The organism is Paenibacillus sp. FSL P2-0136, assembly GCF_037975325.1.
In the GTDB taxonomy this organism is placed as follows: Bacteria; Bacillota; Bacilli; order Paenibacillales; family Paenibacillaceae; genus Paenibacillus_AQ; species Paenibacillus_AQ silagei.
Genome location: NZ_CP150244.1, coordinates 980,415 through 1,038,085 on the forward strand (window position 1 = coordinate 980,415; position 57,671 = coordinate 1,038,085).

Here is a 57,671-nt window from a genome sequence, read left to right on the forward strand (position 1 = left end):
AGGACCGGACAATAGATGAAGAACTGCTGAATCGGCTGCTGGAGCGGGCAGGGGGGATGGAGGTTACCTTCCACCGTGCGTTCGACGAGGTGCAGGACCAGCTTGAAGCCCTTGAGGTCTTGAAGCGGTATCCGCAGATTACCGATATCCTGACCTCCGGCGGGACTGCTGCGGCCAATACACCCGGCGGTATGGTAAGGCTCGCCGTATTGGAACGGCTGTCTGCCGGTTCTTCGCTCTCCATCCTGGCAGGCAGCGGTCTGAACGCCGCAGATCTGAAGGATTTCGTTACAAGGACCGGAGTCCGCCGGGTACACTTCGGATCGGCGGTCCGGGAGGAGGGCGATCCGCTAAAGCCTATTGACCCGGAGCGGCTCCAAGCCATCCGTGCGCTTCTCAAGCCCTGTTAGAGGCCCAGCAGTCTGGGCAGCAGCGTCAGCAGCCGCTCCCGGGTCAGCGCATCGCCGGAATTCCATTTGGCTCCATCCAGCATATAGGCATGGCCCTGCTCCACGGCAGGCAGACTGCTCCAGAGCTCCGTCTGGAGCAGCTGCTCCATGGCCTCCCGGGAGTCCTCCCGCTCTGGAATCAGCATGAAGACACGGTCCCCTGCGTAGCTGTGCAGCATCGCCGGGTCCACTTCGCGGAACCCCAGATCCTTGTCCAGAATGTCCTTGATCTCCGCTGTCGGCTGCAGGCCGCCAGGGGCATACAAGGCCGTGGACAAGCCGGTCATTCCCATGGCGTATAGATGGTTGCCATGGTCATAGAACAGCGCCGAAGCTGTTTCACCCTTCAAGAGTCCCCCGGCGTACAGATGCTGCCACATGGCTGCGTTCTTGGCATGATAGGCTTGCAGCCAGACCTCAGCTTCGCGCTGCTTCCCGAGCCACTCTCCAAGAATCCGCAGCCGCTGCTCCAGCGGTGCGAAGGAGTCGAAGGTGAGTGTTGGGGCGATGCCGGATACACCCCGGTAGATCTGTTCATCCGGGCTTGCGAGGATAATCAGGTCAGGCCGGATGGACCGGGTCAGCTGCGGGTCCAGCGGAAATCCGACATTGGCTAAGCGCTTGACCCGGTGGCTATAGACGCTGCCCCGGGCAAACGCCTCGTCGCCGCCGACAGGCTTCACCCCCAGCGCCAGCACATCGCCCAGTGTCTCCCCGTGGTAGACAACACGCTTCGGACGCTCCGGGATGTCCACCGAATGTCCGGTCCAGTCCGTGACCGTAATCCGGCGCTGCTGCGACCGGGCATATTGCCCGGGAGTCATTCCCGTCTTCTGCCGGAAGCGGCGGCTGAAGTAGTATTCGTCGGAGAAGCCTACCCGCAGGGCAATCTCGCGCAGCGGCTCGGCGGCTTCAAGCAGATAAGTCTTCGAGTGCCCAATGCGCAGATCCGTCAGATAATCGAGTGGGCGCTGGCCGGTCAGTTTCTGGAAGATCGGAGTGTATTGCCAGGGGGAGACACCGGCCAGCTCCGCGAGCTGCTTCACCGTGATACTCTCCCTATAATGCTGCTGCATGAAGTGTATCGTACTCTCCACCGATTGCGCCGGACTTGGCAGCTGGCGGGTGGAGTAGTTCTGTTCAAGCAGCAGGAGCAGCAGCTCTTGGAATTGGAGCTGTTGTCTGACATGCTGGAGCTCATCCCTGCCGTTATGATCCGCAAGCAGCTCTTCCGCCAGCCGGATCACTCTGGTGAAGGGGTGGACAATCAGCTCTTTTTGCCCCGGTAGCAGTTCATCTACGTAGAACGCAGGGGAATCCCCTGTAGTCAAAGCGGCAAAAGTCAACACATAAAAATAAAGCGTCAGCTCCCGGTTATTCAGACTGTATGAGGTTCCGGGAGGCAGCAGACAGCACTTGTCCGCATGCACAGAGAGTGAGGTCTGCTCAGTGATTCCGAGTTCACCGCGCCCGCCCGTAAACAGCAGTAGCGTATGCTGCTCCGCTGTCTGCATAGCCGATATAGTGTCAGCGCTCAGCATCACCAGTTCAATGCTCCTGAATTGAAACAGCAGGGAACGGAGAGGGGCGGACGGGAGTGCAGGCAGGTGGTCGTGGTCAGGCTCGCGCAAGGCAGGCACTCCTTTCAGACAGCTTAGAATTGAATTATATTGAGAACGATTATCAATAAACAATATTGTATATAAAATAAAGCAGCTTATCAACAGGCGTTGATAAGCTGCTTTTCAGTCTGTCTGCCCCGGAATTATTGCTTGCCCAGCATGGTAGGAATCTCGCCGAGCAGCCACTCTCTGGTGGTAGCATCACTGGAGGTCTTCATGATGTCCTGCGTGTAGACGTAGCCGTTCTTAACGGCAGGCAGGCTGTTCCACACCGCGCTCTTCAGCAGATTGCCGGTCGATTGCTTGGCTTCGTCTGCCACCGGAGTCAGCAGGAAGATACGATCTCCGGCGTATTCCCGGAGCACTTCCAGTGAGATTTCCTGGAAGCCCATATCGGCATCCAGCACCTTTTGAATAGCCGGGGTAGGCTTGAAGCCTTGCTCTCCGTACAGTACCTGAGAGAGGCCCGTCGTTGCCATTACGAACAGCCGGTCCCCCGGATAATAAGTGAAGACCGAAGCGGTCTCACCGTCCTTCATCCCCGAAGCCTTAAGCTGGGCCCACATCGCATCCTCCTTCGCCTGATACTGGGCCAGCCAAGCCTCCGCTTCCTGCTTCTTGCCTAAAATATCTCCAATATCCAGCATCCGCTCCTTCAGGGGGGCGAAGGTATCGAAGATAATCGTTGGAGCGATTTTGGAGAGAGCGTCGTAATCAGCTTCATCAATACCGGCGTAGATAATCAGATCGGGCTGAAGCTCCAGCGTCTTCTCCAGATTGATCGGGAACCCGACATCTGCAATTCCGGTCAGCTTGTCCTCGAAGACCTGGCCCTCCCCCATGGAGAGCGGATAGCCGATGGCTTGTACACCAAGTGCCAGCAGATCGCCATACGTTTCTCCGGAATAGATAATCCGTTGCGGATTCACTGGAATCTCTGCCGTATGGCCTTTGTAATCCGTGTGTGAACGGGTAGTAGCTGCAGCTTCAGCAGTGGTTTGCGCGTCAGGTGCGGTGGTTGCTGCACTACTCCCCTGATTATTCTTATTGCTGCTGCAGGCGAGCAGTAAAGTGCCCATCAGGAAGAGCATGCCCAGGATAGCGAAGGGTTGTCGAGTCTTGTTCATTGTATGTATGCCTCCCAAAGGTATTGTGATTACCAATAATGATAATCATTATCGTTTAGATCATCATAAATTATAGCCAGTTGTTACTCAATGGACAAAACACGAGGCAGCATTTGAATTTGTACAATATTTTTTTGCTCGTTTTGTTAATAACATATTGATAATATCAAAAAAGTCTGCTATGATGTTGTTAATAACAAATTAATAATAACAATTAATTAATAACTGAGTTTACCTTTGCTCAACAGATGACTCAGAATACACCCCCTAGGAGGTAATGATCATGTTTGGATTCCGGTTCGTGAAATTTCAGCCCAGTGATTATGTGCTCAAGGTGAAGAATGGCAAGGTAGTGCGTGAAGGGGTCGGGCTTTCTTTTCATTATTATGCGCCGACAACTTCGGTGGTTGTCGTGCCTGTCTCTTCGATCGATGTTCCATTCATGTTCGAGGAAATTACGGCGGACTATCAGACGGTAACCGTCCAGGGGCAGCTGACCTACCGGATTGTCGATTACCGCAAGACCACCCAGATCCTCAACTACACCTATAATCTCAAAAAGAACACCTATCTCTCCGACGATCCGCACAAGCTGGCCCAGCGGGTGATTAATATCGCCAAGGTCCTGACCAAGAAGCAGCTCGGGCAGCTCCCGCTGAAGGAGGCTATCCAGTCGAGTGAACGTCTTGCCAAGATGATTACCCATGAAATCGGCCAGAGTGCGGAGATTGAGAAGCTGGGCATTGAGCTGATGGGCCTGTCCATTCTGGCGATTGTACCGAATAAAGAGACGCTGCGGGCCTTGGAAGCGCAGGCCAGGGAGGAGATGCTCCGCAGCGCGGATAACGCGCTATATGAGCGGCGCAATGCTTCGATTGAGCAGGAGCGGCGGGTGAAGGAGAATGAGCTGAATACGGAGATCGCCGTTCAGACGAAGAAGAGACAGATGCGTGAGGCGCTGCTTGATTCTGACCGGTCAGCGAAGCAGAAGCAGAATGAGATGAAGGAAGAGCAGCTGATTTTTGATACGGAGCTGGAGGAGAAGAAGCAGGCGCTGATTGAGCTGGCCATAGCGAATAAGAGAGCCGAAGCGGATGCCAAGGCTTACGAGCTGACGGCGGTAATGAATTCGCTGCAAAATGTATCGCCTAACGTCCTGCAGGCGCTGACGAATGTCGGCATGAACCCGGATAAGCTGATCGCCATCGCCTTCCAGGAGCTAGCGGTGAATGCCGGGAAGATCGGCCAGCTTAACATTACACCGGATCTGCTGCAAGGAATCATGGCCGGCTCGGCAGGAGGTGGAGCCGGAGCAGAAAGAGGAGGTAACGGACGATGAGCAGCCGGGGTTCGGAGAACAAAATCATACTGATCAAGCGCAAGACACGCCTGGAGGAGCTGGTGGTCCGCTACAACACAATCCAGCAGGCCCAGTTCTATATTGAACGGCTGGGAGCCGATTTCAGCGACTACTTAAGCGAGGATTTCCAATACCGCAAGGCGGTGGAGACCGCAGTGACCGAGCTCAGCGCCATCGGCCGGCTCCAGGTGCTGGAGCGGCAGCATGTGCCGAATTTCATCTTCGGGGCCGAGGATACCGTAGTGGTCCTGGGGCAGGACGGTCTGGTCGCCAATACACTGAAATACCTTCAGGAGCAGCCGCTGATCGGAGTGAATCCTGATCCGCTGCGCTGGGATGGCGTGCTGCTGCCCTTTAGAGTCAAGGAAGTTCGGCAAGTAGTGACGGAGGTGCTGCGCGCCCAGCGCCAGGTCCGTGAGGTTACCCTTGCCAAGGTGGAGCTGAATGACGGGCAGAGCCTGTACGGGGTGAACGATCTGTTCATCGGCCGCCGGACCCATGTCTCGGCCCGGTATCAGCTGGAGCTGAACGGGCAGCTGGAGCAGCAGTCCTCCAGCGGCATCATTGTCTCGACCGGCCTGGGCTCCACGGGCTGGCTCAAGAGTGTGCTCGCCGGAGCCGCAGGTATCGTCAGCCGTGCCGCACAAATGCAGGATGCAGCTGCTGAACAGACAGCCCGGGTGTCTGCGGAGGTTGCCGCAGTCAGTGCGGGCAGCGGGCTGGCCTGGAATCATCCGGAGTTGTATTTCACTGTGCGGGAGCCTTTTCCAAGCCGGACGACTTCAGCAGAGCTGGTATTCGGGAGAATCAGCAGCAGTCTGCCGCTGCGCATTACTTCGCAGATGCCCGAGGACGGCGTGATTTTCAGCGACGGAGTAGAGAGCGATTATCTGGAGTTCAACTCCGGGGTGGAAGCGACGGTTGGGCTCGCGGAGAAGACCGGCAGGCTGGTAATCTAGACGAGGCGCGGACCGTTCATGGCGTGGCGGGTACGCCAAAAGGGTTCTCTCAGCTTCCGCTGCTGCGGTCTGAGAGAACCCTTTTTCGAAATATAAGAATGATATGCTCCCCGCTCTTCCTACTGGAAGCTTCGTCCCTGGTTCATTGGAGCGTTATAGGAGGAGCCTGCGGACATCGGTGTCTGCATTGGCGTATGCATCGGCTGGTGGTTAATCCCCGCGTTGATCGGGCTATGCAGTGAGTTCACCGGCTGGCTGTTTGAAGTGAAGGACGGGCTGAAGGAGGAGTTATACCCTCCCATTCCTGTATTGTGGCTCTGGCCCATTGGCTGGTTCTGTCCCATAGAATGCATTAGTCCCATCTGGTTCCCGGAATTGAAGCTTGGAATGCTTGTATGGGTATTGAAGCCGGAAGTCTGTGTGAACTGCTCCATCGATCTGACCGACTGCGAGATCTGCTGCAGCTGCTGCATCGCGGTCTGATGGCCCTGCAGCGCCTGCTGGATCATCTGAATGGCCTTGCTGTTATGCTGGCTAAGCTCCTGGAGCTTGGCGGCATCCTGCTGCTCCTGCTGAAGAAGCTGCTGGTAATTCTGCGTTCCCTGCTGGGTCTGTGCTATCAGCTGCTGAACGATTTGCTCGCATTCCCGGATCTGTGCAGATGAGTTGGTATTCAAAATAGTTGGCCTCCTTGAGATGGGTGTTTTGGTCATGCGGGCTTATTATCTCTGATGGCGCTGGCGAATATTCATGCTTCGGCGTGCAAGGGAGGCGGTTCCGCCCAGAACGGTTACAATATTGCAAACGTTGCGTCACTCCGGGCGGGACGAGTTGATAAGAATAGGTACAGGCTGCTCTGCAACTATTGCGGCAAATGAACGTCTATGTAGAAAAGACAATCCAGAATCATCCATAACCTGGAGGTGGGGCAACTATGAGTCAGCGTGAACAGGTAAGCCGGATTCAAACGTATTTTCCCAAAAGCATCGCACTAATACTGGTATTTGTAATGCTTTTGACCGCATGCTTCACAGGATCGGCTGCGGCGGCATCGTCTTCCTCAGATCTGATCATTGTGAACAAAAAAACGAACAAACTGGCGTATTACAGCGATGGCAAGCTGGTGAAGATTTTTCCGGTCGCTACCGGCAAAACGAAAAGCCTGACGCCTGAAGGCAGCTTCAAGATGGTGGTCAAAATCAAAAACAGACCCTACTACAAGGATAAGATTCCCGGAGGCGATCCGGCCAATCCGCTGGGGGACCGCTGGCTGGGGCTGGAGGTCAATGATACTTACGGCACCACCTACGCCATTCACGGCAACAACAATGAATCTTCTATCGGTAAATATGTCAGCGCCGGATGCATCCGCATGCACAATGACGATATTCACTGGCTGTATCCGAAGATTAAGAAGAATACCCGGGTAATCATTACAACCTCCGGCCTGGAGATGGCGGGCATTGCCGAGAAGAACGGCTACCGTCTGGGATCTACGATGATTGCGGGAGCTTTTGTCAAGGGCGGGGAGAAGCTGCCGGTGAAGAATTCCTTCCTGCTGGAGGATTCGCGGGTATACATTCCACTGAGTGAATCCGTGAAGCTGCTGGGCGGAAGCCTGATGCAGGAGGCGGGAACCGGGGCGCTCATTATCACAATAGGCAAGAAGACAGCAGTTCACAAGCCGCTTAGCACGAAGGCCAAAGTGAACGGCAAAACCGTAGAGATGCTAGCCTCCAAAAGTGTAGACGGCCGCCTGTACATTCCGCTGGGCAGCTTAACGCCGTTGTTCGGCCTGCCGTTCACCTGGAATGCTAAAGAGGGAGCAGTGAAGCTGTAAAGTAGTAGTGGCTGCACAAGGCCAGATTATGCAACCAACATGCCGCCGTATACTACGGCTCCAGAAGCCAGCCGATCGATTATTGATGGCTGGCTTCAGTGTTTAACCGGGTGGAGTAGAGTGACAGGATACATAGAGAATAGTAATATGAGAGAGATTTGTTATATTTTTGATCTTCTAGGGGAGGGACTGAAGATTAGAGTACGTATTATAGGCGGCTGCGGGAGCGGGAAGACGTATATCGCCCGGAAATTAGCTCAAAGTTATGGAATCCCGTGCTATGAAACGGATAATTTTGTCTGGGATCGCAGGGACAACACCAAGAACTCCCCGGAGGTACGGGATGCCAAGCTCGCGGAAGCTATGGATGCGGAGTCGTGGATCATAGAGGGCGTACATTACCAGTGGGGAACAGAAAGCTTCCGGCAAGCGGATCTGATTTTTCTGATTCGGCCTAAGGCTTATGTACAGGATGCCCGGGTCATCAGCAGGTTCATGAAGACCAGGCTGGGGCTTGAGCAGGGAAATTATAAGCAGTCGTTCAAGTATCTCCGGGTGATGCTGCTGGAATGGAACCGCAGCTTCAGGAGAGAGGGTATTCCTGCGATAATGGCATTAACCGAACAGTATCAGGCTAAGCGGATCATCGTGCAGGGGAATCATGAGATTTTGCAGCATGTGGGCAGGTATGTGCAGGGGAAGAGTGTGTTGGAAACCTAGGAGGCATGCAACCTTTGTTACAGCCCCTGCGTCATAGGGTACAGTTTAGACAAAAGAGGATGGTTCCCATAACGAAGGAGATGGCATCATGACTACATTAATTAGAACAATCACAGGTATTCTTATCGTTGGGGCGATGCTCAGCCTTACAGCCTGTAATTCCGGCAAAACGGAACCATCGCCTAACAATACGGCTGTGGCTACAGCAACTGTGCAGTCAGGGGATAGCGCTTCATCGGCAGCAGAAGGTGCGCAGGTGAGCGAATCTGGTACAGATGACGGCGCTGCTGCGGGCGCAGAGCCTGTAACTGCTGACTCTGAAGCCGCAGTGGGAGCCTCAACAGAGTCTACGGTTACTGAGGTTGCAGGGGCTGAAGCAGATACCGTGGCTCCCGCTACCCCGCAGGAACGGAGCAAGCAGCTGAAGGAGCTGCTGGAGCTTGCTAAGCAGGGCAAGGTGCCCGGCGTCGAATATGCTGCACACACCGGACTTATTGATGAGGTGGAAGCCGCGTGGGGAGAGCCGGACCTCAAGGAATCGGCAGGCAAGGGAGTCTATTCCACATATTCCAAGAAGAGTGTGGTGTTTGGTTTTAACAAGGGTATGAAGATTTTTGATGTGCGCTCCAGCGCCCCGGACCTGCGTAACCTGACACTGAAGCAGATTGAAGAAGTCCTCGGCAAGCCGGATGTTACTACCGTGAATGGCGAGCATAATATCTATATTTATCAGGCCAACAAGCAGTATCAGCTCAAATTCATCATCCCGGAATCAACAGGAACGGTAGATCATATCTCGGTGTTCTCGGAGCAGGACTCCATTAATAATATGGCAGGCTAGCCTCGCGTCAACAGGTGGGACGATTAGAGCGACTGTAGTCAAATCAATATTGTAGTGAGAAATCCCCTTACAGCGGCAACTGTAGGGGGATTTTTTGTGAATCGAATACAATAGGCCAGTGAGGGGTGAGAGGGATATCGTGCAAGCAAGTGCAAGCTGATATAATCGACTTGTGGATTCATTAGCAGAAGAAGAAAAGAGGCACCGCCATGCATCTGGAGTTGAACGGAAGTGAATATAAGGTATCCGCCGGAGGATTAAAGGTAGAGCTGCTGCCCAAGGAGTTCGCGCTGCTGCAGTTTCTGTACCGTAACCGGGGGCGGACCTTCAGCCGGGAGCAGCTGCTGGATAAAGTCTGGCCCATGGAGTATCCGGTGGAGCGGACCGTTGACGATCATATCTACAGGCTGCGAAAGAAGCTGAGGCCGTTAGGCGGGATCGACATTAAGACGATTCGTGGGTTCGGGTACAGTCTGGCAATTCCGGGCGGCCTTGCGGGCGTAGCGGTAAATCCGGCAACGAATGACCCGGAGCTGCGCGACACGATGCGTGAGGTGTTCATGAAGTTCCATGTCTATGGTCAGGGGAACTCCATGCTCACTCTTGCCCGCCAGCAGGACATCCTCGGCTACGAGCTGGACCCGCATTATTCTATGGTTGTTCATTTTGTGCAGGGAGATTTGGATTGGTTGGTCCACACGGACGAGATTCCGCTGAAGGACCGGCTCTTTTACCTCAATCTGTTCTACTTCTTCATTGGTGATCCCAGGGAGAAGGTGGCGTACGCCGAGCGCCTGATTGCGCGGAATCTGCTGAACCCGCCAGAACAAACCGAGCTTGAGATTCTGACGATGCTGGACATGTACACCCTTGCAGGTCAGCCGGAAAAAGCACTGGAACGTCTGAAGCGTTCCTACCAGGTGATCGCCGGACCCGGCTTTGAGAATTTCATCCCGGTCACGGTAATTACAGAGCTGTTCATCCATCTCTCAGCGGGAGCTTGCGATGAAGAGCTGGAACGGATGGATGAAGCCGTCAGCCGGATTTTGCAGGACAAGCCCTTTTTGCGGGAGATTGGCAACTACAAGGTAGTGAAGGGACTCTGGAAGCTGCGCCGTGAACAGTGGGCAGAGGGGGAGCGGCTCATCAATGAGGGATTGCAGGTGCTGGATATGTCGGGATTCGTGCCGCTGCGCTTCTATGCACTGTACAAGATTCATCATTTTTGCCGGATGTTCCTGACCGGAAGTGCCTTGGACCGAAAGTATAATAGCCTGTTTGCGGCCGAGCTTGAAGCTTGTGGCCTGGACAGACTGGAACACACTCTGGAGCGCATCCTGCTGCCGCTGCTGGAGACCCCATGATAATTCTCTGACAATTCTCCGTTACTTTAGAATCATAGATGGAGCTTCATCTACGATCTTAGGTAACCTGGAGGAGTGTCAGATGGAACGATCAACCAAGCAGGGAAACAGTCTGCTTCATAACAAAACGTATATGCGGGTGTACAGCGCTTTTGCCACAGCGAGCTTCGGCGACTGGTTCGATGCACTGGCGATTCAGGTGCTGGTCGGTTACCGCTGGCAGGCCGGGCCGCTGATGCTGGCCCTCATTCCGGTAGCGCTGGCGCTGCCGAGTATTCTGCTCGGCTCGATTGCCGGGGTAGCCGCCGACCGGCTGAACAAGCTGAAGCTGATGCGCATCTGCGACCTGCTGACAGCGCTCTTGACCCTGCTGGTGCTGTTTGCACCGAGCATGGTCTGGCTGCTGCCGCTGCTGGCGCTGCGCTCAGCGCTGTCTACACTGAATATGCCGGCCCAGCAGTCCTTGACCCGCAGTCTTGTGAGAGAGGACCAGCTGCTGCAAGCCTCGTCACTCAACGGACTGGTCAACCAAGGCTCCAAAATCGCCGGGCCGCTGCTCGGCGGTCTGGCGCTCGCCTTCCTTACGCCGCAGTGGTGCATCCTGCTCAATGCCTTGCTGCGCGGCTGTTCTTATCTGCTGTTGCTGTCCGTAAAAAACATCCATACGGAGGAAGAAGACAGCAAGCAGCCGGAAGCGCCGGACAACAAAATTCCGCTCCGTACCATGTGGCGGGAAGGCTGGAGCTTCATGCTCCGCAGCCGGCTGCTGCTGAATACGATGCTGTTCGGGCTTGCCGGGTCGCTGGTCATTCAAGTCGTCGACTTTCAATTCACCAGCCTGTTCCGGGTGTTCGCTCCAGACCGGGAATCCCTGCTCGGCTGGATGGTAGCTGCTACCGGAGCTGGAGCTGTGCTCATCATCCTAATCCTGAACAAGCTGAAATTGGAAGAAGGTTATGGCTGGAAGCTGGGATCTGGGTATGTCCTGATCGGCGGATCGATTGCGGCGCTGGGTCTGCTTCAACCAGGAGCATCTATGATTTGGGTGCTGCTGATCGGGTTTGTGCTGGGGATCGGCAACGGGGTATTCATGATTACCTTCAATTACTGTCTGCAAAAAGAAACCCCGCCGCACATGACCGGCCGCATCTTCGGCATTCAGAACACCGTCCTCAGCACGGTACTCATTGTGGCACCTTTGCTGGGCGGCGTGCTTGTGCAATATGCAGGTCCGGCCCGCATTTTTGTTAACATTGGCTTACTGCAGCTGCTCTTGGGTCTGCTGGGTGTGGCGTTCAGACGGCAGCTCTGGCCGGTGGCGAGGTCTACAGCGAAAGCCGCTCAGCCAGCGGTAGAGAGTAGCTAAGAAGGTTAACGGATCACTAATTTCTGTATGTACGATTAGGAGGAGCTTATGACAACTTATATCTACATGGTAAGGCACGGAGACTCGCTCCGTACCGGGGTGGATGAATGGACGCGCGGCCTGTCGCCCAAGGGGGAGGAGGATGCCCTGCAGGTCACGGAATGCCTGAAGGATGAAGGGATAGATGTGTTGTACAGCAGCCCGTATATCCGGGCGGTCGATACGATTGCGGATTTGGCGGATCAACTGGAGCAGGAAATCATTCTGATTGATGATCTTAGAGAAAAGGTCTGGATGGAGGGCAACCAGCAGCTATCCGACGAAGGCTTATACGATGAACTCCAGGAGATGTACACCGATCCCGATTATGCCCTGCCGGGCGGGGAATCGAACCGGGAGTGCCAGGCACGGGCAGTGAAGGCGCTGCAGAATATTCTGCGGACCCATGAAGGTAAAAGAGTGGCCATCGGAACCCACGGCATGGTGATGTCCTTGATGATGGGCTATTTTGCCCCGGGATACGGTCTGGACTTCTTACTACAGACGACCAAGCCGGATATCTATGTCATGGAGTTCGGAGAAGATGAAGTGTCGGTCCGGCGGATGTCTTTTTAAACTAAGGGGTAGAATAGTTATCGTTATTACAATAAAATGGTAAAATGAGGTGAGGAGTACAAGGAGGTTAGTATGAAAAATCCATTATTTCGAAGCTTAATTGTTGGACTAATATTTGCATGTGTTTATTATGCCATTCAGATCATCCGTGGGATGTATCTAACAAAGAACTATGTTCCAGACATTGCAGGTAGGTATACGTCGGTGGATTATTTGCAACACAAAATCACATTCGGGTATGAATATAGTCCGTTAGGGAGAGTAATTGAATTCTCTGGTTTAATGCTACTTGGAATAATGGTTTACTTTACTTGGAGATTTTTGAGAACAGTTATTACTAAAAAATGATAGTCATTACGCTAAAAGGAAACAATACCTCAATAATCCCAAGAAGGCAGCCGACCAATGTGGTGGCTGCCTCTTTAGCTTTTCGTGATCAACTGGCCGCAAACGGATAATCAATAACGATGATTCCATCAACAAATGGGCCTATGGATTTCAATAAATTTTGATGTAGCGGGTGTTGAATATATTCACGGCAAGCTTGCTGATTCTCAAAAGTAACTCTGATCCCCAGCGTGAACCCCTGGGTGTGCTCGATTTCCTCCGTCACGTTAATCCCCGCGCTAAGATCTACGATACCTGGAATTTCCCCCTTAAAGTTCTGCGCGCGCCTAACAGCGTCTTCTTGCTCTGCAATAGAAATATCAGGCTTGAATTTCAATAGCACCATATGCTCAAACATCTTAATCCCCCCAAAACTAATATCAACTTGTCCTAACCATTCTTGCTCTTCTCCTATGGAGGACATAGACTAGTGTACATGAGCCTAACGAGGTTAGGGAGATATCTGGTTATCGTAGGATTGGAAATCCTACGTTCAAGAATAGATAGGAGGCATGAGGAGATTATGGCGGACAGACTGGACCGTTACGGGGAATTGTCTCGTTTTTTGCGCTTACGCCGTGAACGAATGACTCCTAAGCAAGCGGGTTTGCCGGAAACCGGACGCAGACGTACACCTGGACTTCGCCGAAGCGAGGTAGCCCAGCTGGCAGATGTAGGATTGGACTGGTACACCTACTTGGAACAAGGGCGTCCTATTAACGTATCCGCTGAGGTACTTGACCGAATATCAGAAGTGCTTCGGTTAGATGAAGCAGAACGCAGGCATCTGTACCATCTGGCTCGAAAGCAATTCCCCTTGATCAATACCCATCAACCCTCCAAGGTAACAGCGGAACTTCAACGTTTTTTGGATAGCCAAACCCTGTCACCTTCGAATGTCATGGATGCGCATATGAATATCATTGCCTGGAATGAAGCCTACTGTGCAATGAATGGGGATCTCGCGGCTATGTCGGAGAGTGAACGGAATTTCGTCTGGATGACGTTTACTTCTGCCCGTTTTCGCTACGTTAAGGGAGAGCAATGGGAAATGCATGCCAGGCGAATCGTTGCTACTTTCCATGCCAGATATGCGCGACACGGCGAAGACCCTTGGTGGTCTGAGCAGTTCGAGGCACTGTCCAAGGTTAGCAGTGAGTTTCGTGAATTTTGGGACTCTCATGAGATTCTCGATGCCATAGATGCTCCGAAGACGCTGCATTGTCCGAATCTCGGGAAATTGAATTTCGATCTTGTATCGTTTCAGTATTTGAACGACTCAAATTTGACCGTATCCATCCATGTTCCTCATCAAGACGGCACGGTGGAAAAAATGCAGCAGCTGTTAACCGATTATCGGGACCAGCGTTACGGGCCCTAAGGGCAATTGGATTAGTTTGGTCGAAGCTAACATTCAGGGCTAGTTGTATTATGTACATTTAAAAACAGTCAAAAGGAAGAATTTGCTCTTCTAACTGTAGTTTGTACAACTAAATCTGCCCGAGTGGGCGAGATCCCCGATAATGAGCTATTTTAAATGTATGAAATACAACTAAACGTATATTTGGCAGTGAATCAAACGTTTTAGTTGTACGGAATGCACTTAAGTATATAGCTTAGTTTGTACCTTAACAGATTTAAGTCTGGTGCTGTATTTAAGTGGAACTGCTAACCCTATAGCCCATAGAATCGTTTTGTGTTGGCCGTCAGCAGGGCCTGGGCCTCTGGAACGGAATATCCATGCAGCGCCCCCCAGGCGGCGGCAACGTCAAGGACCATAGCCGGATGGGTGGTGCGCCCGGCGAACGGTCCTTCAAACGGCCACGGGCCGTCCGTCTCTGCCATGACCAGCTCCGGCGGATAGCGGCGTGCCAGCTCCTGAATCTCCGGTTCGTAGAGGATGTCGGGAGTGAAGGAAATGTAGTACCCGCGGCTAATCATCCGGTCAACGGTAGCGGCGGGGCCCTTGAACCAGTGGAAATGGGCCTGCGTAAGGCCATGCTGCTCCAGCAGATCGCATACGGTCCACGCATCCTCATAGACGGCATGTAGTACTACAGGCTTGCCCAAACGTGCAGCCAGTCCAAGAAGTCTGTCCAGAAGCTGAATATAGGGTGCCATATCCCAAGCTTCGCCACGCTCCACAGCCTCGGCCCGGGAGTAGTAGGGAAGGCCGATTTCACCAATAGCGGCCATATTGTCCGCATGGTCTGTAATCCATTTCAGCAACACGTTCAGCTCTTCCTCCGCAGGCAGCGGCTGCTCGGGATGGAAGCCGTAAGCCGGCTTCACCAGGCCGGGATATCCGGCTGCGAGCTCCCGGGTGCGCTTGCTGGAGGCGAGGTTCATGGAGACGGCGATCAGCGACTCGATGCCCTGCTCCGGCAGTCCCCCCAGCAGCGAGGACACTACGTGATCCTCATATTGGTCTAGATGAATATGGGCATCAATCATTTGCAAGCCTCTCCTTCCGGCAACGGATTATTTCTCCACAATGGCTTCACCCCGTTCGTCCGGCTCAAAAGCAATAGACCCCAGCTCCATTCCCGTCTTGCCTGCCTTATATTCCAGCTTCAGGGTACCGACACTCTCGGTCATGCCGACCATTAAGCTGGTATCTGCGAGCAGCTTGTTATTCTCTACTGAATAGTAGGTCACTGCGCCAATAGCCGCTTTGCTGCCGAAATACTTCAGCCCGTCTCCGGCGCGGCCGGGAATTCTCAGGGCCACCTTGGACGGCGTGGGTCCTGTAAGCTCAAGCTTCAGCAGGACATCGTCCTTATCCAGCGAAATACTGGAGGATACTACAGCAGAGGCCGCTTTGTCAGCAGTAGGCACCGAAATTTCCTTCCACTGTTCAGGCTTCACGACATGAACCTCCTGTGCAACCAGCGAGGTTCCGGTTCCCAGGGTGAACACAACCGTAGCCTCCGGTTTGCCGTCAGAATCTACATCAGCATAGAAGAGCTGAGGCGGATGCGAGTAGTCTCTGGATACGGTCCAGTTGAAGTGCTGCTTTTTCCCGTTCACTTCAAGAATGAATCCCTTGTAGGTATTGCCGTCCTTGAGAGCAGCGTACAGCTTCACCTTGGGATTATTCTCTGCAATGGCTAGTGGGGCTGCAGGTACTCTGACGGTTGTGCTAAGACTGCCCGGGGTAATGTTAACCCGGCTTCCTCCCGGATTCAGCTCTGTAACAGCTCCCGTAAGGGAGTCCAAAGTAGCTGCCGCGATGTATACACGGCCTGCCTTCAGCAGCACAGGGGCGTCCAGATCATCTTGATATCCCCCATCCGTTTGCAGATAAGTCACTTGTATGGAGGCGCTGCCGGGCGTAAGAATCGTCTTGTCCCAGCTTGTGGACAGGGTGAGCTGCTTGAGAGTGTTATTCCATTGCAGCTCTGTCGGGAAGTATTCCAACAGTGCGCGGGCAGGTACGTATAATGTGCCGCCGGAGTGGAAGGGGGGAGCCCCGGGAAGAACGGCTTGTCCGTCCACAACAAGGGATAGAGGGGCAGCAGCAGAATGGGCAATATCTATGGATGAACCCGCCGCATGGCCTGCGAGGAGCAGGGCGATAGCGGCAGCGGTAATTAATTTTTTCATAAGATAACCTCCGGAGTCTGGAAATTCCAATCTCTTGTATTATAAATGAAAAACTCCGCCTGCGGGTCACGTTCTGTTAACAAAGATAAGACAAGCCTGTTACAGCCCTAGCATATACTGCCCATACTGCATTGTGCCTGGACAAATGCAATTTGCCATATCCTAATAGAAGACTTGCAGAAACCTCAAGCCTCCAGCGCCTGAAGGGCAAGTAACACAAGGGCTCTGACAGAGTCTTCGCTCAGCTCTCCCCCGGTCAGCAGCAGCCGGTAAAAAATAGGGCCATAGACGAGATCAATACAACTCCCGATATCGAGTCCCTGCTTCAGTTCCCCCTGGGCAATCCCCCGTTCAAACAGCTTCCGGGCTTCCTCGCGGCGCGGGCCGAAATATCTGCTCCGGTACGCCTCCGCCAGTCCGGTATCGGATTGCCCTTCACCGATCAGCTCCGTAATGACTTTACCTTCCCGGCTGGTTAGGAACTGCGCGAGCGTCCCCGCATGAATCAGAATGTCCTCCTTGGCGGAACCTGTATCCGGGATTGGCAGTCTGGCGTTAGCGGCGTACAAATATCCATCCATGACCACGGCCGCTTTATTCGGCCACCATTTATAGATCGTTGCCTTACTGACCTGGGCCTGCTCCGCGATCTTCTCTACGGTAACTGCGCCGAAGCCCGTCTCCAGCAATAATTCATATGAAGCGTTCAGAATAGCGTTCTTGGCCTCGGTATTGCGCGGGCGGCCTCTTTTTTTCTCCATGGTGATTCCTCCTGACAGTGCTAGTTCAACTATAATTGGAGTATACCATAAAACTGCCTATTTACAATACTGAACGTTTAGTATATTATTTGGTCATGGTTAATTAATGTACTTGACGTTCACTATTTAAAAACTGGAAGGTGGCGCTTCAAATGAAAGATGGAATTCCTGCGCAACAACAAACAGTATCCCTTGTTACTCAAAAGGCTGTCCCCGGCTGGATCACTTTTCTGCTCGCTGTATCCTGCGGACTAATCGTGGCGAATCTCTATTATACCCAGACGCTGGTTGGGCCCATCGGGCAGGCGATTCATCTGTCCGCCGGAGCGACAGGGCTAATCGTTACCCTGACGCAGATCGGTTACGTAGCCGGACTGCTGTTCATTGTCCCGCTCAGTGATATTATTGAGAACCGCCGGCTGACTGTGACGTCGCTGATTCTGGTTGTGGCCGCCCTGGTGCTGTCCGTTCTGGCACCAAATGCACCGCTGTTCCTGGCCGCCTCTTTGCTGATCGGGCTGGGCTCGGTAGCCGCGCAGGTCCTGGTACCCTATGCCTCCTATCTTGCTACAGAGGAAGATCGCGGCCGCGTCGTCGGCAATGTGATGAGCGGGCTGCTGCTGGGCATTATGTTCGCCCGCCCGGTCGCCAGCTTCATGGCCGGACTCTGGGGCTGGAAATCCATCTTCATCATCTCGGCTGTCGTAACTGCGCTGTTGACGCTGCTCCTGTCCCGTGTCCTGCCCGCCCGGAAGCCCGCTCCCGGCTTAAGATACGGACAATTACTCCGCTCTCTGGGCACATTGCTCACGTATACGCCAGTGCTGCGGCGCCGTGCTCTATACCAGGCCAGCCTGTTCGGCGCCTTCAGTCTGTTCTGGACGACCGTTCCCTTGCATCTGTCCAGCGAGTTTCATCTGTCCCAGCAGGGAATCGCCCTGTTTGCCCTGGCTGGGGTGGGCGGTGCCGTGGCCGCGCCGATTGCGGGCAGATTGGCTGACAAGGGCTGGACCCGGCTATTGACTGGTCTTGGCATTTCACTGGCCGTTCTCTCCTTTATCCTGGCTTACCTGCTGCGGGATACCTCCAATCTTACTCTAGGCCTGCTGGTGCTGACGGCCATTCTGCTCGATATGAGCGTGTCCGGTAATCTGGTGCTGGGGCAGCGGGCGATCTATTCACTGGGCAATGAGACCCGGGGGCGGCTGAACGGCTTGTTCATGGCGATCTTCTTCATTGGAGGAGCCGTGGGATCATCACTCGGGGGCTGGGCATATGCTTACGGCGGCTGGAGTCTGACAACCCTGATCGGGCTGGCACTGCCAGTGCTGGCGCTGATCTACTTTTTGACCGAGAAGAAGGAGCACGCTTGAGAAAAGGAGCCGTGGCGTTCAGCAATAATCCGCATAGCCAGTGAATCCTAAAAAAACTACAGTAGGCAGGGGAGCTTCGATCCTCTGTCTTTTTTCGTCTGCATATGTAATGGATTCGATAGATAGAGCGTATTAGCTCATGTAGAATACTTGGCCAAGTAAATTCAGCCTGGAAGGGAGGGCTTAAGGAATGCAAGAGCGCGCATTGCTGCCTTTGATACATGACAGGGTTTCATCCCATATAGAGACAGAGCTGGAGTTTTCAGCCGTTTTCGAAGTCTATTATAAACGGATATTCAACTATATCGCCTACCGGGTGAGCTGCCGTTACACCGCTGAGGATCTGGCCAGCCAGGTGTTCGAGAAGACGCTATCCAAGCTGCCCGCCTACTCCCCGGAGAAAGCACCGCTGGAAGTGTGGCTGTTCGCCATTGCCCGCAACGTAGTGAATGATTATTACCGGAGCCGCGCGCGGCAGCGCTTCTTCTCACTGGACAGTATCCGGGAGCTGGTGTCTGGCAAAAAAGAGCCGGAGACGCTCATCCTCGGCAGAGAGCGCAGCGATAGGCTACAGGATGCGCTGGACACGCTCAGCCCGAAGGAACGTAACCTCATCGCTCTGAAATTCGGGGCGGATCTGAAGAATACGGAGATTGCCCGGATTACCGGAATCTCGGAGAGCAATGTCGGAGTCATTCTCTATCGCAGCATGCGAAAACTGAAATCTGAAATAGGGAGTGTGGAAGAGCTATGAATAACAAGAAGAACGCTGCACAGGCGGAAGGGTTTGAACTTCAGGAGCTTCACGAGCTGGGCGAATACCTGGCGAAGCAGGACTTCTCCCGAGAGTCCGATCCGGCGGCGGTTCTGCGCCAAGTGAGAAGCCGTTCCATTCAGAAACAACAGGAGGATAATAGAATGAAGAACAAACAACGAATCAGACGCCCGGTGATGATTGCAGCTTCTCTGCTGGTGGCAGCCGTGGTGAGCGTGTCTTTCGTCAGACCCTCGTTCGCACAGGAAATGCTGGAGCGTGTGCTGAATTCCGTCCATCTGGGACATATTGAGGTCGCTCAGATGGACGGGAGTCACCCTAAGGAGTTCCCGGATGCCTGGAAGGGCAAGATATTTGACCAGGAGGGGAATCCCGTCACTTCGTTTAACCCCATGCCGGAAGCCATCTTCAATGCTGCCGGGGAGGCCATCGTCAATTTCGACGGGGATAAGCTGATTACCCTGAGCGAGCAGGAGCAGCTTGACAAGGAAGCTTCAGAGCAGAAGTTTACCGTCAAGGAGGCAGTTAAGCTGGATCAATACGCTCTCTTCAAGGTGAAGCTGCCGGAATACCTGCCAGAGGGCTTTGCCTTTGACCACGGGGAGTTCTATAAGGACGAGGCGGGTGTAAGCGGGCAGATTGTTGAACTGTTCTTCGCTAGCAAAGATAAGGATAAGCGAATCTGGATGCAGCTGCGCTTGGCCAATGAGGAGAATGCCTTTTCAATGGCAACGGATGATAAGGTTGAGCAGGTGAAGATCAAGGGGACGGATGCAGCTCTTGTCGGTGGCAGAACGCTGGACTGGGAAGCGAACGGCGTGATATACGGTCTCAGCACCCGCGGCCTTGACCGTGCAGAGGTCCTGAAGATTGCAGAATCCATTAACTGGTAAGCTGCTGAGCAGCGGATAAGGGAACAAGTACGAGGCATAGACAGGCATGGGATGAATCAGAGCACCAGACTGCAACCCCGGAGCGTGGCGGGGATCGCGGGCTGGTGCTTTTTGCAATAGTGTTTCTACTATATATAAGGAAATAAGAGGAACCATACATAGATTGTTAGATTCCCGGGTGGCGGGAGCGGATTCGCGGCTGGAATAACACTTCTCTTCATGCTTGTCATGCCCGTCTGCATATTGAGGCCAAGTCCTTCATAGACATGTACTAATCAATGCATTCAAAACAGGTTAAGGGGATGATGTCATGCGCCGGATAACATGGGTACTCGCGATCATTATGAGCGTGGCCTTAGTATTGGCGGGGTGCGGGAAGAAGGATGCCGCCTCTGTGGTCAAGGATCTGAATCAAGTGTCTGACAAGCTGGAGAGCAAGCAGGGAGCTTATCAGGGCTCAGGCACGATGACCTTGTACACCGGGGAGCAGCCGCAGGATTACAAGGTGGAGGTATGGTATAAGAATCCTTCGTATTACCGGATCAGCCTGTCGAACGTCCAGAAGGATGTGAAGCAGATTGTGCTGCGCAATGATGAGGGCGTATTCGTCCTGACCCCGAGCCTTGGCAAAAGCTTCCGCTTCCAGAGCGACTGGCCGGACAGCCAGGGTCAGGTGTATCTGTACCAGACGCTGCTGAAGGGAATTGTCTCCGACAACAACCGGCAGTTCGTGGAGGACGGGGATAATTATGTGTTCGAGGTCGCTGCGAACTATCAGAGCAGTGCGCTGGTCCGCCAGAAGATCTGGCTGAATAAAAAGACCTATGAGCCGAAGCAGGTGCAGGTATCGGATTCCGAAGCCAAGGTTGTGGTGAATGTGACCTTCGACAGCTTCAAGTTCGATCCGGAATTCACAGCAGATTCCTTCGATATGCAGAAGAATATGGCGGCCGGCAGCCCTTCCGAGAACACGATGGCGGAAGTGGACCAAGAAGGTAATCCGGTGGTCTCTGAAGATGGTGAACAGGCCGGTGAGCCGGTTACGGCCGAGCTGGGCGACTTCGGGATCATTGAGCCGGCTTACATTCCGGCTGGTGTGAAGCTGAAGGACACGAACAAAATTGAAGGCAGCAAGGACCATGCGGTGCTGATCCGCTATGACGGCGTTTACCAGTATACGATTATGGAAGCCCGTCCGCTGGACCGTGCGGTGTCGCTGGCTCCCGGAACATTGGTCGATCTGGGCTTCACGGCAGGCCTGCTTAGCGGGGATGAGCAGCAGACGCTGACCTGGATGAGCGAGGGTGTAGAGTACCGGATAACAAGCGCAAATCTGCCAGTTACGGAAATGATGCAAATAGCCGCTTCTATGGAGGAACAATCGGGTAAATAAAAAACAGTGGGCGGATACTGCGCAAGGTGGGAATCATTCCTCTACCCGCGGTATCCGTTTTTTGTCTACATCTGCTCACATTGACAGCGGCCTTCACGAGCATTACCATTGGCAGTAAGACTTCTGATCTGTGCGAATAAGGCAGAGATGTTTTACTACAATGTAAGAAGGTGACCTGAAGTGAAGGCAAGCTATCGGCCGACAGCAGCCGAGATTAACCTGGATGATTTGCGTGCCAACTACGAAGCTTTTCGCGGCGTATTGCCGCAGGAGACCAAGTTCATGGGATGCGTCAAAGGAAATGCGTATGGACATGGGGCAGTGGAAGTGACGCGGGAGCTGGAGCGGCTTGGAGCGGACTACGTCAGTGTTGCTTTTCTCGATGAGGCATTGGAGCTGCGTCAGGCGGGAATACTACTTCCTATCCTGGTGCTGGGCTATACTTCACCGGAAGGCATTGCCGTAGCCTGGGAGAACAATATTACCGTTACACTGTTCACACCGGAGGTACTGGAAGCGGTTAGCGCCCTTCCTGTTGAGAAGGAGCACCGGCTGAAGGTACACATCAAGATTGACAGCGGAATGGGCAGACTGGGATTATTGCCGGAGGATGCGCCCGCATTCATCGCTGAGGTGCATGCGGTGGAACAGGCGGAGCTGGAGGGCATGTTCACCCATTTTGCCAGAGCAGACGAACACAACAAAAGCTATACACTAATGCAGCACCGACGTTTCATGAGCGTGGCGGAAGCGCTTCGGGACATGAACATTACCATCCCGATCATACATACGGGCAATAGCGCTACGGCCATTGATACACCTCTACTATCCATTAACATGGTGCGTGTAGGCATAAGCTTGTACGGATTCTACCCCTCGGCTGAGGTGAACCGTGAGCTGGTGGCCTTGCACCCGGTAATGACGCTGAAGACGCAGGCTGTATATGTCAAAACCCTGCCGCCTGACTCAGGCATCAGCTACGGCACCCGGTACTTCACGGCAGGCGATGAGGTTATCGCTACGCTCCCCGTGGGGTACGCTGACGGATATTCCCGCATGCTAACAGGCAAAGCGGAGGTGCTAATACGCGGACGCCGCGTTCCTGTCGTCGGAACGATCTGCATGGACCAGTGTATGGTATCACTGAAATCTTTCGCTCTAGAAGCGGAACAAATCAAAGCAGGCGAAGAGGTTGTACTCATCGGCCGCCAGGGCACCGAGTCGATCACGGCAGATGAACTGGCGCTCCATTTAGGGACGATCCACTACGAAGTAATCTGTATGCTGGCTCACCGGGTACCGCGCGTGTATGTACGCCATGGTATGCTACCCAACCTCGTTAATCCCTTGCTGCAAGCCTAATACCCTGACCAGATACCTAGTACAGGAACTGAATATAAGGAACGTACCGTATAGAGCTTGTGACTTATAGTCTATACGAACCGCCATTTCTAGTTTATAATGGGATGCAGCATACTTGATATACTGGCGGCATATATTCCTTGTATAAAATTCCTTGTATATTGTAACACTGGAACACAAGGGCAGAAGGTTTGTGGGGGTGGAAGAGAAGGTGGCCAATTTGCAGAACACCAAAAGAATCATGATCAGCTTGCCCGATCATCTCTTGCAGGAAGTAGATGGGATCGTTCAACTGGAGAACTCTAACCGTAGTGAATTGATCAGGCAGGCCATGAAGCTGTACTTGAGCGATCGGAGGAAACGCACCATCCGCGAGTCCATGCAGCGGGGCTATATGGAAATGGCTAAGATTAATTTGACCATGGCATGCGAGGCCTTTCTCGCTGAGGAAGATGCAGACAGTACTCTTGGCCGCTTAGTAAGCGGGGTGTAACTATTGATTGTTAAACGCGGCGACGTTTTTTTTGCCGACCTTTCACCGGTTGTGGGTTCTGAGCAAGGTGGAGTAAGGCCGGTACTGATTATTCAGAACGATATTGGCAATCGTTTCAGCCCGACTGTGATTGTGGCAGCTATCACTGCCCAGATCCAGAAGGCCAAGCTGCCGACTCATGTGGAGATTGATGCGGCTGCACATGGCTTTGACCGGGATTCCGTGATTCTGCTGGAGCAGGTTCGTACCATTGACAAGCAACGCTTAACGGATAAAATCACCCACCTGGACGATGAGACCATGAAGCTGGTGGATGATTCGCTGCAAATCAGCCTGGGGCTGATTGATTTCTGAACCCTACGGGGATATAACATCAATCATCGTAACAAAAGGCAGGCCGGATCAGCTTCGGTGCTGCCTTTTTGATGTTTTGGGGTCCCCGCAAAGTACCTGAGTCATCGAAGCTAAAACCCCACTTGTTGGGGTTATTTGGCGCCTAACCGATATATACTTATTGATATACCCGAGGATAGATGAGTGTTGATGATGGGGGTTGTGCGAGGGCATAACTGCGTGCTATAATTGGACCGATCGGTCGGTCCAGAGGAGGGTTAACCATTAAGGGACGTTCAGATGGAGAAGAAACGAAGAGCCGGATTCTGGAGCATGCCACCAGTTTATTTGCGCAAAAGGGCTACGGCGCTGTAAGCATGAACGAGGTCTGCACAGCCGCGAAGGTCAGCAAGGGCAGTCTGTATCACCATTTTCCGGGCAAGGATGAATTGTTCCTGTACGTGGTGGAGGTGGATACCCAGAATTGGCTGAATGAGTGGGAGGAGCTGCGGAGCGGGATTAACGGAACGGAGGCCCGTCTATACGCGCTGGGGGATCACTATGCAAAAGATATCCAGAATCCGCTGATTCATGCCCTGGAGGAATACGGCAGATCCCATACACTGTCGAAGGAGATCAGCGAGCGCCTTTCACATATTTTCGAATCGGTAACAGAGGCCTGCCGTGTGCTGCTGCAGGAGGGGATGGATTCCGGTTACTTGATCCGTGGTGACCTGGATAACTATGTGATCACGCTTAGCGCTATGCTGGAGGGAATCAGCCGGGTCCATGAGATCACAGGTAAGACCGATACCCCGGAGACGATCAGGGCATACTACCGTGCGGGAATTCAGATCCTGCTTCAGGGGATTGGGTCCGGGAAGATTGAGCAATGAATAGAGATAACTGATGAATTGCAACTAGAGCATATAGCAAGGCTCTGGGATATACGGAGGGAAACACCATGTCATTACTGTTAAAAAACCGGGGAGCGATGCTGCTCCTGATGTTGAATATCTTTTTGGCGTTCACCGGGATTGGTCTGGTTGTCCCTATTATGCCTACCTATATGAACGAGCTGGGCATTGGCGGGAGTGTGGTCGGACTGCTGGTGGCAGCCTTCTCGCTGACGCAGCTACTGGTCTCGCCCTTCGCCGGAAGACTGTCGGATAAGATGGGCCGCAAAAAAATCATTGTCGGCGGGCTGGCCGTATTCGCCTTCTCGGAGCTTCTGTTCGGTCTGGCCAATGCCTCCTGGGTGCTGTTCGTATCCAGAATGCTTGGCGGTATCGGTGCCGCGATGATTATGCCTGCGGTTATGGCTTATGTGGCAGATACCACCTCCTCAGAGGAGCGGGCCCAAGGCATGGGCTTCATCAACGCAGCCATTACCACCGGCTTCATCATCGGTCCGGGAATCGGCGGCTATCTTGCGGAGCTTGGCATCCGCGTCCCCTTCTTCGTCGCTGCGGGAGCAGCCGCCATTGTTGCGGTTATCACCCTGTTAGTCCTGCCGGAATCGCGTTCAGCGAAGCTGCGCGAAGAATCAAGAACGATGGAAGGCAATAAGGATAGTCTAATCATGCAGCTCATGCGCTCGTATCGTGAGCCTTATTTTTTCGGATTAATTATTGTATTCGTGCTGTCCTTCGGACTGGCCAATTATGAGACGGTATTCGGACTGTTCGTAGATCATAAATTCGCGTTCACCCCTAAGGATATTGCGTTTGTTCTGACCTTCGGCTCCATTGCCGGGGCGGTGGTGCAGATTACCGCCTTCAGCTGGATTCTGAACAAATTCGGCGAGAGCCGGGTCATTTCCGCCTGTCTGCTGATCGCGGGCCTGTCGATTCTCCTGACCCTGTTCGTGCATGGCTTCGTGGCGATTGTTTCTGTGACCTTTGTTGTTTTTCTGGCTATGGATATTCTTCGCCCGGCGGTCGGCACCCAGCTCTCCAAGATGGCAGATGATTCGCAGCAAGGCCTGGTGATGGGAATGAATTCCGCATATACGAGCCTTGGCAACATTGCCGGCCCGATTGTGGCGGGGGTTCTGTTCGATCTGGATATCAATTTCCCTTATGCGGTGGCTGCGCTGGTCTTGTTCATCAGCTTCATGTTGTCGGTTGGCTATGCCCGGCGGAGAAGAAGCAAGCAGGTTACTGCGGTGCGCTAGTATCCGGAGCGTGAATAGAATAACGAACTTATGATTATGATTGCGGCTGCGCTATCCCGGTGGGGACGGTGCAGCCGCTTCTTCTTGTGTACGGGACAAACTTTGGTCCTGCGGCAAACTGTGATAGTATTTCAGTAGAGAGTTATGAACTCAGACTGTGTATAGAAAGAGGGATCTACTTGAGCGTTGATACGAATCAGGCGGCGAAGGCGGCGGAAGATGCCGCTGCCCGTCAGGAGCAGGAACTGATACTTGCAGCTATTGCGAAGGAGCTGGGCATCAGTCTGAAGCAGGTAAGAACTACGGTGGGGCTGCTCGATGAGGGCAACACCATTCCGTTCATCGCCAGATACCGCAAGGAAATGACCGGGGAGCTGGACGAGAATGTCCTCCGCGATGTCGAAGAACGGCTCGGATATCTGCGTAACCTCGGTGACCGCAAGAAGGATGTGATCCGCAGCATCGAGGAGCAGGGCAAGCTTACTCCTGAGCTGCAGGCGAGTATCATGAAGGCGGTTAAGCTGCAGGAAGTGGAGGATCTGTACCGTCCGTTCAAGCAGAAGCGCAAGACACGGGCCAGTGTCGCCAAGGAACGGGGACTTGAACCGCTGGCGGATTGGGTGATGGAGCAGAGACGCCAAGGGGTTCCGCTGGAAGAGGCTGCGAAGTATATCAATGCGGACCAAGGTGTGGAGAGTGCCGAGCTGGCGCTGCAAGGGGCGATGGATATCATTGCCGAGAATATTGCCGATGACCCGGCCATCCGTTCCTGGGTGCGCCAGTATACAGCGAGTCAGGGGATTCTGGTCTCCGAAGCCAAAGATGCCCAGAAGGAAAGTGTATACGAGAATTATTATGCGTACCGGGAGCCTGTGCACCGGATGCCACCGCATCGTATTCTCGCGATCAACCGCGGGGAGCGGGAGAATATCCTCAAGGTCGGCATCGAGGTGGTGCCGGACAAGATCCATGCGTTCATCATCCGCAAGCTGGTGAAGGGGCCTTCTCCGGTCAAGGAGCTGCTGGAAGCGGTGACCGAGGATGCCTACAAGCGGCTGATTGCCCCTTCCGTTGAGCGCGAGGTGCGCGGAGAGATGACAGAGAAGGGGGAGACGCAGGCGATCTCCATCTTCTCGGGCAATCTGCGCAGCCTGCTGCTGCAGCCGCCGGTGAAGGGACGCCATGTTCTGGGCGTCGACCCGGCCTACCGCACCGGCTGCAAGCTGGCCGTAGTGGACGATACCGGCAAGTTGCTGGAGGTAGCGGTCACGTATCCGACGCCGCCGAACAACAAGAAGCGTGAGGCGGCGGCCAAGTTCAAGGAGCTGATTGCCAAATATGGCATCCAGCTCATCGTGATCGGCAATGGCACCGGCTCGCGGGAGACGGAGCAGTTCACGGCCGAGGTGATTGCCGAGGTCGGTGACCCTGACCTGGCCTACCTGATCGTTAACGAGGCAGGGGCCAGTGTGTATTCGGCCTCCAAGCTGGCGCAGGAGGAGTTCCCCGATCTGGATGTGGCGGAGCGCAGCGCCGCCTCCATCGCCCGCCGCGTGCAGGACCCGCTCGCGGAGCTGGTCAAGATCGACCCGAAGGCCATCGGTGTCGGGCAGTACCAGCATGATGTGTCGCAGAAGCATCTGGAAGAGAGCCTAAGGGGCGTCGTGGAGTCGGCGGTTAACCATGTCGGCGTCGACGTGAATACCGCTTCGGCCTCGCTGCTCTCCTATGTGGCAGGAGTGAATACGACGATTGCCAAGAATATTGTGAAGTTCCGCGAGGAGAACGGCAAGTTCACTACGCGCAAGGCACTGCAGAAGGTGCCGCGCCTGGGCGCGAAATCCTACGAGCAGTGCATCGGGTTCCTGCGTATCCCCGGAGGCGACAATACGCTGGACCGCACGCCGATCCACCCGGAATCCTACGCGGTGGTCGACAAGTTGTTCCGCGAGCTGGGGCTGGATGTGAAGCAGCTCGGCAGCAAGGAGGTTGCAGAGCAGCTAAGTGCTCAGGATGCGGAGGAGCTGGCGGTGAAGCTTGCGGTGGGCGTGCCTACGCTGCGCGACATCCTGGAGAGTCTTCAGCGTCCGGGCCGCGACCCGCGCGAGGAGCTGCCGCTGCCCATCTTCCGCAAGGATGTGCTGAAGATGGAAGACCTGCTGCCCGGCATGGAGATGCAGGGCACGGTGCGCAACGTAATCGACTTCGGCGCCTTCGTCGACATCGGGATCAAGAACGACGGGCTGGTCCATATCTCCCAGCTTAGCGGCAGCTATGTGAAGCATCCGATGGATGTGGTCTCCGTCGGCGACAATGTCACCGTATGGGTACTCGGCGTGGATGTGAAGAAGGGCCGCGTCAGCCTAACGATGCGCCAGCCGCGTGAGGCGGGGAGCAGCGGGGAGTAGAAGTAGAGGACGTTACGGACTCAGAGGACCTTATTTTGCTGAAATCGGCGTTTTGTGGATCGTTTGCGGACTCAGTGGGTTTAGAATAGATAGTAGACGCCACTTAACGGACGGAGGGATAATAAGGATCACGGAGGTGTGTGGCCATGGGTGAACAACGAAAACGGTACAATGAAGAGTTTAAAAAGCAGACGGTAAAGTTTCTACAAGAACAGACGAAGAGCTTCGGGGAGTTAGCGGAAGAGCTGGACATCCCCAAGAGCACGCTTCATCAATGGATGGGACAATACCGGGAGCTCAAGAATGAACCTGTAGCCAGTGTGGATCGGGTGAGGGAGCTCGAAGCCGAGTTGAAGGAAGCGCGCCGTCAACTCCAGGAGCGCCAAGATCAGCTCGCCGACCGGGAGGAAGAACTGGCCATCATAAAAAAAGCAGTGCACATCTTCAGCAAACCAAGGAACGCCGATTCCAGTTCATGAAGGAACATCGCTCCGCGTTTCGCTTGGAGAAGATGTGCATCACCTTGCAGGTATCCAGGAGTGGATATTACAAGTGGCTCGGAGCTAAAACCAGTGCACAGGCTCTCCGTAAAGCGGCCGTGCAGGAGCGAATCCGCTACCATTTTAATGACCATAAGGGGCGGTATGGAAGTCCGAAAATCACTCGACTGCTGCACCAGGAAGGCTACACCCTCACCGAACGTACGGTGAGTGTGTACATGCGGCAAATGAAGCTCCGCTCGGTGGTCTCTAAGCCGTACCGTGTACAGACCACGGATTCCAAGCACAACAACCCTATTGCCCCGAACACACTGAATCAAGAGTTTACCGTCGATAAGCCCAATACCGCCTGGGTGACAGATATTACGTACATCCCCTGCCGTGGAGGCCGCTTGTACCTGGCCAGCGTCATGGATCTGTGCACGCGCGAAATTGTAGGGTGGCGGTTATCGGACCACATGGAAACCAGCTTGGTCTTAGACGCCTTGCAGGCTGCCTATCAAGCCAAGCGACCCGGCCCGGGGCTGCTCCACCACTCGGATCGGGGATCGCAGTATACCTCCAAGGAATATACCGAGCAGTTGAGGACGTACCAGATGGAATCAAGTATGAGCCGCAAAGGAAACTGTTACGATAACGCTTGTATTGAATCCTGGCACAGTATCTTGAAGAAGGAGCTCATTTACTGTAACCCGCGTTTTAAAACTCCCGGGCAGGCGTACCAGGACATTTACCAATACATTGAGTTTTACTACAACCGCAAGCGAATGCATGGCACGCTGGGGTATCTTTCCCCCGCCCGATTCGCTAAGCAGTTTACGACGGCATCCGTTGCGTGAGTATCTACTTTCTTGACAGAGGTCCACAGGAGCCGTTAATACAGGCTTCGGAGCCTGTAATTAATCCTGACAGCCTCATTAACGTCTTCTGAGTCCGTTTAGGGTGACGAAAGAGGCATTTTATTGCAAATAACGGCCTCCTGGTCCGCAAACAACCGGAGAATGCAAATAAGCTGTGCTTTCCTTCAACAGGATTGCACAGTTTTTTTATTGTATAGGAAACTATAGTATCCTGCTGCTGTGGAAAAGGTGAGTGTAAATTGCTTGAACCCGTATACAATTGGCTGGTACAGCGGCATATGGACCAAATGTATATGAAAAACAGTAATGTGTTTGCACACAGGCCACGGCCTGAATGTATGTGAAAAACAGCATATATTGTGCTCTCAAACAGGCGCATGGCCCGATGTATGTGAAAAACAGCATACATTGTGCTCGCAAGTAGGCACACGGCCCGAATGTATGTGGAAAACAGCATATATTGTGCTCTCAAACAGGCGCATGGCCCGAATGTATGTGGAAAACAGCATATATTGTGTTCGCGCGAAGATAATCTTATTCATCCGCTAAGATGATTTGTTCTGTAATGGGAGACTTTAACTATTTAAGTTTGCCTACGTTGGAATCTGGCAATTATTAAACTTTTTAATACGAAATCAAATTAGCTTAAAAAAATTACGTATTTGGCAGGGAGTATTTTCTTATTTAATACATATTGTATAATTTACTTAAAATGGAGGGGATGCAAATGGATGATATTGACCTGCAAATCCTGGAGCTGCTAAAGAGGAATAGCCGGATGACCAGCTCCGATATCTCTAAACTGATTCATCTGTCGATTCCATCCATTGCGGAGCGAATCCGGAAGCTGGAACGAAACGGGGTCATAGCGCAGTTCACGGTTAAGCTGGACCGTAAGGCTATGGGCAAGAACTGTGTAGTCTATATTTTCCTGCAGCTTAGCAACTCGGTGGAAACTCAAGGCTTCCGTGAGGGCATCATCCAATCCGATGAAGTACTGGAGTGTCATCATATTTCTGGTGAATATGATTATCTTCTGAAAGTGGCATTAGCAGATCTATCCGGTGTTGAGACTTTCATTACACACACGCTTAAAGCCCGTTACAGCATTGTCCGTTCAAACACCATCTTTAGTCTATCTGCCCTGAAAGAGGAATAGAAACAAAGGAGCGGTGATCTATGCCATGGGAATGGATATCGAAAGGGATGCTGCTGGGTCTGTCCATCGCGGCTCCTGTAGGGCCGATCAGTATTGTGTGCATCCGAACGACAATTACCAGAGGATTCAGAACAGGGCTGTACAGCGGGCTGGGTGCGGCAACCGCAGATGCCGTCTACGGCATACTGGCAGGATTGGGATTGACAGCTTTGACTGCAGCTTTAGTGAATTACAACATTATACTGCAGGTGCTCGGCGGATTGTTTATTTGCTGCCTAGGGATACGATCGTTACTACGGGTTCCGGCCATGGAAGTCACTCATTCTACTGCCAGCCCAGGTGTACTGGGTTCTTATGCTATGACGTTTCTGTTGACGCTGTCTAACCCGATGACGATTATATTTTTTCTGGGCGTATTCGGAGCTTCTGGTGTTCTACTGTCGCATAAGCTCACAGATATGGTGCTTCTGGTTACAGGCGTGTTCCTGGGCTCGGCACTATGGTGGGTCCTCCTCTCAGGAGCGGCTACGCTGCTTCGGAATAAGGTACTGGAGGGACCTTTTAAGCTCTCTCTATTTAACAAAATGTCCGGGGGAGTACTGTTTGTATTCGGTGTAGTTACCCTTGTGAAATCCGCAGCTGTGTTTTTGTAACGAGGACGCAAGCGCCACCACCCCAGCAGTATAAAACAACTATAGTTATTCAAGAACGTGGGTCCCCTGCCAGGTGGTGTTATGATGGACAGAAACAGAAGGTGGCGGTTGGGAATTGAGCAATAGAGTGATCCGGCAGTTTGAAGAGAGAGATATGGCGGCGCTTGGCGCGATGTACGGGCAGGTGTCGGCGCAGGAGGATGTGCTGTTCTGGTGGGTCGGGGATGAGAGCAACTGGGAGAATGTCTTCTGCGCTTTTGAAGGGGAGCAGATGGTGGCCAAGGGCCAGCTGCAGCTCTTTAATGTGGTGCCACCGGGACGCGCAGCGGAGAGTAAACACAAGATTTTCGTGAATCTGAAGACATGGCCCGGACGGGAAAAGGATCTAGAGCTGCGTGACAGCGTCTACGCCCTTCTGCTGGAACGGGCCCAGGTGCTGAAGCGTACGCTGCCCCCGGAATATGGAACCCTCCTGTGCACAGGCAATTATGCGCCGGAGGAGAGCTGCCATGCTTATTTCGCAGAGCATCTTGGTTACCTGCCGGATAGCTGCTTGTATACGCTCCAGCGCGACCTTCGTGAACCCGTCCATGCGGTGGAGCTGGAGGAAGGCCTTGAATTGACCAATGCGCCTATGGATTCGCCGGAGCAGCGGGCGGCTTACCTGGAGCTGGAGGCGGAGATCTGGCCGGAGACCCCGCTCGGAATGGAGCGTCTGCTGGAATATCAGGAGCATCCGCTCTGGACATGGATGGTTGTGCGGGATGCAGGCCGGGTGGCGGGCAGTCTGATGGTCTGGCAGGAAGAGGAGCTTGGCATCATTGAAGATGTATTTGTCTGCAAGCCCTGGAGAAGAAGGGGCATTGCCAAGGCGCTGCTGAATCATGCGTTAATGTATCTTCAGGAGAAAGGGCTGGAGCAGGCGCAGCTGGTCGCACTGACCACGAATGATTCCGCGCTGTCTCTGTACCGGTCAGCCGGGTTCCAGACCGGGTGTCAGGAGATCCGGTACTATAAGGAGCTGGACTAAGCGCTAACCAGCCAGCTACAGGCCGCGCTAACCAGCCGATCCAGAGTGTGAGATCTTCAGTCCGCAACGGGTGGACTTACTGGTTCATGGATATTGTGAAATCAAGCACCACAAATAGCGCACCGGCAGGGTATCCGGCGGTGGCTATTTGTGATGCATCTAGTTAGGTGGAGGCTGTTACTTTGTCACTCTGGAAGCAGCCGAGGTTGCCGAGCCTGGTGTAGCTTGGGCTACTGCGGTATAGCCTTCCGGCAGATAGGTGACGGCGGTGCCTGCCGAGATGACCTGCGGGTTCATGGAACCGGGCTTTGGTGAGGTGACCTTGAAGTAGATCACTGCGGTTTTGTCAGCACCGAACTCAATCCGTTCAATGACCAGGCCATACCCCGGGTTCGGCAGATTGGATACAGTCACCGTAGCTTTGTTCACACCAGCGGCGGCTTTGTCCAGCGTAACGGCGGCATCGTATGTGGTGGACGGGGCCGAAATGTTCTCCTCCATCATAATCACTTCCTTCACGAATTTGGCGGCATCGTAGACCAGGACGGCAGCTTCTGCACGGGTAACCGCCTCATTCGGACGGAAGGTGTTATTCTTCTCCAGCGTGACCAGTCCGGTGTTGATCAGAATCTGCAGGCTGTTCATCTCCGCAGGGGATAGCTTGCCGCCGTCTGTAATGTTGGCATACATCTCCGTATAGGCGAAGTCCCCTTTGTTCTGAAGCGCCTGAAGCAGCAATTGTGCGAACTGTACCCGTGTCATCACAGCATTAGGGTCAACCGAGCGCTCCAGCGACAAGCCGCTTTCTTTGGCCTTCAGGAATGCGGAGGCATACCAGGCGGTATTTTTTACGTTGTCAAAATAATCGCTGGCCTTCTTGCCAGAGGGTTGCTGCGGAGCAAGCTTCAGGCCGCTCACCATGAACTGCAGGCCTTGCGCATACGTAAGGCTGGACTTCGGCGCGAACTTGTCGCTGGTCACTCCGTTAGGGATGCCCTCCTGATGAAGGGCATTGATTTTGGCTTCGGCCGCATGGCCCTTCAGATCTGAGAAAGCGGAAGCCGGTGCCCCGATAGCTAAGGTTGCCGCCAGAATGCTACAGGCCAGCGAGATTTTGGCCGTGCGCATCCGGGTTAATGTATTCTTCATTGTACATCACCTCGTATCCTCTTAGATGGGATTTAGGAGCAAAAGGTTGCAGCCCGTCACTCCATAGATGGAATTATTATTCTCTAACCCCGCAGCACTGATTCTCCACACTCGAAAAAAATTCATCATGTGTCAATTTTCACCTACCGAAAGTCGAATCTTCGCTTGAATTCAGCTACTTTTGCAGCCAAAAAGGTCAATATACGATGATTAAAAGGTAATATACGGTGAGACAGGGTGCGGAAGAAAAATTATAATAATGATAACGCTTTCGTGAATAATGCGAAGCAGGAATAGCTTGTATTACCTGAGTGTTTTGTGACCTAATAGTTCCAAGTCTCCCGGCTAACAGAGCTTCGCTCTTAAGCATAGATCATTTATGAATTCCTACTAAGGGGGTAAGTCAAATGAGAAAAAAGAGTATTCTTGCCTTGATGCTGGCAGGCGCTTTGGCAGGACTATCACTCACAGGCTGCAGCAGTAAGGGGAACAGCCCGGATGCGGGGAACGACGGCAGCAACACGCCGGAGGGGAAGACGAAGCTGAAGGCGATTATCGTGAAGCATTCACTAACCAAAGATGTCACGCAAATGAAATGGCTCGCTGAAATAGAAGAGAAGGCGAATGTCGAAATTGAATGGCAGCAAATCTCTGCGGACTGGGATCAGAAGAAGAGTGCCCTGTTTGCCAGCGGTGAAATTCCGGATTTGCTGTTCAATGCGACCTCTAACTCCGATTTTGTACAATTCAACGGGTTGTTCGAGGATCTGGGCCCGCTGATTGAGAAGGACGCTCCTAATATTCAAAAGATGTTCAGCGAGCACCCGGAATTGAAAACGCTTGCTACTCAAATTGACGGGAAGCTCTACGGTACTCCGCGTTATAAGGGGATCTGGCCCGGCTCCACCGCCTCAATGTTCATTAACAAAACCTGGCTCGACAATCTCGGCCTTCAGGTGCCTACGACTTGGGATGAGCTAGAGACTGTGCTGCTTGCCTTCCGCGAGGGAGACCCGAATCAGAACGGGGATAAGACGGATGAGATTCCGATGGACTTCAACCCGATCGGCTGGGATTTCACACCGAAGCTGCTGCTGGGCAGCCTTGGGCTGCCTCTGTCCAACGGGGCGAGCGACGGCTACTTCACCGAAGGGGCGCAGGTTAAGAATTTCTATGTAGATGAGCGGTTCAAGACACTCATGCAATTCCTGCAGAAGCTGTACAGCCAGAACCTGATCAGCAAGGAAGTGGTCACGCAGGATTACTCCAAATACCAGTCCGTTGCCCGCGGGAATGGAACTACAGCCAAGGTCGGATTCACCTGGGGCTGGGAGACAGGAGACCGCTTCGGCAATGAGCTGAAAGACCAATATGTTACCCTGCCGCAGCTGAAGCAGCATGCAGACTCTACGAATGAGCTGTACTGGAGTAATGACTACTACTACCAGAATTACGGCTCCAATGCGGTGTCGGTCAGTGCCCGCTCCAAGAACAAGGAAGCCGCGATGCGGTTCATTGATGCTTTTTATGAGCCGGAGGTTAGTCTGCAGGTCCTGTTCGGCGGGATGAATGACACAGATAAGGGAATCAAGGATAACGGGGACGGCACGTATGCGATTCTTCCTCCGGCGGATGCATCCCTCGACCCGGGCTCGTGGAAATGGACGAATTCGTTCGCGGATAATGGTCCGATGTACATTGCCGATGCGCTGAAGGACAAGGTGACGCTTGGCTCGGATATGCAGAATGTGCTGAAGGAGAAAGCTGTCTATGATGAGCTGCTGAATAAGGCGGACGAGAAGAGCAATGTCTACCCGCAGAACTTCATGAAGTACAGCACGGAGGACACTAACACCCTGGCAATGAATCAGGCGAACGTCAATAATATCACGGATCAAAAGTGGGCCAACTGGCTGACCACCAAGGTTGACATTGAGAAGGAGTGGGCTGCGTATGTCGCCTCCGTCAATAGCTCCGGCCTGGAGCAGAATCTGCAAATCCGCCAAAAGGCTTATGACGAATACCTCTCGACCTTGAAATAGTGGACTTGAATGGAAGGGGCGCTCCCAAATGAAACCAGCACAGACCACGGTGCCGCATCAGACGCTGCGCGGGAACGGATGGCTTCGTAAGCAGGCCGGGCATTACCAGCTATGGCTGATGGTGCTTCCTGCGGTCATTTACATCGCCATTTTCTGTTATGGTCCGATGTATGGCATCCAGCTTGCTTTTCGTGAATTTGATTTCAGCAAAGGACTGACGGGCGGGGAATGGGCCGGGTTCAAATATTTCGAGCAGTATTTCAACAGCCCGATGTTCTGGCCTACGCTGCGAAATACGTTTATCATTGCCTTTTTCTCCATCCTGCTGGGCTTCCCGATGCCGATTCTGCTGGCGCTGGTGGTTAACTCGATCCGCAGCAACAGACGCAAGCGTATCCTGCAGACTACGGTGTATATGCCTTACTTCATTTCCACTGTTGTACTGGTCGCACTGCTGCAAATTATGCTATCGCCTACCACTGGACTGATCGACGGCTTCCTGAAGGCCCTGCACCTGATCCCTGCGGATACGAATCTCATTGGTGATCCCGGCGCCTTCGTTCCGGTGTATGTCATCTCTGCCATCTGGCAAGCCTGCGGCTGGAACAGCATTATCTTCATCGCCGCCCTGTCCTCGGTGGATGCGCAGCAGTATGACGCCGCCCGGATTGACGGGGCTAACCGCTGGCAGACCGTCTGGCACGTGGAGCTTCCGGCCATCCTGCCGACGATTATTATTTTATTGATTATGAATATGGGCAGCATACTCAGTGTAGGCTTCGAGAAGACTTTTCTTATGCAAAATAGTCTTAACAAGCCCGTATCGGAAGTCATCTCCACGTATGTCTTCAATGTGGGCGTGAAATCCAACCAGTTCAGCTTCGGTTCAGCGGTCGGACTATTCAATACCCTGATCAACTTCACGTTCCTGATGCTGGCGAATGCCCTGGCCAAAAAAACTTCAAAAATCAGTCTGATGTAGGGAGGAAATGGGATGTCAAACAGTCAAGCCGCTCATTCGCAAAAGATACAGCATTCGGGCGGTATCGCAGACAGGCTGTATACGCTGGTGGTTGCGGTTATAAGCATCGCCGCGTTCATCATGGTCGCGTACCCGCTGTATTTCATCATCATAGCTTCCGTCAGCAACTCCACCATGGTGAACCAGGGACAGGTTATTCTATGGCCTAAGGACATTAACCTGTACGGCTATGAGCAGATATTCAAGGACACCCGGATCTGGCAGGGGTATAAAAATACGATTATCTACACGGTGCTGGGCACGATGCTCAATCTGCTGGTCACGCTCCCTGCGGCGTATGCCTTGTCCCAGCGGAAATTCCGGGCACGCAGGTTCATTATGCCGCTGTTTGTGATCACGATGTATTTTGGCGGGGGCATGATTCCTACCTATCTGCTTATCCGTGACCTGAATCTGCTGAATACGCCTTGGGTAATGATTGTGAACGGCGCCATTAGTGTATACAATCTGATTATTACAAGAACCTTCTTCGAGACTTCTATACCGGAGGAGCTGCACGAAGCGGCTACCCTGGATGGCTGCTCGCACTTCCGCTACTTCATCTCGGTGGTGGTTCCGCTGTCCAAGGCGGTGATCTCCGTCATCACGCTCTATTATATGGTGGGTCACTGGAACGACTTCTTCAACGCCTTGCTCTACATCAATACGGATAGCTTACAGCCGCTGCAGATCGTCCTGCGCAATATTCTATTATCCAATCAGGCGTTCGCGGGCGGAGCCGGATCAGGTGCCGGGGCCGGTGCGGGCAGCTATGCCCAGCAGTTCGCGGATCAGATCAAATATGCGGTCATTATCGTATCGACGGTGCCGGTGCTGATTATCTATCCTTTTATCCAGAAGTACTTCGAGAAGGGCGTAATGATCGGTGCGGTGAAGGGCTGAGCGTATAGCTGACGCTGCGGGCAGCATCCAGTGGGCCGGGAGGAGGGAACCTCAGTGAAAAAAAGTCTTGAACTGCTCGATTCCATCGGCGAACCCGTATCTCAGGATATGAAGGAAAAGCTTATGCATGGCAGCAGGCAATTCCGCATGAGTGTGCATGTAACCAAGCTATCCTCGCTCAATAATCTGGTGCTGTATTCCCACTGGCATGAAGAGCTGGAGCTGCTGTTCATGATTAAGGGCACGGCCAAATTCCATGTGGGGCAGGAGAAATTGGTCGTCCAGAGCGGAGAGGCGGTTTTCATTCAGCCCAATATGCTGCATTCGGCGATCCGGGTGGATCAGGAGGAGATTATTTTCTGCGCGGTGCTGGTGCATTTCAATTTCCTCTCCAGCCTGGAGAGAGACCAGATTCAGCAGCAGTTTGTTTCCCCGCTTTTCCTCGACAACCGGCGTTATCCGCTGCTGATCGGGCGGGAGCTGGAGGAGAAGCTGCGGCTGATTCCACTGCTGGAGGAGGTGCGGGATCTCTATCAGCAGGAGGCGCACGGCTATGAGATGCTGATTAAGGCCAGGCTGTTCGAGGTGCTGTACCGGCTGGAAAAGTGTGCGGCTGAGCATCCGCGGGCAGGACTGCCCGGGCAGTCCCGGGGCGGCAACAGCTCCATGCTGGCCAAAAAAACGCTGGCCTACGTCCAGCAGAACTACAGTAAGCGGATCACGCTCTCCGATATGGCGCAGCAGGTCAACATGAGCCCGTCTTACTTTTGCCGCTTCATGAAGAAGCAGTTCGATCTGTCCCCGATGGACTTCCTGAATGAATACCGGATCTCGGAGGCGGTCAGCCTGCTGGAGACCACGGATAAGAAGATCATGGAGATCTCCGGCATGACCGGCTTCAGCAATGTGAACCGGTTCACGGAGATGTTCAAGAAAACCTACGGCTGCCGCCCGATGGATTACCGGAACCGGCTGAGGCAGAGTAAGTAGGCGGAGCAGCTTAAGATTCGACTTGAAGCTGAGTTCGTCGCTGCGGTGAACATTTGGACTTCTGGCCGCTGTTGTGTTTGGATTTCCTGATTATAACCGCTCCGTGTGGTAAAAATCCAAACACAAAGGCGGTCGCTAACGCTCCTACAGTTCCAAATTTCCCCTCCGCTTCTTTTTTGCTTTTCGTAATAAACCTTAACACTTCTTATATAAAACAAGAAAAAGCAGTTCCCGTATGGGAACTGCTTTTATCTGCTTGTAGTGCAAGCCTTGGTGGTGGAAGGGGAACAGCTCACTTCGCTGGAGCCGACGGCTCAAGCCAGCGCGAACCCATTACAGGCTCAGCCGTTGCAGTGTAGCCTGCGGGCAGGTATGTGGATACCGAGCCTTTGGTGATCACTTGCGGATACATTTTATCCGGCTCAGGCAGGGTTACCTTGAAGAAGATTACGGCTTTGGTGGCGCTGGTGAACTCGATACGCTCTACCGCGAGGCCGTAACCGGGATTCGGCAGATTGTCGACGGTGAGGGTCGCTTTGTTGACGCCTTCAGCGACTTTGTCCAGGACTACATCAGAGACGTAATTGTTAGCCGGAACCGGCTCCGGCTCAGAAGGCTCATTGCCCGGATTGTTCGGCGTAATCACCCGGTCGGCGAATTCAGCGGCATCATGGATCATAACAGCGGCTTCAGCGCGGGTAATCGCATCGGACGGGCGGAATTTCCCGTTATCCAGTGTGAGCACCTTCGTGTTCAGCAGCACCTGCAGGCTGTAATTAACCTCTGGAGTAAGTTTATCGCCATCCTCAATCATGAAGAACATCTTAGTTACCGGGAAATTGCCCTTGCTCTGCAAGGCTTGGGTCAATAGATGGGCGAATTCCGCGCGGGTCATCGGTGCATTCGGGTTGATATCCTTTGCCAGCGTCAGGCCACTCTGCTTAGCAAGGGCGAAGGAGGAGGCGTACCAGGCATTATCTTTTACATTGTCAAAAAGCTGGCTGGCCTTAGTACTGCTGTCGGAACCGGCTTTCGGTGCAAGCCCCAATCCTTTTACAAGAAACTGTACGGCTTGCGCATTCGTCACTTTGGCATTGGGGGCAAACAGGTCGTTCGTAATTCCGTTAATTACACCAGCGCTATGCAGTGTATTGATCTTGGTTTCGGCTGAATTTCCCTTGAGGTCCGAAAAGGCAAATGCGGACGCTCCGAAGGATAAGCTGGCAGCCAGGATTCCGCACGCGATGCTCATTTTTTTTGCGTGCTTCGTTAGATTAGTTGGTTTCATTGTGCATCACCTCTATATACTCAGATGGTTCTTTACGGCGAAAAGTTGCAGTTGTCCGGAAAATAATACGAAAAAACTTAGGATAACGGGATAAACCGGGTGGACCACAGGTACAATTTATTTTGCGGATCGGTAAATCCTCTTTTATTCTGATCCAGGGCTGCGATTCTCTTCATCTCTTCGTCCGACAAGGAGAAATCAAACAGCTCCAGATTCTGTTTCAGCCTTGCAGGAGTAACAGACTTCGGAATTACAGCGATATCCCGCTCAAGGTTCCATCTCAGGATGACTTGAGCCGCAGTTTTATCATATTTGGCTGCCATTTCGGTGAGTACAGGGTGGGCAAGCATCTCCGAGTTACCGTGTCCAAAAGGGCTCCACGCGACATGCTGGATACCGTGCCCCCTCATATAATCATGAAGCGACCCTTGCTGGAGCAGCGGGTTCGTCTGAATTTGATTCACTGCGGGGACAATCGTCCCCTGCTTCATGACCTTGTCCAGATGCTCCGGCTCAAAATTGGACACCCCGATCGCCCGGATCTTCCCCTCCTTGTATAAAGACTCCAGGACATGCCAGCTTTCCAGATAGTGCTTGGCGGGCCAGTGGATCAGGTAGAGGTCAACATAATCCGTTTGGAGTTTTTGAAGACTGGCTTCAAAGGCTTTACGGGTCTTTCGCCCCAGGTCTGTGCTCCATACTTTAGTCGTAATAAAGAGCTCGCTTCGAGGTACACCTGATTTCTGAATAGCCCTGGCTATCAGCTCCTCGTTGCGGTAAGCTGCTGCCGTATCCAGATGCCGGTACCCGTTTTGAAGCGCCCATAGTAAAGCGTCTTCATTATTGTCTTTGATGTTATACACACCCAGACCCACCTTCGGCATCTGGACTCCGTTATTCAAAACGAAATGTTCCATTTCGCATCTTCCTTTCTTTTTGAGTTCGTATAACCAGCCCTCTTGGTCAACGATTATAGCATAAGAAGGCAACGAATCATCATTGGGAAAGAAAATCGAGACGGATGCACTTCGTAGGATTTTTATGAGAAAAGCAAGAAATTAATTCGGAGATAGCATGGGTTATGCTCTTTTCTCCGCTGTCGCACTCCGTATAATAATCATGCTTGCATTCCCAAATATGAACCCATATAATTAAACCGAACAGTCGGTTTTTTAGGAGGGATGAAATGAGTACACCAAAAGGTTCGGTAAAGCGGAGTATGATCCTAGACCAGGCGTTGGAGCTTTTTGTGCAGAAGGGATATGCCGCCACCTCGATGGAGGATATCGTCAAGCACACCGGGGTCAGCAAGGGCAGCATTTATTACCACTTTTCCAGCAAAGATGATTTGTTTGTGAGTATGGTCGAAAAAATCAACCGCGAATGGGTGGAGGAGTGGTCGGAGATTCGCCGCCAATTTCCGGAGGTCGGAAGCAGACTGATGGGAGCAAGCTTGCATTTTGTGAACAGCTTCCAGAGTCCTCTGACGAAGGTGGCTGAAGAGTTCTCCATGAATATGCAGGATGGTTACGAGGAGATACATCAGCGGCTGATTGAGATCTCAATGGTGCAGATTGAAGTATTTACCGAGATCTTCCGGGAGGGAATGGAGCAGCAGGTTTTTACTAAGGCGGACCCGGGCAAGTTGGCTGTGTTATTCACCAGTATGTTAAGCGGCTTGACGCTGTACCCCCAAGTGTTCCCCAAAGACGGGATGCATCAGCATACGCAAGAAGCGGTAGCTGCGTTATTGGAGGGAATTAAGAAGAAATGAATGAAGCGCAGCCTGTTCGAGTCGTTGAACCGCACTACTCGGGCAGGCACGCTTTATTTGAGAATTATTAAACCGAACGGTCAGTTTTATTGAAAAAGGAGGTAATACGATGAAAGAATTGTTGCGAAATCGGGTATTTCTGCTGGTGATGGCCTCGGATGTGCTGCAGCAGGTGGGGATTTGGGTGCGAAATATGGCTTTGCTCTATTATGTGGTGCAGCAGACGCAGGGTGACCCGGTGGCTGTGTCCTTGCTTACGGTGGTGGAATACGCGCCGATTTTCTTATTTTCCCTGGTGGGCGGTGTGCTGGCTGACCGTTGGCGCCCTAAGCGCACCATGATCTGGGGCGATGTTCTAAGCTTTCTCTCCATTGTGCCAATTTTATTTGTGGTGGCATGGGGATACTGGCAGGCGGTTTTTATTGTGACGATGATCTCCGCGATTGTGTCGCAGTTCTCCCAACCATCCTCGGCCAAATTGCTTAAAACCCATGTTCCTGAACAAGAGTTGACGGCTGCCATGGCGATGACCCAGATGGTCGGCTCGCTGTTTATCATTCTGGGCCCCATCCTCGGCACCTTTGTTTACTACACCTTCGGAGTTATGGTTTCCTTGAGCAGCCTGCTGGTAATCTTTGCGCTTTCCGCTTGTTTATTGCTCTTCCTGCCGGATTCGCCGCGCTCCATGGAAAGGTTGTCAGTGCAGGCTGTGGTCAGGGATTTACGCGGCGGACTGCTCTACCTGCGGGAACATGCCAACTTGAAAGTGTTGATGGTGATGTTTGGCGTCCTTGCTCTGGGAGCTGGTCTGACCGCTCCGCTTGACATCTTTCTGGTTACGGAGCGGCTGGGATTGGCAGAAGCAGACTTGCAGTGGTTTACCGCCTTGTCCGGCTTGGGCCTCCTGATCGGGGCAATAATCGCCGCCAGCCTGTCCGGTCGCCTGAAGGGCAAAGGGGTGGTTTTCGCCGGTTTGATTTTGCTCGGGGCGGGGACGATGATTGAAGTATGGTCGGTCTGGCCCATTCTAACAGGCGGGATGCGGCTGATTACCGGTCTGTTCCTGGCTTTAACGCAGACTGTAATTGGCACGTATATGCTGACTTTGGTTCGAGCTGAATATATCGGACGGATTAATGGCCTCATCACTCCAATTTTTATCGGGTGTACGCTGATCGGGACAGGACTTTCTGGTATGCTGGTGGCGCAAAGCTCGCTTATCTTTGTCTATATGCTATCCGGTTTGATTTTGATGCTGGCGGCCTTGGTAGCGCTTCGTCTACGCTTCGACTACCCTGTAGCTAAGCAGGCAGAGGGGAGAGAAACAGCGGGTAAGTAATGCAGATAGAGGGTTGTCCGTAAAACAGAGGACCGTAGCGAAAATGCGCGGCCCTTTTTTGTTCATTTTTCAAGTAAGAAGCTATGATATTTTTCCTTTTATATCCCAAAAAATACTATATTATAGAAAATGTAATCTTTGTGAAACCGGTAGTTTTTGAGAAGAATGGGATTGGAGAGAAGTTCATGCGTGTTGCGCTGGTGTGTTGTGCAGATTCCACAGAGCCTTGTGAGGATTGCAGGTTTAAAATTGTTCATTCTTTTTTTGCACAGGAGTACGGTTGTAAGGTATTGCATTTCAAGGAGCTGGAGGCGCTGGTCGATATTGTGAAGGAAGGCCTACAGCTGGATGGTGTAGTGATCAGCACCCCTGATTTCAACCCGGGCTTCATTCACACGATGCAGTATCTGCAACAGATGCTTACGCTGAGAATATTCTTCATTGTAGAAGAGATCAGCGCGCAGGGTACCCCTGTCCCTTTTCCTTCCAATCATATGTACATCAGCAGCTTCGAGCGCAACGGCTTCCAGGAGGAATTGTTCAGCCGGTTGCGCTGCTGGTTCGACGAAGGACTGGCCCCTCACACACACCACACCAGACAAATCAAGGATATCGCCCTTCATCTGCACTCCAAATCCCTGAAGGTCGGAGAATTCGTCATTGAGCTTACCTGTAAAGAGTTCGAACTCCTGGAGCTGCTGCTGGAATGCCAGGGCCAGTACATCCCCACCGAGCAGATTCTGCACCAGCTATGGGACAGGTATACATCCCCTGAGATTGTGAGGCAGTACGTATACAAGCTGAGGCACAAAATCGAGATCATCTCCGGACGAAGCGACATCATCCTGTTTCGCCGGGGGATCGGATATTCGGTGAACCCATTGATCTGACAGAGTTCTGTCAGGTCTTTTTTTGTGCCCGGGAAATACATAGATTGTACTCTTCCGTATCCTCCCATAAATCAACAATAACTGTAAATTAACGCAAGCTTAACAGCCGGGTTATGTCCCCTTCCGGGCTTAGGCGTTACGATGTCATTAATACGAATGGGGAGGCAGATGGAGTGGCAAAGATTCAGAACAGTATCTGGATTCACGCAGACCGGATCACCGTATTTGAGCGGACGAATGATATTGCGCACTGGACAGATTTATTCACGGAATATAAGGAAACGCGGGTGCTGGAGCAAGGGGAGGCCTACATCCGGTTTGAGCTGACGACACATCCCGAGGGGAACCGGCCTTCGCGCACGTGGGAATCTGAACGCTGGCTGGACCGGCCGAACTTCCGGATTACGGCCAGACGCCTGGCGCCGCTGCTGCCGTTCAAGCATATGAATCTCGAATGGCTCTATGAGGAGCAGGACGAAGGGACGTATATGACCTGGATTCAGGAATTCGAGGTAGATCCGGCAAGCGGGCTGACCGGGGAGCAGGTGGAAGCGCATCTGAACCGCACGACCAAGGAGCAGATGACGGCGATCAAGCACAATATCGAGAAGCAAACGGTTCGGAGCTGAGGGCTTATATGGAGAATGTGACAAGAAAAAGAGTCGTGATCACTGGCATGGGGCTGCTTACCCCGCTGGGGAATACGCTGGAGCAGTTCTGGAGGAACAGCCTGCAGGGCAAGGTGGGATATGACCGCTTGCAGGGCTATGAGCATATGGCGTTGAAAAGCCGCGTTACCGGCACAATACCGCAGTTCGAGCATTTGGGCCGGACGGCTGATGAAGCGCAGCGGGCAGGCATGGGGCGGCCGGGTATTCTGGCGGTCAACGCCGCGATAAGGGCGGTTGCCGACGCGGGGCTTGTGTTCACGAAGGAGCTGCGGGAGCGTTCCGGGGTCTGCATCGCCAATGCGATTGCCGATACCCCGTTCTCGGAGCAGACCTTCCTGCGGATGACGGAGGGCGGGCAGGGGCCGATTGATCATGGACTATGTCAGGAGGATTTGTACCGCAAAGGCATGTTCTCTTATATTGCCTTCGAAGTGGCGCATGAATTCGGGCTTCAGGGAGAGGTATTGGTCATGTCTACAGGCTGCACGGGCGGCATTGATGCTGTCGGATATGGCTATGAGTCGATTATAGCCGGGGAACATGACGTCATGATCTGCGGCGCAGCGGAAGCACCGGTTAGCTCCATGACCATCTCCTCCTTCGATGCCATCGGTGCGTTGACCTCCAGGTTCAACGATGACCCGCAGCGGGCTTCGAGACCTTTTGAGAAGAACCGCAGCGGCTTCGTTCTCAGCGAGGGGTGTGCCGTCGTGGTGCTGGAGGAGCTGGAGCATGCGCTCCGGCGGCAGGCGCCGATCTATGGCGAGGTGACCGGATTCGCCAGTACGAATAACGCTTTTCATATGACCGATCTGCCACAGGATGGGGATGCGCTCAGTCTGACGATGAACGAGGCGCTGGGCAACGCGGGCCTGACAGCGGAGGACATTCAATATATCAACGCACATGGCAGCTCGACTCCGCAGAATGATGCTTTTGAGACCGCGGCTTATAAAAGAACGTTCGGAGAGCTCGCCTACTCCATCCCGATCAGCTCCACGAAATCCATGGTAGGTCATCCGCTCTCGGCAGCGAGTGCCATTGAAATTGTGCATTGCCTGCTGGCCTTGAACGAGGGCTATATCCCGCCAACCGCCAATCTGGACGAGCCGGACCCGGCCTGTGATCTGAATTATGTGCCGAAGCAAGCGATCCAGCGCGACCTGTACCATATTCTGACCAATGCCAGCGGATTCTCCGGGATTCACTCCGCGATGATTCTGGCAGCAAACGAATACAGCAATCGGGCAGGCAAGCTTCAGACTGAACAATGGATGTGCAGCCTATGAAGAATACAGTATTCGTAACCGGAGTAGGAATGGTGGGGCCGTGCGGGAATAGTGCCGGGGCCTTCTGGGAAGGACTCTTGAGCGGCCGTAATTATATGACTCCGCTCCAGCTTGAGGGTACGACTGGTACCGCGCCTCCCTTCGCTGGACAAGTCCGTGGGATGGAGCCGGAGCAGGTCATCTCGAAGCGTCTGCTCAAGAAATGCTCCCGCTTCTCTGTCATGTCGATTCTGGCTGCGAAGGATGCCATGGATGATGCGCATTGGGAGCTTGATCAGATGAGCCGCGAGCGGATCGGCATCTTCGTCGGCAACAACTCGGGCGGCTGGGAGAGTGCACGGAATGGCCTGCGTGTCCTCCATACCGAAGGGGCGCCCTTCATTGACCCAAATCTGGCGAGCAACTGGTTCCCTGCGGCGGCACAAGGGCATATGTCCCTGGCCTTCGACATCAAGGGCTACAGCAAGACGGTAATCGCCGACCGGAGCAGCGGGCTGCTCGCCATTGCCTATGCGGCCAGAGCTATCCGCAACGGGATTATCGATGCGGCGATCGTTGGCGGAGCCGAGACGCCGCTCGATCCGTGGGCGCTCTCCTTCTATAACACGGAGGGACTGCTGAATCTGAGTGCGGACCGCCCGCAGACGGCATACCGGCCGTTCGTGGAGGGGCGCAGCGGGCTGGCCCTGGCTGAAGGAGCCGCGTTCCTGTGCCTCGAATCGGAGCGCAGCCTCCAGAAGCGCGAGGCGTCCCGCCGGGTGCGGGCGAGCATCCAGGGCTTCGGCTTCACGAATGACGGCCAAGCCGCCGCCCCGCCTGAGGAGAGTATAGCGCAGTGTGCCAGGGCGATCCGGCTGGCAATCGGGCATTCGGAGACGCAGCCGGAGCGGATCGGCTATCTGTCGCTGGATGGGGCCGCCTCCGCCCGCGAAGACGGAATTGAATGCTCGGCCATTCAGGAGGTGTTCGGCAGTAGTACAGAAGCCAAGTGGGCGGGCTGCCCCAAGACCGTCTTCGGCAACACGATTGGAGCGGCAGGGGCGTTCGATGTGGCACTGAGCGTGCTGGCTATGAATCACGGGGAGCTACCCGGCCTTCCGTATCTGGCAGAATCCGTTCAGGACAATGGCTTGAACTTCGTGCCGGGGGTCAGCCGCCGGACCGCTGTGGAGTCTTCGCTGATTCTGTCCAGAGGGAGGGGGGGTGTCTCTTCGGCACTGGTTGTGAACGCTGAAGGCTTGTGAAGGATGAACATTAAGGCACATTAACTTAACCGGGAGGGTGTATCTAATGGTATTCGAGAAGGTAAAAGCAATCATTGAGGATATTGGCATTGAGGATGAGATTATCGAATCATCGCGGCTCTATGACGATTTGGCTCTGGATTCAACAGAGCTGGCGCTGGTCTCTACAGCACTTGCGAAGGCGTTTGGCATCTTCATTGAGAGTAGGGTGCTTAAGACGTATTCTGTAGCCCAAGTGATCGAAGCCGTTGCCTTGAAGGCATGATTAGAGGGATCGGCATGGATCTGGTCAGTATCAGCTTTGTCGAGCAGATGCTGGAGAAATGCGGTGAACTGTTCGTACAGCAGTATTATTCCATGGAAGAGAGGGAGCTGTTCGCCTGTAAAAAAAGACATGCCGAACACTTCCTGGCCGGCAGATTCGCCGCCAAAGAAGCGCTGCTGAAGGCCATCGGCACCGGAATGAACTGTGAGCTGGACTGGAATGAGCTGGAGTTCCTTAACCATCCCGGCGGCCAGCCCTATCTGGTCCGCAGCCGCAGCCTGGAGCCTTATGTACAGCAGCAGGATTCCATCCATGTAAGCATCAGTCATCACGGTGATTATGCTGCTGCATTCATCATTATTGAGAGCAGTCAATGACTGTGAGGAGGACGAGTCACATGAGCAACAACAAAATATTCACACTTTTGGCCATCAACATTCTACTTGTATTTTCAATTATGGTCAGCATCTTCCCCATCGCACCCCTGATCAGCAGTGATCTCGGCATGACCTCCGGTGAGATTGGAACGATAGCGGGGATTGCCTCGCTGGTGATGACCTTTCTGTCGATTCCCTCCGGCGTGTTCGCGGACCGCTACGGGCGGAAGAAGATTATTATCGCTTCCATGGCTCTGTCGGCCGTGGCCGTATTCATGGTAGCTGCATCCCACGGAGTCCTGCTGTTCACGGCGGGGTGGCTGCTGTTCGGCTTCGCCAGAGGCTTCGTGTCCACACCGATCTTCGCGGTGGTGATGGATGTGTGCAAGCCCGAGGAGCGGGGCAAAGCGATGGGCATTGTGTCCGGGGCCATCGGTGCCGGGTCGGTGCTGGGGTATGTGCTTAGCGGCCTGCTGAGCAATTATTTCGGCTGGCATACCTCCTTCGCGGTGTTGGCTTCACTGCTGCTGCTGTCCACGCTGGTTACCACGGTGCTGCTGAGGGAGACTGGGGTCAAGAATACAAGCAGAAGCATCGGGCAAGCCTTCAAAAGCTCCTTCAAATGGCTGGGCGTCCGCGAAATTCTGCTGGCGGGTATTGTCGGAACCCTGTGCTTCATGGTGGGGGTCTTCACTACCTTCCTGGTGCCGTTCGCGGCTAAGGAACAGGATATCTCCCTGGTGCTGCTCAGCCTGCTCTTCATTCCGTATGAAGCAGTAGCCTCGTTCGGAGCAGTCTTCGTTGGCTGGATCTCAGACAAGGTAGGCAGACATGCACCGCTGATCTGGGCCCAGTCGATCTGTGTAGGAGCGCTTGTGCTGCTGTATGCACTTGACTTCAATCCTTGGCTGCTAACCTTCGGATATGCCCTGATCGGACTTACGGAAGGGCCAATTATTACCCTGGTCAATACGATTATTACGGATAAGGTCATTAAGATTAATCCGATGGAGATGGGCGCGGCCTTGGGAACCTTCCGGACCCTACAGGGGGTCGGGATTGCGCTGGGGTCCACGCTTGGCGGATTCTTCTACAGCAGAATCGGAACGCATCCCAGCTATCTGGTGGCCGCCGGGCTGATGGTGCTGACGCTGCTGATCTCACTGAGCCTTGGTAAGAAGGAAAAAGCTGGCGTCACCGAATATAAATCTGCGGGATAAGGGGTGCAGTATGAACCAGGTCTACACGAAAACAGTGGTCCATATGGATGAAGTGCCGGTGGTTCATTCCAGAGGAGGACAGATGCGCGTACTGGCGAGTCCGGCGACAGTCGGGTCCACCCAGCTGATCATGGGCCATGTCCTGCTCCAGCCGGGAGAAGAGATCAAGGAGCATCTTCATGATTACGGCGAAGAGAATGTCTACGTCGTCCGGGGCCGGGGAACGGCGTTCATTGAGGATATTCCGCATGCCATCCGGGAGAATAGCCTGTTCATTGCGCGGAGAGGTGAGCGGCACCGGGTAGTCAATGAGGGTCCGGGCGAGCTGGAGCTGGTCTTCGCTACAGCGCCGCTGGCCCCCAGGCCGGAGATCGGGCACAGAGAGGTCTGACCTCCCTTCTAGGCAATACCAATTCTAAGCAAAGTGGTGAGAAGACAAACGTGAAGAGTGATCTTGTGATTGTAGATACCCATGCCCATTTCGCCGTCAAGGAGAATAAGAGCCTGGAGCTTAGCCTGGCCGCGGCCGGGACCGTCCCGGATTACAAGAAGCAGAAGGGCTTCGATGACCTGCAATATCTGAAAAAGATGGTGGGCGCTGGCGGAGACGGCTTCGTGGATGAGAACAATATGCTGGAGGATTACCTTGCTTGTATGGACGAGAATCAGATCGCCATGAGCTGGGTTCATCAGCTGAGCTTCGAGGATGTCTACGGCTATGAGGTGCTGTCCAATGAGAAAATCGCCGAGGCGGTCCGCGCCCACCCCGACAAGCTGCGCGGCTTCGCCAGCGTCAATCCCTATAAGGGGAAGGAGGCGCTGGCGGAGCTGGATTATGCCATTAAGACGCTGGGCATGCAGGGCTTCAAGCTGAACCCCAATGATTACGGGGGCTTCGTCCTGAATGACCGGGATTTGCTGTATCCGCTGTATGAGCGGTGCAGCGAGCTGGGCGTTCCGGTCAGCGTGCATACCGGGATTACGCCGGGCAGTATTTTTCGGATGAAGCATAACTACCCGATACTGCTTGATGATGTTGCTGTGGATTTTCCCGACCTGACCCTGATTGTGGAGCATATGGGCCATCCCTGGAATGACCTGTGCTATTACATGGTCGGCAGACACGACAATATGTATGTGACGATCACGGCGGTTGCCAATATCCTGATTCACAATAATCCGAAGGTATTCCGGATGGAGCTGGCCAAGATGATCTCGGTCTGCGGCAGCCACAAGATCCTCTGGGGCTCGGACTGGACGGTTACCCCGAACATCGCCGAGGTGCTGAATTACATGCAAAAGGTAGTGATCCCGCTGCCCATGAAGCTGATGATGGGGGTGAAGGAGATCAAACGGGAGGATGTTCAGAACATCCTGGGACGCAACGCACTCAGAATTATGAAGTAGGTGAGGACATGGCAGTTCAGTTCATAGATTTAAGTGTGCCTATGGAGCAGAATCCGGGCGAGCTGGCCCCATACGGGTTCGAGCAGACCGGCCATCAGGAGGGGGCGGACCGCTTCGCCCGCCAATTCGACGGGAGCCGGAAGGACTTCCCGGGCGAAGAGTTCCTGAATATGGAGATGATCACCGCGTCCACTCATACCGGAACCCACTTCGATGCCCCCCTGCACTTCGGCTCCAGGAGTGAGGGAGCGCTGGCAGCCTCCATTGACGAGGTGCCGCTGGAGTGGTGCTTCGGCGACGGAGTGGTGCTGGATTTCACCCATATCCAGGCGGGCGGGGCGATTGAGAAGCAGGATGTGGAGCAGGCGCTTGAGCGGATCGGTTACCAGCTGAAGCCGCTGGATATTGTGCTGATCCGGACAGGTGCGGACCGGCACTGGGGAACCCCCCGGTATCTTACGGATTACCCGGGCATGAGCAGGGAGGCTACGGCGTTCCTGACCGGCCAAGGCATCAGACTGATGGGCATCGACAGCTACGGGTTCGACCGTCCGTTCAAGCATATGATCAGCGATTATAAGCGGACAGGGGATAACGCCTATCTGTTCCCCGCTCACTTCTGGGGCAGAGAACAGACGTATTGCCACATGGAGCGCCTGGCGAATCTGGAGCAGATTCCGGTACCGTACGGGTTCAAGGTGGCATGCTTTCCGATCAAGATCAGGCAGGCCGGGGCGGCCTGGGTACGGGCAGTAGCGATTATCGGGTAGCGCATTTCAGTACAAGTGAAACGAATCACATATGATATGAGGAGGATTTAGGGATGAATTATGAATTTGAGCTTAAGGTTACGGGCGTTAAGGGGCATTGCCGGGCAGGACATAAGGAAGGGGATATCATGAAGGTCTCCCCGCTTAACGCAGGCAACCTGTGCGGAACGGCCTTTCATGCGGTCTTCCCGATGCTGCTGGCGCTGAACATGGATGCGAAGCTGCCGTGGGACCCGGAGGGCAATATTGTACACTCGGCTTGCCCGGATATGCGCAACCAGATGACTATGGAAATCCGCCGCATCCCGGTGGAGCCGTCCGGAGATTCTCCATATGCAGGCCGGATGCTGCAATCCAAATGAAGGGAGACTGCTCCATATGAATAATGCGAAGCTATACGTTGAAATGTTCAAGGAGAGAGATTCGATCTGCGTCTCGCATTATCCGGTGCCTGTCTCACAGCACACAGAGCCTGAGGTCCGGTCGCTGATGGAGCTGGATCAGTTGAATACCAAGGATACGCCGGTAGCGCTGTATCTGCATATTCCCTTTTGCGATGCGACCTGCTCGTTCTGCCCCTTCAACCGTTATCTGAAGCGGCAGGATCAGGTGGACCGCTACCTGGCTGCTGTCCGGCAGGAGATGGACAGCTATGCAGCTACGCCGTTTGGCAGCAGTGTTACGGTCTCCTCCATTAATCTGGGCGGCGGGACACCCTCCTGCCTGTCCTCGGAGGAGCTGACCGGACTCCTGCAATACATGAAGCAGTCCTTCCGCGTGGAAGAGGAGGCCATGATCTTCATCGAAGGCAACCCCCGTAATTTCACGGCGGACAAGCTGGAGACCTTGGCTTTGCAGGGCCTCAACCGGATCAGCGTGGGCGTGCAGACCTTCCAGGAGGAGCTTGCCGAGGTACTGGGACTGTATCACAGTGTCGAGGATTCGTTCGCATTAGTGAAGAATGCGCGTAACAGCGGTATTGAGAATGTCGGCATTGATCTGATGTACAATCTGCCGGGTCAGACGCTGGATCAGTGGCGGGCGGATATCCTCACCTCCATCGAGCAGGAGATTGACCATATCTGTGTGATTTCCTTCTGTGTGGTGCCGCATACGCAGATCGCCTCGCGTATAGCGGACGGGAAGATTCCGGGCATCGGGGATGTCTACCGGGAGATTGAGCTGTATACCATCGCCAAGGAGATGCTGCTGGAAGCCGGGTATGAGCAGTACAGCGTCATTGATTTCGCCAAGCCGGGCAAGACGGACCGGCACGCCACCCTGTACTTCTCGGAGCAGGCGCATATGATCGGCATTGGCGCGGCTGCTTTTGGCATCATTAACGGCTACATGTATATCAACAGCGGCAATCTGAATGAATATATGACCCGCGTGCAGGACGGGCTGCTGCCGGTCAATTGCGGGGAGAAGGCCGACGAGCGGGAGCTGGCGCACGGGGCCATGGCCAAGGGGCTGCGGATGCTGTCCGTGAACCGTGCCGGGTTCGTGAAGATGTTCGGGCAGGAGCCGGAGCAGCTGTTCCCGGAGACGATAGAGCGTCTGGTGCAGGACGGGCTGCTGATTCAGGATGCGGAAGGGATTCGGCTGACTGAGGACGGCATTATATGGGGCAACAATGTGAGTAAGCAATTTTTCTCCGCCAAATATGCGGATTACGGGCTTCAACACCGGATGAAGCTGGCCAAGGGACGCCCGGTGCAATCGGTACAATCGGTTCAATCATAAGGAGGGTATAGCTGATGAGCGATATGTTGATGAGAGTTAATCCGCAGGTAGGGGCCGCTTTTGATAGCATGTGCAAGTCGATTGAGGATACGGGGACGCTTGAGCCTAAGGTGCGGGAATTGATCCGGCTGGCTTGCGTAGTTACAGACCGTTCTACCTATGGCATCCGGCTGCATGCACTGAAGGCTTATGAGCTGGGTGCGAGCGCGGAGGAAGTGACAGAGACCGTGATGAATTGTCTGCCGGTGGCAGGGATTGAGGCTGTCTCCTCCGGTCTCGCTGCGGCATTGTCGGCTGTGGAAGCCAAGCGGGGTGTTCATCATGGCAGTTAAGACCACAACCAACGAATCCTTCTACAACGTCTATCCCCATAGAGATCCAATCTGTGTGTCCCACTATCCCAATCCTGTGACCGAGGTTACCCCGGCTGATATTTACGGAACAATGGGCCTTGGTGACCAGCCTCCGGCGCATAATGTCGGCGCAGTCTATGTCCATGTTCCCTTCTGTGCTTCCGTCTGTATCTTCTGTCCCTTCAACAAGATGGCCTATCAGGAAAAGCAGGTCGAGCAGTACATGGAGGCCGTCAAGGCCGAAATCGGCATCTATGCCTCTTCCCCGTATGGTTCGCAGTCCACGATCAGTGCGGTGACGTTCGGGGGCGGAACGCCTTCGGCTCTGTCTGCCGGGCGGATGGTTGAGATGCTGAAGAGCGTTCAGGAGAATTACCGGGTGACGCCGGATGCACAGATCTCATTCGAGGGCAGTCCGGCAACCTTGACGCTGGAGAAAATGCAGGCCATCCGTGCCCAGGGGGCGAACCGGATCAGCATCGGTATCCAGACCTTCAATGACAAGATGGGGCAGCATCTGCGGATGAGCCATGATTCCCGGCGGGCCTTCGAGGTGCTGGAGGAAGCGAAGGAGGCGGGCTTCGGGAACATCGGCATTGATCTGATGTACAACCTGCCTGAGCAGACCATGGAGGAATGGCTGGAGGATGTCCGTACGGCTGTACGTCTGGGCATTGACCATATCACGGTATTCTCTCTGTGTGTAGTACCCTTTACGGCACTGTTCAAAATGATTAAGGAAGGCAAGATTCCGCCAACCGGCAGTGTCGAGCTGGAAGTGGATATGTACCTGGAAGCCAAGCGGCTGCTGCAGGAAGAGGGTTATGTCCAGTACAGCGTGTGGGATTTCGCCAAGCCGGGGTTCGAGGACCGGCATGTCCTCTTGTACTATACCCAGCAGAAGGATCTGTTCGCGCACGGCCCGGCCGCCTTCGGTTATGTCAACAAGCTGATGTATATCAACCAGGGGGATATTCAGGAGTACAGCAACCGGCTCCAGCAGCAGTTCTTGTCCGTCTTCATTGCCAGTCAGGCGGATGATCTGGAAGCGATGCACGGGATGATGGCCAAGGGCCTGCGGATGCTGTCCGTGAAGCGGAAGGATTTCACCGGCATGTTCGGATTCCAGCCGGAGGAGGTCTTCGGTACGACGATCGATGAGCTGGTAGCCAAAGGCCTGCTGGAAACGGATGAGCATGAGATCCGCCTGTCCGCGAGAGGTATTGTCTGGGGCAACAACGTCTGTAAGGAATTCTTCTCGGAAGCGAACCAGCAGACCTTCGAGAGCCGTGTGAAGCTGGCACGCGGACAAAAGCCGGCTGAGGCTGCCGGAGAGGAGCTGAAGGGATGAAGCTGTCTGTCGGCACGAACTTTGATGACCGGTTGCCTATCCTGCTGAAGGATTCGCATGTGGATGTTTTCTACGGCAAGCTGTCCTCTGATCTGGTGGGCGGCGGAAGACCAACCTTTGCACTGCCTACCATAGACCGGGCGAGGGTGGAGGAGCATGTGAAGCTCCTGCATGCCTACGGGTTCAAGTTCAATTATCTGCTGAACGCTACCTGTCTGGATAACCTGGAGACGACGAAGGATTTCCATTACCGCCTGCGCGAGCTGCTGGAATGGATCGGCACGCTGCAGCCGGAATATGTGACGGTATCGCTCCCGATGCTGATTGACATGGTGCGCACCGCGCTGCCGGATGTGAAGATCAGCCTGTCTACCTTTGCCAATGTGAATACGCTCAGACAAGCCCAATATTTCGAGGAAAAAGGCGTCAGCGAGATTACCCTGCCCGAGAGCCGGAACCGTGACTTCGCTTTCCTGGAGAGCCTGCGCAAGAATACCCGCTGCGACTATCAGCTCATTGCAACCAATGACTGTATGCTGGATTGCCCGATGCGCCATAATCATGCGAATTTTCAGAGCCACGCCTCGCAGTGCAACCATGTGACCGAAGGCTTCGCGCTGGATTATTATATGCTGCGCTGTACGGAGCGTAAGCTCCAGCACCCGGAGGAGCTGCTGAAGTCGCAGTGGATTCGCCCGGAGGACATGTATATCTATGAAGAGCTGGGCTATCACAAGTTCAAGCTGACCGAGCGGATGAAGACCACGGAGAAGATTGCGGCTACTGCGCAGTCTTACTCCGGGCGGAAGTATCAGGGGAACCTGCTCAGCTTGCTCAATTCGCGGATGGCGGAGGCCGACTTCGAAATGCCGAACTTCTCGAAGAACATCAAGGAGGATTTCGCACCGTCCGACAAAATGAGACAGGTCTACCGCCTGCTGTTCAGCTTCCAAGCCAGCATCGACAACGAGAGTCTGGAAGGCTTCCTGGAGGGCTTCCGCTCGAAGCGCTGCGACCGGATGGACTGTGACAAGTGTGGCTACTGTGCCGAATGGGCCAGTCGGACCGTGTCCATGGCAAAGCCCGGGGATGAGGCGCTGAAGGAATTCGAGCAGCTGTTCGCGGCGCTCGCTTCGGGAAGCTTCTTCGAGTCAGCGCCAGGAGCGAAGGCGGTCTGGAGCGCGGAGGGCGAGAGTCTCCTGGGCGCGGTCATTGGGCGCAAGCCTGAGTTCATCCGCGATATGGCCGGTCCTGAGATCCGTAAGAAGTCTGAGGAGCTGGCGGCTGCCCGGGGAAGTGCCCAGGTCTTACGGCAGGATGTCGCCAAGGCCAATGTACTGTGCACCCCGGCAGATTTCCGGATGTTCGCGCTTAGCGATCTGCGGGCGCTGGGCTTCGATACGGCTGAGCTGGACTTAGAGGAGGCAGCCGGATGAAGAAGATCATCGGGCTTGCCGGGTCCATGAAGAAGCATCACAGCTCCAGCGAATATCTGCTCTCTGTTGCGCTTGAAGCCGCAGCGGAGCAGGGGGTGCAGACGGAGCTGCTGCGGCTGAATGATTACAACATTCTGCCCTGTGACGGCTGCGGCAACTGCATGAACGGCAAGCACTGCCACCTGCTGAAGGACCCGGAGGATCAATTGACAGAGCTGTACGACAAGCTGAAGGAGGCGGACGGGTTCGTCTTCGCCTCCCCGGTCTATGCGCTCTCGCTTCCGGCCGTCTGGAAGAACTGGATCGACCGCTGCGAGCCGTGCAGCGACGAGGATCTGGACTTCGAGTACTACAATTATGACCGGGTAGCCGGAGTGAAGGGTAAGGCGTTCAAGGGCAAGGTAGCCGGACAGATTGTTGTCGCAGCGGGACCGGGGCATGAATGGGCGCTGGCCTCGCTGATGCCCTGCTTCACGGCGATCAAGCTGTCGATGATTGCCAGCGCGGGCATCAGCCTGATTGAATATGACGGCCAGCCGGGCATCCGCAAGCGCTCCTGGAGCAAGCCGATTGAAGAAGCGGAGGAGGCGAAGATGATGGCCCGGGCGGTCGGGATGCGGGTGGCCTCCTCCTTGGGCTTCTCTTACTTCGACCTTCCCGGGCAGTCGGGGGCAGGGCAAGGACAGGGAAGCGGGGGGCAGGACCCTATGGAGCAGAGCCAGGAACGCGGGGTGCAGGCTGAAGTCTGGTCTGCCTTCACTGTGCAGGACGTCCGGGATGAGGAGGTTACGCTCGGTGAACTGGCTTCGATTCAGCCGCGCATCTTCGTTATCGGCGATCAGCAGGCCAGCCTCCGCTGCGGGCCGCTGCTGGAACAGCTGGAGCAGCAGTTCGGCGGGAGCGCAGACTGTGCGCTGATTGCAAGAGTGGGGCAGCTGCCCCACTTCATCACGCATGAATTCGTGAAGGAGAAGACAAGCCAGACCGTTCCCGGCTTCACGCTCTACTATGACTGGGAGGATAAGCTGGCCTCAAGCTGCACCCTGGAGCCCGGACAGCCGGCCATTCTGATTGGCAGAAGCCCCGGGGAGTGGCGGCTGTTTGCAGTCGATGAAGCAGACGGCCGGGATATAGACCGGGTCGTGGACTATCTGGAGGAAGCTGTCGTATGAGCGGCCTGGCCGGGAAGTTCAAGGGAGGATACACACTACATGCTGAAGACTAAGGGGATACCTTTACATTACAGTATTCAGGGCGCCGGGGAGGCTGTGCTGTGTCTGCACGGCAACCGGGACTCTTCGCTCGTCTTCGGGGACCTGGCCCGGGCGCTGGAGCCTCATTACCAGGTGCTTCGCGCGGACTTGCGCGGACACGGCCAGTCGGAATATTCCGGTCCGGCCTTCACTCTGGAGGACATGGTTGATGATATTCTCAGGCTGCTGGAAGAGCAGGGGCTGAAGCAGGTCTCGATCATCGGGCATTCCCTGGGCAGCACGCTTGCGTTGCTGCTATCCGCCCGTGAGCCGGACCGGGTGAAGAAGCTGGTGCTGATGGGGGCCGCCGCCACCTTCGCGGTTCCGTTCAAGCGGCCGGAGCACGGGGAAGAGATCACACCGGAGGCTGTGCGGCAGACGAATGCGGCGGCGGTTCCGTATTTTTTCACCGAGGGGCATGAAGAGGTTCAGCATCAGATTCTGGAGGGCTGGTCCCGGCTGCCTGCC

At 54.0% G+C, this 57,671-nt stretch carries 58 protein-coding genes (2 of these 58 cut by a window edge); 48 read left to right on the plus strand and 10 right to left on the minus strand.

Annotated features, from left to right (window positions below; all coding sequences use genetic code 11):
* A protein-coding gene (locus NYE26_RS04015) for a copper homeostasis protein CutC (protein WP_339254041.1) crosses the window boundary here: on the plus strand, positions 1-410 show its 3' portion. Its footprint begins 286 nt before the window's first position; only the last 410 of its 696 coding nucleotides appear in the window; the start codon falls outside the window, past its left edge; its stop codon occupies positions 408-410.
* Here NYE26_RS04015 and NYE26_RS04020 read toward each other — a convergent pair.
* Both NYE26_RS04020 and NYE26_RS04025 read right to left on the minus strand, forming a co-directional pair.
* Positions 407-2,080, minus strand: coding sequence for a helix-turn-helix domain-containing protein (locus tag NYE26_RS04020; RefSeq protein ID WP_339254043.1), 1,674 nt, complete (start codon positions 2,078-2,080; stop codon positions 407-409). The genes NYE26_RS04015 and NYE26_RS04020 overlap by 4 nt on opposite strands.
* A 134-nt stretch (positions 2,081-2,214) precedes the next feature.
* On the minus strand, positions 2,215-3,198 hold the full coding sequence (locus NYE26_RS04025; RefSeq protein WP_209878795.1) for an ABC transporter substrate-binding protein: 984 nt from the start codon (positions 3,196-3,198) through the stop codon (positions 2,215-2,217).
* Between the two features lie 283 nt (positions 3,199-3,481).
* Between NYE26_RS04025 and NYE26_RS04030 the strand changes: the two genes are divergently transcribed.
* Positions 3,482-4,537 carry an SPFH domain-containing protein gene (locus NYE26_RS04030; protein ID WP_209878793.1) on the plus strand — a complete coding sequence of 352 codons (1,056 nt, stop codon included), beginning with the start codon at positions 3,482-3,484 and terminating at the stop codon, positions 4,535-4,537.
* Positions 4,534-5,517 carry a sugar kinase gene (locus NYE26_RS04035; RefSeq protein ID WP_339254046.1) on the plus strand — a complete coding sequence of 328 codons (984 nt, stop codon included), beginning with the start codon at positions 4,534-4,536 and terminating at the stop codon, positions 5,515-5,517. Before NYE26_RS04030 ends, NYE26_RS04035 begins: the two co-directional genes overlap by 4 nt.
* 119 nt (positions 5,518-5,636) lie before the next feature.
* On the opposite strand, the gene NYE26_RS04040 is transcribed toward NYE26_RS04035, so the two are convergent.
* On the minus strand, positions 5,637-6,194 hold the full coding sequence (locus NYE26_RS04040; RefSeq protein WP_339254048.1) for a hypothetical protein: 558 nt from the start codon (positions 6,192-6,194) through the stop codon (positions 5,637-5,639).
* Between the two features lie 257 nt (positions 6,195-6,451).
* Between NYE26_RS04040 and NYE26_RS04045 the strand changes: the two genes are divergently transcribed.
* The 6 genes from NYE26_RS04045 to NYE26_RS04070 all read left to right on the plus strand — a co-directional run bounded on the left by NYE26_RS04045 (position 6,452) and on the right by NYE26_RS04070 (position 12,263).
* Positions 6,452-7,357, plus strand: coding sequence for a L,D-transpeptidase family protein (locus tag NYE26_RS04045; RefSeq protein ID WP_339254050.1), 906 nt, complete (start codon positions 6,452-6,454; stop codon positions 7,355-7,357).
* A gap of 147 nt (positions 7,358-7,504) precedes the next feature.
* A complete protein-coding gene (locus NYE26_RS04050; RefSeq protein ID WP_339254052.1) occupies positions 7,505-8,077 on the plus strand; it encodes a hypothetical protein in 573 nt (190 codons plus the stop codon).
* Between the two features lie 88 nt (positions 8,078-8,165).
* Positions 8,166-8,918 (plus strand): YjgB family protein, encoded by a 753-nt coding sequence (locus NYE26_RS04055; RefSeq protein WP_339254054.1) that lies wholly within the window; start codon positions 8,166-8,168, stop codon positions 8,916-8,918.
* A 209-nt stretch (positions 8,919-9,127) separates the two neighbouring features.
* Positions 9,128-10,282 carry a winged helix-turn-helix domain-containing protein gene (locus tag NYE26_RS04060; protein ID WP_339254056.1) on the plus strand — a complete coding sequence of 385 codons (1,155 nt, stop codon included), beginning with the start codon at positions 9,128-9,130 and terminating at the stop codon, positions 10,280-10,282.
* Positions 10,283-10,364: 82 nt separating this feature from the next.
* Entirely contained in the window at positions 10,365-11,648 is a 1,284-nt protein-coding gene (locus NYE26_RS04065; RefSeq protein WP_339254058.1) for an MFS transporter, read from the plus strand.
* 48 nt (positions 11,649-11,696) lie between these two features.
* Positions 11,697-12,263: a histidine phosphatase family protein gene (locus NYE26_RS04070; RefSeq protein ID WP_339254060.1), complete on the plus strand. Its 567-nt coding sequence runs from the start codon at positions 11,697-11,699 to the stop codon at positions 12,261-12,263.
* 436 nt (positions 12,264-12,699) lie between these two features.
* Here NYE26_RS04070 and NYE26_RS04075 read toward each other — a convergent pair whose 3' ends face one another.
* Positions 12,700-13,008 carry a Dabb family protein gene (locus NYE26_RS04075; RefSeq protein WP_339254062.1) on the minus strand — a complete coding sequence of 103 codons (309 nt, stop codon included), beginning with the start codon at positions 13,006-13,008 and terminating at the stop codon, positions 12,700-12,702.
* Positions 13,009-13,173: 165 nt separating this feature from the next.
* Here NYE26_RS04075 and NYE26_RS04080 point away from each other — a divergent pair, with 165 nt between their 5' ends.
* Complete coding sequence (locus NYE26_RS04080) at positions 13,174-14,031, plus strand: helix-turn-helix transcriptional regulator (protein ID WP_339254064.1); 858 nt, start codon at positions 13,174-13,176, stop codon at positions 14,029-14,031.
* 293 nt (positions 14,032-14,324) lie between these two features.
* On the opposite strand, the gene NYE26_RS04085 is transcribed toward NYE26_RS04080, so the two are convergent.
* From NYE26_RS04085 to NYE26_RS04095, 3 genes are all read right to left on the minus strand, one after another.
* Positions 14,325-15,104, minus strand: a complete 780-nt coding sequence (locus tag NYE26_RS04085; protein WP_339254066.1) for a TatD family hydrolase — start codon at positions 15,102-15,104, stop codon at positions 14,325-14,327.
* Positions 15,105-15,131: 27 nt separating this feature from the next.
* A complete protein-coding gene (locus NYE26_RS04090; RefSeq protein WP_339254068.1) occupies positions 15,132-16,256 on the minus strand; it encodes a stalk domain-containing protein in 1,125 nt (374 codons plus the stop codon).
* Between the two features lie 185 nt (positions 16,257-16,441).
* Positions 16,442-17,017 carry a TetR/AcrR family transcriptional regulator gene (locus NYE26_RS04095; protein ID WP_339254070.1) on the minus strand — a complete coding sequence of 192 codons (576 nt, stop codon included), beginning with the start codon at positions 17,015-17,017 and terminating at the stop codon, positions 16,442-16,444.
* A 152-nt stretch (positions 17,018-17,169) separates the two neighbouring features.
* Here NYE26_RS04095 and NYE26_RS04100 point away from each other — a divergent pair, with 152 nt between their 5' ends.
* From NYE26_RS04100 to NYE26_RS04170, 15 genes are all read left to right on the plus strand, one after another.
* The gene (locus tag NYE26_RS04100) at positions 17,170-18,390 is read left to right on the plus strand and encodes an MFS transporter (protein WP_339254072.1); all 1,221 of its coding nucleotides are present in this window, start codon (positions 17,170-17,172) and stop codon (positions 18,388-18,390) included.
* 190 nt (positions 18,391-18,580) lie between these two features.
* Positions 18,581-19,144 (plus strand): sigma-70 family RNA polymerase sigma factor, encoded by a 564-nt coding sequence (locus NYE26_RS04105; RefSeq protein ID WP_076079569.1) that lies wholly within the window; start codon positions 18,581-18,583, stop codon positions 19,142-19,144.
* Complete coding sequence (locus NYE26_RS04110) at positions 19,141-20,058, plus strand: DUF4367 domain-containing protein (RefSeq protein ID WP_339254075.1); 918 nt, start codon at positions 19,141-19,143, stop codon at positions 20,056-20,058. The genes NYE26_RS04105 and NYE26_RS04110 overlap by 4 nt, the downstream gene beginning before the upstream one ends.
* Positions 20,059-20,368: 310 nt before the next feature.
* Positions 20,369-21,451, plus strand: a complete 1,083-nt coding sequence (locus NYE26_RS04115) for an outer membrane lipoprotein carrier protein LolA (RefSeq protein WP_076079571.1) — start codon at positions 20,369-20,371, stop codon at positions 21,449-21,451.
* A gap of 180 nt (positions 21,452-21,631) precedes the next feature.
* Entirely contained in the window at positions 21,632-22,813 is a 1,182-nt protein-coding gene (gene alr, locus NYE26_RS04120; protein WP_076079572.1) for an alanine racemase, read from the plus strand.
* A 211-nt stretch (positions 22,814-23,024) separates the two neighbouring features.
* Entirely contained in the window at positions 23,025-23,306 is a 282-nt protein-coding gene (locus NYE26_RS04125; RefSeq protein WP_036697455.1) for a ribbon-helix-helix protein, CopG family, read from the plus strand.
* A 3-nt stretch (positions 23,307-23,309) separates the two neighbouring features.
* Entirely contained in the window at positions 23,310-23,660 is a 351-nt protein-coding gene (locus NYE26_RS04130) for a type II toxin-antitoxin system PemK/MazF family toxin (RefSeq protein ID WP_036697332.1), read from the plus strand.
* A gap of 305 nt (positions 23,661-23,965) precedes the next feature.
* Positions 23,966-24,535, plus strand: a complete 570-nt coding sequence (locus NYE26_RS04135; protein ID WP_339257312.1) for a TetR/AcrR family transcriptional regulator — start codon at positions 23,966-23,968, stop codon at positions 24,533-24,535.
* Between the two features lie 68 nt (positions 24,536-24,603).
* On the plus strand, positions 24,604-25,815 hold the full coding sequence (locus tag NYE26_RS04140) for an MFS transporter (RefSeq protein WP_339254077.1): 1,212 nt from the start codon (positions 24,604-24,606) through the stop codon (positions 25,813-25,815).
* Between the two features lie 179 nt (positions 25,816-25,994).
* Positions 25,995-28,223 carry a Tex family protein gene (locus NYE26_RS04145; RefSeq protein WP_339254079.1) on the plus strand — a complete coding sequence of 743 codons (2,229 nt, stop codon included), beginning with the start codon at positions 25,995-25,997 and terminating at the stop codon, positions 28,221-28,223.
* 146 nt (positions 28,224-28,369) lie between these two features.
* Complete coding sequence (locus NYE26_RS04150; protein ID WP_036732259.1) at positions 28,370-28,702, plus strand: transposase; 333 nt, start codon at positions 28,370-28,372, stop codon at positions 28,700-28,702.
* Entirely contained in the window at positions 28,699-29,562 is an 864-nt protein-coding gene (locus NYE26_RS04155; protein ID WP_084648871.1) for an IS3 family transposase, read from the plus strand. The genes NYE26_RS04150 and NYE26_RS04155 overlap by 4 nt, the downstream gene beginning before the upstream one ends.
* Positions 29,563-30,310: 748 nt before the next feature.
* Positions 30,311-30,742 carry an Lrp/AsnC family transcriptional regulator gene (locus tag NYE26_RS04160; protein WP_339254081.1) on the plus strand — a complete coding sequence of 144 codons (432 nt, stop codon included), beginning with the start codon at positions 30,311-30,313 and terminating at the stop codon, positions 30,740-30,742.
* A gap of 20 nt (positions 30,743-30,762) precedes the next feature.
* A complete protein-coding gene (locus NYE26_RS04165) occupies positions 30,763-31,395 on the plus strand; it encodes a LysE family transporter (protein WP_339254083.1) in 633 nt (210 codons plus the stop codon).
* Between the two features lie 115 nt (positions 31,396-31,510).
* A complete protein-coding gene (locus NYE26_RS04170; protein ID WP_339254085.1) occupies positions 31,511-32,425 on the plus strand; it encodes a GNAT family N-acetyltransferase in 915 nt (304 codons plus the stop codon).
* Positions 32,426-32,602: 177 nt separating this feature from the next.
* On the opposite strand, the gene NYE26_RS04175 is transcribed toward NYE26_RS04170, so the two are convergent.
* Positions 32,603-33,574: an S-layer homology domain-containing protein gene (locus NYE26_RS04175; RefSeq protein ID WP_339254087.1), complete on the minus strand. Its 972-nt coding sequence runs from the start codon at positions 33,572-33,574 to the stop codon at positions 32,603-32,605.
* 407 nt (positions 33,575-33,981) lie between these two features.
* Here NYE26_RS04175 and NYE26_RS04180 point away from each other — a divergent pair, with 407 nt between their 5' ends.
* From NYE26_RS04180 to NYE26_RS04195, 4 genes are read left to right on the plus strand one after another with little or no spacing between them, the layout of a single operon-like run.
* Positions 33,982-35,616 carry an extracellular solute-binding protein gene (locus tag NYE26_RS04180; RefSeq protein WP_209878751.1) on the plus strand — a complete coding sequence of 545 codons (1,635 nt, stop codon included), beginning with the start codon at positions 33,982-33,984 and terminating at the stop codon, positions 35,614-35,616.
* A gap of 28 nt (positions 35,617-35,644) precedes the next feature.
* Complete coding sequence (locus tag NYE26_RS04185) at positions 35,645-36,598, plus strand: ABC transporter permease subunit (RefSeq protein ID WP_339254090.1); 954 nt, start codon at positions 35,645-35,647, stop codon at positions 36,596-36,598.
* 12 nt (positions 36,599-36,610) lie between these two features.
* Positions 36,611-37,540 carry a carbohydrate ABC transporter permease gene (locus tag NYE26_RS04190; protein ID WP_339254092.1) on the plus strand — a complete coding sequence of 310 codons (930 nt, stop codon included), beginning with the start codon at positions 36,611-36,613 and terminating at the stop codon, positions 37,538-37,540.
* Positions 37,541-37,594: 54 nt separating this feature from the next.
* Positions 37,595-38,530, plus strand: coding sequence for an AraC family transcriptional regulator (locus NYE26_RS04195; RefSeq protein ID WP_209878746.1), 936 nt, complete (start codon positions 37,595-37,597; stop codon positions 38,528-38,530).
* 292 nt (positions 38,531-38,822) lie between these two features.
* Here NYE26_RS04195 and NYE26_RS04200 read toward each other — a convergent pair whose 3' ends face one another.
* Positions 38,823-39,818, minus strand: a complete 996-nt coding sequence (locus NYE26_RS04200) for an S-layer homology domain-containing protein (protein WP_339254094.1) — start codon at positions 39,816-39,818, stop codon at positions 38,823-38,825.
* Between the two features lie 77 nt (positions 39,819-39,895).
* Positions 39,896-40,735 carry an aldo/keto reductase gene (locus tag NYE26_RS04205; RefSeq protein WP_339254096.1) on the minus strand — a complete coding sequence of 280 codons (840 nt, stop codon included), beginning with the start codon at positions 40,733-40,735 and terminating at the stop codon, positions 39,896-39,898.
* A gap of 269 nt (positions 40,736-41,004) precedes the next feature.
* Between NYE26_RS04205 and NYE26_RS04210 the strand changes: the two genes are divergently transcribed.
* From NYE26_RS04210 to NYE26_RS04300, 19 genes are all read left to right on the plus strand, one after another.
* Complete coding sequence (locus NYE26_RS04210) at positions 41,005-41,592, plus strand: TetR/AcrR family transcriptional regulator (protein ID WP_339254098.1); 588 nt, start codon at positions 41,005-41,007, stop codon at positions 41,590-41,592.
* A gap of 109 nt (positions 41,593-41,701) precedes the next feature.
* Entirely contained in the window at positions 41,702-42,931 is a 1,230-nt protein-coding gene (locus tag NYE26_RS04215; RefSeq protein WP_339254100.1) for an MFS transporter, read from the plus strand.
* A 290-nt stretch (positions 42,932-43,221) separates the two neighbouring features.
* Entirely contained in the window at positions 43,222-43,821 is a 600-nt protein-coding gene (locus NYE26_RS04220) for a winged helix-turn-helix domain-containing protein (RefSeq protein ID WP_162174671.1), read from the plus strand.
* A gap of 173 nt (positions 43,822-43,994) precedes the next feature.
* Positions 43,995-44,450 carry an SRPBCC family protein gene (locus NYE26_RS04225; protein WP_339254102.1) on the plus strand — a complete coding sequence of 152 codons (456 nt, stop codon included), beginning with the start codon at positions 43,995-43,997 and terminating at the stop codon, positions 44,448-44,450.
* A 17-nt stretch (positions 44,451-44,467) separates the two neighbouring features.
* Positions 44,468-45,781, plus strand: a complete 1,314-nt coding sequence (locus NYE26_RS04230; RefSeq protein ID WP_339254104.1) for a beta-ketoacyl-[acyl-carrier-protein] synthase family protein — start codon at positions 44,468-44,470, stop codon at positions 45,779-45,781.
* On the plus strand, positions 45,778-47,025 hold the full coding sequence (locus NYE26_RS04235) for a beta-ketoacyl synthase N-terminal-like domain-containing protein (protein WP_339254106.1): 1,248 nt from the start codon (positions 45,778-45,780) through the stop codon (positions 47,023-47,025). The genes NYE26_RS04230 and NYE26_RS04235 overlap by 4 nt, the downstream gene beginning before the upstream one ends.
* 46 nt (positions 47,026-47,071) lie before the next feature.
* Complete coding sequence (locus tag NYE26_RS04240) at positions 47,072-47,290, plus strand: phosphopantetheine-binding protein (RefSeq protein ID WP_036723283.1); 219 nt, start codon at positions 47,072-47,074, stop codon at positions 47,288-47,290.
* Positions 47,287-47,667, plus strand: coding sequence for a holo-ACP synthase (acpS, locus tag NYE26_RS04245; protein ID WP_036723284.1), 381 nt, complete (start codon positions 47,287-47,289; stop codon positions 47,665-47,667). The genes NYE26_RS04240 and acpS overlap by 4 nt, the downstream gene beginning before the upstream one ends.
* 20 nt (positions 47,668-47,687) lie before the next feature.
* A complete protein-coding gene (locus tag NYE26_RS04250; RefSeq protein ID WP_339254109.1) occupies positions 47,688-48,887 on the plus strand; it encodes an MFS transporter in 1,200 nt (399 codons plus the stop codon).
* A gap of 10 nt (positions 48,888-48,897) precedes the next feature.
* Positions 48,898-49,278 (plus strand): cupin domain-containing protein, encoded by a 381-nt coding sequence (locus NYE26_RS04255; protein WP_036723287.1) that lies wholly within the window; start codon positions 48,898-48,900, stop codon positions 49,276-49,278.
* A 50-nt stretch (positions 49,279-49,328) separates the two neighbouring features.
* Entirely contained in the window at positions 49,329-50,294 is a 966-nt protein-coding gene (locus NYE26_RS04260) for an amidohydrolase family protein (RefSeq protein WP_076079592.1), read from the plus strand.
* Between the two features lie 8 nt (positions 50,295-50,302).
* Positions 50,303-51,064 carry a cyclase family protein gene (locus NYE26_RS04265; protein WP_339254111.1) on the plus strand — a complete coding sequence of 254 codons (762 nt, stop codon included), beginning with the start codon at positions 50,303-50,305 and terminating at the stop codon, positions 51,062-51,064.
* Between the two features lie 53 nt (positions 51,065-51,117).
* Complete coding sequence (locus NYE26_RS04270; protein ID WP_339254113.1) at positions 51,118-51,426, plus strand: TIGR04076 family protein; 309 nt, start codon at positions 51,118-51,120, stop codon at positions 51,424-51,426.
* A 16-nt stretch (positions 51,427-51,442) separates the two neighbouring features.
* Positions 51,443-52,810 (plus strand): radical SAM family heme chaperone HemW, encoded by a 1,368-nt coding sequence (gene hemW / locus NYE26_RS04275; protein ID WP_339254115.1) that lies wholly within the window; start codon positions 51,443-51,445, stop codon positions 52,808-52,810.
* Between the two features lie 14 nt (positions 52,811-52,824).
* The gene (locus NYE26_RS04280; protein ID WP_209878720.1) at positions 52,825-53,142 is read left to right on the plus strand and encodes a carboxymuconolactone decarboxylase family protein; all 318 of its coding nucleotides are present in this window, start codon (positions 52,825-52,827) and stop codon (positions 53,140-53,142) included.
* The gene (hemW, locus tag NYE26_RS04285; protein WP_339254117.1) at positions 53,132-54,514 is read left to right on the plus strand and encodes a radical SAM family heme chaperone HemW; all 1,383 of its coding nucleotides are present in this window, start codon (positions 53,132-53,134) and stop codon (positions 54,512-54,514) included. Before NYE26_RS04280 ends, hemW (NYE26_RS04285) begins: the two co-directional genes overlap by 11 nt.
* Positions 54,511-55,950 (plus strand): U32 family peptidase, encoded by a 1,440-nt coding sequence (locus tag NYE26_RS04290; protein WP_339254119.1) that lies wholly within the window; start codon positions 54,511-54,513, stop codon positions 55,948-55,950. Before hemW (NYE26_RS04285) ends, NYE26_RS04290 begins: the two co-directional genes overlap by 4 nt.
* Positions 55,947-57,122: a flavodoxin family protein gene (locus tag NYE26_RS04295; RefSeq protein WP_339254121.1), complete on the plus strand. Its 1,176-nt coding sequence runs from the start codon at positions 55,947-55,949 to the stop codon at positions 57,120-57,122. Before NYE26_RS04290 ends, NYE26_RS04295 begins: the two co-directional genes overlap by 4 nt.
* 39 nt (positions 57,123-57,161) lie before the next feature.
* Positions 57,162-57,671, plus strand: the 5' portion of a protein-coding gene (locus tag NYE26_RS04300; RefSeq protein ID WP_339254123.1) for an alpha/beta hydrolase. It continues 249 nt past the right edge of the window; the window shows 510 of its 759 coding nt (coding positions 1-510); its start codon is at positions 57,162-57,164; its stop codon lies beyond the right edge, outside the window.

Bases quoted from the DNA above. Each gene is read 5' to 3' on its own strand.
- NYE26_RS04025 (WP_209878795.1), bottom strand. From the start codon at position 3,198: ATGAACAAGACTCGACAACCCTTCGCTATCCTGGGCATGCTCTTCCTG.
- NYE26_RS04030 (WP_209878793.1), top strand. From the start codon at position 3,482: ATGTTTGGATTCCGGTTCGTGAAATTTCAGCCCAGTGATTATGTGCTC.
- NYE26_RS04035 (WP_339254046.1), top strand. From the start codon at position 4,534: ATGAGCAGCCGGGGTTCGGAGAACAAAATCATACTGATCAAGCGCAAG.
- NYE26_RS04045 (WP_339254050.1), top strand. From the start codon at position 6,452: ATGAGTCAGCGTGAACAGGTAAGCCGGATTCAAACGTATTTTCCCAAA.
- NYE26_RS04050 (WP_339254052.1), top strand. From the start codon at position 7,505: ATGAGAGAGATTTGTTATATTTTTGATCTTCTAGGGGAGGGACTGAAG.
- NYE26_RS04055 (WP_339254054.1), top strand. From the start codon at position 8,166: ATGACTACATTAATTAGAACAATCACAGGTATTCTTATCGTTGGGGCG.
- NYE26_RS04060 (WP_339254056.1), top strand. From the start codon at position 9,128: ATGCATCTGGAGTTGAACGGAAGTGAATATAAGGTATCCGCCGGAGGA.
- NYE26_RS04065 (WP_339254058.1), top strand. From the start codon at position 10,365: ATGGAACGATCAACCAAGCAGGGAAACAGTCTGCTTCATAACAAAACG.
- NYE26_RS04070 (WP_339254060.1), top strand. From the start codon at position 11,697: ATGACAACTTATATCTACATGGTAAGGCACGGAGACTCGCTCCGTACC.
- NYE26_RS04075 (WP_339254062.1), bottom strand. From the start codon at position 13,008: ATGTTTGAGCATATGGTGCTATTGAAATTCAAGCCTGATATTTCTATT.
- NYE26_RS04080 (WP_339254064.1), top strand. From the start codon at position 13,174: ATGGCGGACAGACTGGACCGTTACGGGGAATTGTCTCGTTTTTTGCGC.
- NYE26_RS04085 (WP_339254066.1), bottom strand. From the start codon at position 15,104: ATGATTGATGCCCATATTCATCTAGACCAATATGAGGATCACGTAGTG.
- NYE26_RS04090 (WP_339254068.1), bottom strand. From the start codon at position 16,256: ATGAAAAAATTAATTACCGCTGCCGCTATCGCCCTGCTCCTCGCAGGC.
- NYE26_RS04095 (WP_339254070.1), bottom strand. From the start codon at position 17,017: ATGGAGAAAAAAAGAGGCCGCCCGCGCAATACCGAGGCCAAGAACGCT.
- NYE26_RS04100 (WP_339254072.1), top strand. From the start codon at position 17,170: ATGAAAGATGGAATTCCTGCGCAACAACAAACAGTATCCCTTGTTACT.
- NYE26_RS04105 (WP_076079569.1), top strand. From the start codon at position 18,581: ATGCAAGAGCGCGCATTGCTGCCTTTGATACATGACAGGGTTTCATCC.
- NYE26_RS04110 (WP_339254075.1), top strand. From the start codon at position 19,141: ATGAATAACAAGAAGAACGCTGCACAGGCGGAAGGGTTTGAACTTCAG.
- NYE26_RS04115 (WP_076079571.1), top strand. From the start codon at position 20,369: ATGCGCCGGATAACATGGGTACTCGCGATCATTATGAGCGTGGCCTTA.
- NYE26_RS04140 (WP_339254077.1), top strand. From the start codon at position 24,604: ATGTCATTACTGTTAAAAAACCGGGGAGCGATGCTGCTCCTGATGTTG.
- NYE26_RS04150 (WP_036732259.1), top strand. From the start codon at position 28,370: ATGGGTGAACAACGAAAACGGTACAATGAAGAGTTTAAAAAGCAGACG.
- NYE26_RS04155 (WP_084648871.1), top strand. From the start codon at position 28,699: ATGAAGGAACATCGCTCCGCGTTTCGCTTGGAGAAGATGTGCATCACC.
- NYE26_RS04160 (WP_339254081.1), top strand. From the start codon at position 30,311: ATGGATGATATTGACCTGCAAATCCTGGAGCTGCTAAAGAGGAATAGC.
- NYE26_RS04165 (WP_339254083.1), top strand. From the start codon at position 30,763: ATGCCATGGGAATGGATATCGAAAGGGATGCTGCTGGGTCTGTCCATC.
- NYE26_RS04175 (WP_339254087.1), bottom strand. From the start codon at position 33,574: ATGAAGAATACATTAACCCGGATGCGCACGGCCAAAATCTCGCTGGCC.
- NYE26_RS04180 (WP_209878751.1), top strand. From the start codon at position 33,982: ATGAGAAAAAAGAGTATTCTTGCCTTGATGCTGGCAGGCGCTTTGGCA.
- NYE26_RS04185 (WP_339254090.1), top strand. From the start codon at position 35,645: ATGAAACCAGCACAGACCACGGTGCCGCATCAGACGCTGCGCGGGAAC.
- NYE26_RS04190 (WP_339254092.1), top strand. From the start codon at position 36,611: ATGTCAAACAGTCAAGCCGCTCATTCGCAAAAGATACAGCATTCGGGC.
- NYE26_RS04200 (WP_339254094.1), bottom strand. From the start codon at position 39,818: ATGAAACCAACTAATCTAACGAAGCACGCAAAAAAAATGAGCATCGCG.
- NYE26_RS04205 (WP_339254096.1), bottom strand. From the start codon at position 40,735: ATGGAACATTTCGTTTTGAATAACGGAGTCCAGATGCCGAAGGTGGGT.
- NYE26_RS04210 (WP_339254098.1), top strand. From the start codon at position 41,005: ATGAGTACACCAAAAGGTTCGGTAAAGCGGAGTATGATCCTAGACCAG.
- NYE26_RS04215 (WP_339254100.1), top strand. From the start codon at position 41,702: ATGAAAGAATTGTTGCGAAATCGGGTATTTCTGCTGGTGATGGCCTCG.
- NYE26_RS04235 (WP_339254106.1), top strand. From the start codon at position 45,778: ATGAAGAATACAGTATTCGTAACCGGAGTAGGAATGGTGGGGCCGTGC.
- NYE26_RS04240 (WP_036723283.1), top strand. From the start codon at position 47,072: ATGGTATTCGAGAAGGTAAAAGCAATCATTGAGGATATTGGCATTGAG.
- acpS (WP_036723284.1), top strand. From the start codon at position 47,287: ATGATTAGAGGGATCGGCATGGATCTGGTCAGTATCAGCTTTGTCGAG.
- NYE26_RS04250 (WP_339254109.1), top strand. From the start codon at position 47,688: ATGAGCAACAACAAAATATTCACACTTTTGGCCATCAACATTCTACTT.
- NYE26_RS04255 (WP_036723287.1), top strand. From the start codon at position 48,898: ATGAACCAGGTCTACACGAAAACAGTGGTCCATATGGATGAAGTGCCG.
- NYE26_RS04265 (WP_339254111.1), top strand. From the start codon at position 50,303: ATGGCAGTTCAGTTCATAGATTTAAGTGTGCCTATGGAGCAGAATCCG.
- NYE26_RS04270 (WP_339254113.1), top strand. From the start codon at position 51,118: ATGAATTATGAATTTGAGCTTAAGGTTACGGGCGTTAAGGGGCATTGC.
- hemW (WP_339254115.1), top strand. From the start codon at position 51,443: ATGAATAATGCGAAGCTATACGTTGAAATGTTCAAGGAGAGAGATTCG.
- NYE26_RS04280 (WP_209878720.1), top strand. From the start codon at position 52,825: ATGAGCGATATGTTGATGAGAGTTAATCCGCAGGTAGGGGCCGCTTTT.
- hemW (WP_339254117.1), top strand. From the start codon at position 53,132: ATGGCAGTTAAGACCACAACCAACGAATCCTTCTACAACGTCTATCCC.
- NYE26_RS04290 (WP_339254119.1), top strand. From the start codon at position 54,511: ATGAAGCTGTCTGTCGGCACGAACTTTGATGACCGGTTGCCTATCCTG.
- NYE26_RS04295 (WP_339254121.1), top strand. From the start codon at position 55,947: ATGAAGAAGATCATCGGGCTTGCCGGGTCCATGAAGAAGCATCACAGC.